The sequence below is a fragment of the Shinella sp. GW835-FHT14H05 genome (assembly GCF_058793575.1).
Map to the genome: position 1 here is coordinate 1 of NZ_JBXAFY010000002.1, position 57671 is coordinate 57671.

Below are 57671 nucleotides of genomic sequence, written 5' to 3' on the forward strand. Positions count from 1 at the left end.
CTGGCCGCTGTGCCGGAGAGCGCCTTACGGACATTTCTACTTTGCAAACCGGCGGACATTTCAACTCTCCCGCCACACTATCTGTATCTGGGTACGCCCTATTCTCAGCGCGGCATATGAGAGATGCAACAGCCTATCTCTGCCCGGTCTGCCCACCGCTTCGCCACGCCTTGGGGGAATTTCTCGATTTGACAGCAAGGATCGGAGTTTGCTGCGACATCATGCGTCCTAGTGTCGATCTCCAAGACAAACAAGGAGTTACGACGATGAACCTCATGATCACCAACAAGGCGTTACGGGCCGCACCGAAGGTGAAGACGGCCGATATTCTTTCCTACGCTGTCGCCGATTGCACGCTCGGCAAGGTTTTGCTGGCGCAGAGCACCAAGGGCGTTTGCGCGATCCTCATCGGCGACACTGCCGAAGACCTGATGGCGGATCTCGCCCATCGTTTCCCGCAGGCGATGCTCGTCCCGGGCGAAGCTGCGGTGAAAGAGGCCATGGAGGCGGTGCTGCGTTTCATCGCGGAGCCTGCTGTGGGTCTCCCTCTCGCGCTCGACATGCGCGGGACGCCGTTTCAGCGGCGCGTGTGGGAAAGGCTGCGGACGATTCCCGTCGGCAGTACGGTGAGCTACCGGGAACTGGCCGGCTGGATCAGCCCGCTCGCAAGCCCGCGAGCCGTCGGCACTGCCTGCGCCGCCAATCCGCTTGCGCTCGCCATTCCGTGCCACCGGGTCCTGCGTGCAAACGGCGAACTCGCCGGCTATCGCTGGGGCATCGAGCGCAAACGCAAACTCCTCCGGAAGGAGGCCATGGCATGAGCGTCGCGACGTCTGCCGAAGCACGGGTCGCCGCGTATGATTGGAAAGCGCTTGCCGGCGAGCTGGATGGTTTCGGCTGTGCGGTCCTTCCAAAGTTGCTGACACCGGAGGAGTGCCGCGGGATTGCGGCGCTCTATCCCGATGGAAGCCATTTCCGCAGTCACGTCGTCATGGCGCGGCACGGTTTCGGGAAGGGCGAATACCGCTACTTCAAATATCCCCTACCCGACCTTCTCGGCAGCCTGCGCACGGCGCTCTATCCACGCCTTGCGAGCGTCGCCAATGCCTGGAACGAGCGCATGGGCATCGCGGAGCGTTATATCGGCGAGCACGCGCCGTTCCTTCAGCAATGCCATGACGCCGGCCAAATGCGGCCGACGCCGTTGCTGCTGCAATATGGCCCCGGTGATTTCAACTGCCTGCATCAGGATCTCTACGGCGATCTCGCCTTTCCAATCCAGGTGGCAATCCTACTTTCGGAGCCCGGCAGCGACTTTACCGGCGGCGAATTCGTGCTGACCGAACAGCGGCCGCGCATGCAAAGCCGGGTGGAGGTCGTACCGCTGCGCCAGGGCGATGCAGTGGCCTTCGCGGTGCATAACCGCCCGGTGCAGGGAACGAAGGGGAATTATCGTGTCAATCTCCGCCACGGTGTCAGCCGCGTGCGCTCCGGCAAACGCCACACCGTCGGCATCATCTTCCACGACGCCCGCTGACGGCCGCCGCCCTGCCCGCCGAACTGTGGAGCGAGGATTGAGCAATCGGCAATTCTTTGCCACAGTCGGCATCGGGGAAACAGGGGGCGGCAACGACCGACCAGAGATGCCGCTCGAGGACATAGGCGCGATCGCGTTTTTCTTGCTGGTCTGGGTCTCCCTGGAACCATGGCTGGAATACACCAAGCGCAAGAACAGCATTCCCCGCAACATGGAGGCGATCCGGCGGGCCTGGATGCGGGAAGTGCTGACGCGCGATACCAACTTCATCGGGGATGCCGCCATTCTCGGGCACACGATCAACTCGGCCTCGTTCTTCGCCTCGGCCAACCTGCTGGTCATCATGGCGGTGGTGGGCTCGTTGTCTATCGATCCCGCATCGTTCAGCAAAACGGGGCTGATCGCGACCTTTGCGGGCGACACGCCGGCCTGGCTTCTCCAGACGAAAATCCTGCTGGTCTTCGGGACGCTCCTGCGCGGGCTTTCGGATTTCGTCTGGGCCGTCCGCCAGTTGAATTACTGCCTGGCGGCGATCGGCAGCAGCCCGTCCAAGAACGAGGACCGTGATCTCGATGCCTGGACGGATGCCCTGACCTCCGTCGTCAATCCGGCGCTGCGGACCTTCTCCAAGGGCGTTCGGTCCTATTATTTCACCTTCGCCGCCATCCTCTGGTTCCTGGGGCCTTGGGTTTTCTGCTTAGGCACGCTCCTATCCGCGTCCCTAATGGTATGGCGGCATACGTCCTCCCGCACGGCCCATGGCCTGAGCCGCATCCACGATCTCATCGAGGCGCAGAAAGGCAAATCCTGAAACCCGGGATTATGCCTGGACAAACCGGTAGGCCTGCCCGGCGGGCTCCGCAAATCCGACGCCCGGATAGGTCCAATGATAGCCGAGCATCTTCACTTTTTCCGAAGATGCGCGGTCGAGCAGCATCTGCCTGCTCTTCAACGCGATTTCGGGTTCGGTGTCGAAACCGAAATGCCAGTCAGGCCGTTCGAAGAAGACCGTGTCGCTGGTGCAGGCATCGCCCGTGACCAGCAGGTTTCCGTCGCCGGCGATCTCCACCGACATATGGCCAGGCGTATGGCCCGGAGTCGACACCAAGGCCATGCCGGAAAGGATTTCATCGCCCGGCTTCACCCGCGTCAGGCGATCTTCGACAGCGGAAAGGTCGCGCCTTGCGCCCTTCGCAAAGCCGTGAAGCGCCGATGGCTGGCGGGCTTCGAAATCGTCGGCCATCCAGAAGGCCCATTCCGCTTCGCTGACATAATAGTGCGCGTTCGGATAAAGCACCTTGCCATCCGCTGTGGTCGTCGCGCCGGAATGATCCGGATGCACATGGGTGAAGACGACCTTGGTGATCTGCTCCGGCAGCACGCCGAGCGTCTTCAGGTTCTCCGCCAGGCGCCCCGCGCTCGGCTGGAAATTGGTTCCCGAACCAGTGTCGATTAGGATGAGGTCCTGTCCGTGCCGGATCAGCGGAATATTCGCCTGCACCGCGGCGCCCTTCGCGTCGCCGCCGAGACGCTTCAGGAAATCGACGCGCTCCTCGGCCGACGCATCGGGCAGGAGAACTTCGGGCGGCAGCATGATAGAACCGTCGCTGACCACCGAGATATCGAACGCGCCGTGCGAGAATGTATGGACCGGAGCGGCCAGAACATTCCGCGGCAGGGCAAGAGAAACGGCCGCTGCTGCCGCGCCGGCGAGCACCTGCCTGCGGGTGGCCTGGATATTTCCAAACTCGAAGGCGGACATGACAAATCTCCTTTGAAAAACCGGTCCGTCATTCGCTCCGCCGCGTCACACCGCTTCGGCAGGGACGCCGTATCGCGGTGCCGCGTGTTTCAACGACAGGTGGGGGCCGAGCGCGTGGCGGGCAGTTTCCAAAGCCTGCCAGAGTCCGTCATCGGCGAGCGACGGGATGGTGATGAGCTCTCCCCGATCGAAACCTGCCAATGCGGCATCCACCATCTCTTCCGCCCCCATGATCATGTCGGCGGGGATGACGTTGATGTCGATGCCGGCGCGCTCGAAGATTTCCGTGCGCGTGAAACCGGGAAGCACTGCCTGGATTTGCGTGCCCTGCCCTTTCAACTCCTCGGCCATCGCCTGGGTGAAGGCGAGCACGAAGGCCTTGCTGGCGACATAGGTCGCGTTGAACCGCTCGGGCATCAGCGCCACGACCGAGGCAATGTTGATGATCGCCCCCTCGCCGCGCGCCGCAAAGGCCTTCGCCGCTTCCACCGTCAGGGCATGCAGCACATCGACATTGAGATGCACCATGGCGGCAAGGCCCGTGGTTTCGGATTGCAGCACCGGACCTTTCGGGCCACTCCCCGCACAGTTGACGAGCATGGTGAGCCCTGCGTCTTCCCGAAGCCTCGCGATCACCGTTTCCAGTCCCTCACGACCGGAAAGGTCCGCCGGAACCGGCTTCACCTGAACGCCATGGCTTGCGGCAAGGCGCGCCGCTTGCTCCTCCAATCGACCGCGGTCGCGGGCGACGGTCAAAAGGTCGAAGCCGCGCCGGGCGAGGCGATCGGCATAGATGGCGCCGATCCCCGAGGAGGCTCCGGTCACCATTGCGGTTTTCCTTGGCATTCGAAATCTCCTCTTCCTCGTATTGTTGAAAAGTGCACGCCGGACCGATGGCCCGGCGTGCGCGGCAGCCGGTCGGACTAGCTCTTGATGAATGCCAGAAGATCGGGATTGATGATCTCCGGATGGGTCGTGCACATGCCGTGCGGCAGGTCCTTGTAGGTCTTGAGCGTGCTGTTCTTCAGCAGTTTTGCCGAGAGCGGGGCGGAGTCGGCAATCGGCACGATCTGGTCATCCTCGCCGTGCATGACGAGCACGGGCAGGTCGATCGCCTTGAGGTCCTCGGTGAAATCGGTCTCGGAGAATGCCTTGATGCAATCGTAATGCGCCTTCGCGCCGCCCATCATGCCCTGCCGCCACCAATTGTTGATGACGCCCTCGGAGACCTTCGCGCCCGGCCGGTTGAAGCCGTAGAACGGGCCGGAGGGCACATCCAGGAAGAACTGGGCGCGATTGGCGACGAGTGCCGCGCGAAAACCGTCGAAGACCTCGATCGGCAGGCCGCCCGGATTCGTCTCGGACTTGACCATGATCGGTGGCACCGCGCCGATGATGACCGCCTTGGCGACGCGTCCCTTCTTGGCGCGGGCGACATAGTGCACGACTTCGCCGCCGCCCGTCGAATGGCCGACATGGACGGCGTCCTTGAGGTCGAGCGCATCGGTGAGCGCCGCGACATCGGCGGCGTAGGTGTCCATCTCGTTGCCGGTCCAGGTTTGGCTGGAGCGGCCATGGCCCCGGCGGTCATGGGCGATGACGCGGTAGCCGTTTTCGAGGAAGAACATCATCTGGTTGTCCCAGTCGTCGGCCGAAAGCGGCCAGCCATGATGGAAGACCACGGGCTGCGCGTCCTTCGGACCCCAGTCCTTGTAATAGATTTCGACGTCGTCGGCGATTTTGATGAAAGGCATGGCGGTGTCCTTCGTTTCGTCCTGATTGGTGTTCGATGTCTGCGCGTCGGCATATGTCGGAAGTGCAAGCGCCGCGATGGTGGCTGCGGCTCCAAGAAGAAGGTCGCGGCGCGTAGCTGCGACCGGAAAGGCGGTGGCCCATTCATTCATGGCTTCCCTCCTGTGCGGACTTTGCCCGCGTCTCGTTGACGAAAATCAAGGTGACGCAGACGAAGCCGCAACACGAGTAAAGCGTCGTAAATCGATGCAAAGGCGACGTGCAGTAAGCGCAGTCTAGCGTCGTTCCCGGCGTCCTTAAAGCCGTTGAATGTCAGGGTGCGGCGTGCATCTCGCAGACCAGATGGACCAGAGCACGCGCCGCATGCAGCGGCGAGGCCTCGCTGTCGCCGAGGATCAGCAGCCCGGCACCGGCCCCTTCGGGCGTGACCAGCGCATATTTGCCGGGAACGAGGGCAACCGGCTTTCCCGCGCAAAGGAACGAGCGCACGAAAGCGGCGACCGCGCGGTCCTCATCCGCCCATACCCGCCCCGAAAAGCCGATACAGAAGGCCGCCTCGAAGTCTTCCACGACGATCTGGTCGAGGCTCAGCGTGTCGGCAAGTTCGTCGCGGGCGTTCCTGTCCGCCTTGAACCGCTCCACCGCGGAACTTTCATCCGCCGTCGCCCGCAGGGTCGTGAGGATCGGCGGACCGCCGAGCGGTGTGGCGATGGCCACCTCGACGCCCATGTCCCGGAAGGCATAATAGGCCGGCGCGATCCACGGCAGGCCAACATCAGGCCGTTCTCCCTCATCCTCCACGATCAGGATCACAAAACGCTGGATGAAGGGCATTTCGGTCATTCCACTCTCCCATTCTCGCCGCATCATCGTGGCTTCACGGCGGGAGGACGAGTTGAGAGTTGTAAATCGGTGCAAATCCGCTCAGTCGCCGATGGCGGCGCCGAGCGTGCGCCGATCCCGGTCGATACGGCGCGTCCAGGCGACCGCGCCGTCCTCCGTAGCCGCCGCCGCGGCGCGGTCGAGATTTTCCATGGCACGGGCAAGCGCCCCTTCCCCACCCGTAGCAAGCACCACGCGCGCCTTCACCCGAAGAAGCTCCGGCAGGCACCAGCGCTCGCCGGACCGGCGGCAATGTTCGAGCGCGGTGTCCACAAGTCGCGCGGCTTCCGAATGCTGGGCCTGTTCACTCAAGGCCAGCGCGGCGATGGACTGGAAGTAGGTCTGGAACAGGGTGAAGCCTGCGCCTTCAAGGGTTGCCATCGCGGCGCGAAGCTGTCGGCTGCTCTCTTCCGCCCGCCCTGCCCGCAGCAAGAGTTCCGCCTCGAAACAATCGGCATAGGCGTGCCACACATCCAGCGACAGCGCCTTGGTGTGCTCCCGCAACGACGCAATGTAGCCGACCGCGAGGTCATCCCGGCCCGACAACAGCGCCAGCGGGCACGCCGCCTCGGCCAGCACGTTGGAGAGCGAGAGCGTGTGGCGGATCTCGCTGGCGTAATCGACGGTCTCCTGCACCTCCCGCAGCGCGCCGTCCTCGTCTCCCAGCAGCCACATCGCCCGGGCAAGTATGATGCGGGCGGTGACGCGCTGGTCGAACTGGAAGCGGATGGAATGTTGCCCTGCCCGCAGGCTCGTATAGTCGCGCAGCATCTGCCGCAACTCGTCGCGGGATTCCCGGTGGCGGCCCAGCCAGTGGAGCGTGGCGCCACGCATCCGCTTGCCGATGATCGCGTCCATCGGATCCGCCGATGCTTGGGCGAGCACGCCGAATTTCTCGGCAAACGTCATACCGAGCCGCGGTTCTGCACGATTGATGGCATCGACCCACAATGCCCAGGTCGCCCGCAACTGATGGTCGGCATCGCCGATCTCCTCGGCGATCCTGAGCGTCGTGGACCAGGCCGCGATGCCGTGCTCGGGCGCATCGGTGGCGCGCATCTGCGGCCAGCCGAGCGCTGCATAGAGCTTCATGCGGCTGCGCTCGTCCAGGCCGGGGCGGTCTTCGAGATAGGCGATCGCCCGCGTGACCGCCACGAGGCATTCATCGAGCAGCGACAGGCGGAAGAACAGCGGCAGGCTCGCCACCGTCAGCCGCACGCCGAGCAGCGGATCGCCGGTCGTCGAAAAGGCCCAGTCGAGTGCCGCGCGCAGGTTCGCCATCTGCGACGCGAAATCCTCCGACCACTCCGCCACGGCGGCAGAATACAGCTCCTGCTCGGCCCGCTCGAAACGCCTCTGAAGATAGGCCGCGAGCCGCGCCATCGCCGCGTCCGTCCCGTTGCCAGCCACAAGCTTCTCGGCGGCATAGATGCGCGTCGTGTCGAGCAGGCGATAGCGCGTGCCGATCGCATGCGGATCGGCCACCACGAGAGACTTTGCGACGAGGGAGGCAAGGTCATCCTCCCCCTCGTTTCCTGAAAGCACGGCCATGCCGGCCTCACCGCTGAACCAGCCGCGCAGGACCGAGAGTTCCGTCAGCGCCGTCTTTTCCTGCGCCGACAGGATGGTGTAGCTCCAGTCGAGCGTGGCCCGCAGCGTCTGGTGCCGGGGCAACGCGGTGCGCCGGCCGCGCGTCAGCACGCGAAAACAGTCGGACAGGGACGACGCAAGGCCCGGAATGCTGATCGTTTCCAGCCGCCCGGCCGCAAGCTCGATCGCCAGCGCGATGCCATCGAGCCGCGCACAGATATCGACGACATGGGGCGCGTCCGCGTCGGACAATTCGTAGCTACCGAGGCAGGCATCAGCCCGCTCGACGAACAATTGCACCGCCGGCGACATCATCGCGTCGCGGGCGTGGCTTGCCGTCGTGGGCAGTTCGAGCGCCGGCAGCCGGTGCACGCGTTCGCCATCCGCCCGCAACGGTTCGCGGCTCGTCGCCAGGATGCGGGTGGCCGGCGCGCCGCGCAAAATGGCCTCCGCAAGGGCAGCAGCGCCGTCGACCACCTGCTCGCAGCTATCGAGCACCACCAGGATATCGTGCTCGGCGAGGTGGCGCGCGATATCCCCGGCAAGATCCTCCGTCCGCGAGAGGATTCCAAGCGCCGAGGCAATTGACGTCGCAACCAGGCCGGACTGTGCAACCTCGGAAAGATCGACCCACAAAACCTTCCCCGCCAGCCCCTCGCCCGCGGCCACGGCCCGGGCGAGGGTGGACTTTCCGATGCCGCCCGGTCCGACGATCGTCAGCAGGCGGGAGCGCACGAGCTGTGAGGCGATGAGAGCAATCGACTGTTCGCGGCCAAAGATGCGCGGCCCGGCGGGAACGCCCACCGGCACTGGCGCGGATTGTGGCGTTTGCGAAGCGGGCGGCGCTAGATCGGCGATGAACGTATAACCGCGGCCCGGCACGTTCGTGATGAACTTCGGTTCCTTCTGGGTATCGTCCAGCGCCTTGCGGAGTGCAGAAATATGGACCCGAAGATTGGCCTCCTCGACAAACGTGTTCGGCCAGACATGCCGGACGATCTCCGCATTGGTCTTCAGTTCACCCGGATGGGAAGCGAGGAAGATGAGAATGTCGGCGGCGCGGCTGCCGAGCGGTACGAGCTTTCCATCGCGCAGCAACGCCCGCCGGCCCGGCGCGATCGTGAACGGTCCGAATTGCATGTCGCTCACGGCATTGATCACTTTCCACCATCCGTCCACACCGGAAACACGACACCATGCCACCGCCCGCGGCATGACTTCGGATGCGGAACTTGAGCGAAGGCCGGCAAAAACGCAAGCCGGTTGCAACCGGCCTCGCGCCGGCCTCTCATGGTGGTATTAACCTCACGTCTTCGTTGCACCGCGAGCCAGCGCTAAAGCCGCCAGGCCGAGTGGATCGTCACATGAACGATGTCCCCCGCGTGCGGCCGGTGCCGGCTGAAGGCGCGCAGGATATGGCCGTCTTCGAGTTCCAGCACCAGGCTGTAGCGCTCGCCTTCGTAAAGCGAGGAGCGCACCCGCGTCGCGATGCCTTCGCCCGAAAGCAGAATATCCTCCGGCCGTACGAGGATATCCGCCGCCGATCCAAGCGCTGGGGAACCGAGCGCCGGACGAAGTTCCTCCCATGTGAGCTTTCGCGGCAGGCCGTCCGCCAGATGGAGCGAAAGCACCGAGCCCCGACCGATCAGGCTGCCGACGAGGCGGCCTTCAGGGCGGGCGTAAATCTCTTCCGGCGGTGCCACCTGCAGCAGTTTGCCCTCCGACATGACGGCGACGTCGGTGGCCAGCGCCATGGCCTCGCCCTGGTCGTGTGTGACATAGACCATCGTGGCGCCGGAGCGCTGGTGAAAGTCGCGAAAGGTCTCCTCCATCTCCTGGCGCAGATGCCGGTCGAGATTGGCGAGCGGCTCGTCGAGCAGCACGACATCCGGCTCGGTGACGAGGCAGCGTGCCAGCGCCACCCGCTGCCGCTGGCCGCCGGAAAGCTCTGCCGGCCGGCGCTCGGCATGGTCGGCGAGCCGCACCGTATCCAGCGCCTCGCGGATGCGGTTGCGGTAGATCTCTCGCGATACGCCGCGCACCTTCAGCGGATAGCCGACATTGTCGGCGACGCTCATATGCGGCCAAAGCGCGTAGGACTGGAAGACCATCGCCATATTGCGCCGCTCGGGCGGCAGGGATTGCGCGGCATTCGCAAGCAAGCGCTCGCCGAGGAAGATCGCTCCGTCGCTCGGCGCCTCGAAACCGGCGATCATGCGCAGCACCGTCGTCTTGCCGCAGCCCGACGGGCCGAGCAGCGCAAGAAAACCGCCCTCGCGCACATCGAGCGACAGACTGCTTACCGCAGGTCTCCCGGTGCCGAACTGCTTGCTGACGTGGTTGAGGATCAGCTTCGCCACGGCACCACTCCCTTCGGCAGGCGCTTCGCCAGCCATTCCAAGAGCAGCATCATGACGACGACCATGAGGACGACGAGCACGGAGAGCGCCGAGGCGAGATCGGAACCGCCGCTGTCATCGAGATTGTAGATAACGACGCCGAGCGTCTGGGTGCCGGCCGACCAGAGAAGGGCGGAGACGGTGAGTTCGTTGCAGGCGATGAGGAAGACCAGGATGACGGAGGCGCCGGCAGCGGGCGCCACGAGCGGCACGAGAATATCCTTCAAGCGTCGGAAGAAGCCTGCGCCGGCCAGCCGCGCCGCCTCCTCTAGTGCCGGGTCAAGCTGGCGATATGCACTCACCACGGGTTTCAGGCTGACGGCGAAGAAGCTTGCGAAATAGGCGAGCAGGATGATCCAGATCGTGCCGTAGAGCGTGACGTTGAAAACTGGCAGGGGTGCCGCGAAGACGAGGATGAAGGCGACGGCGACGATGATGCCCGGCAGCGCATAGGGAATTTCGATGAGGCTCGCGACGATGCGGGCAAAGACATCCCGCCGGCGCGTCAGCACGTAGCCGGCCAGCACCGAGAGGCCGAGCAGGCCGACCGCGGTGACGGTGGCGAGAAAGAGCGAATTGGCAAAGGCCGTGCGCGTCACCGCCTGGCGCAACAGCACTTCCTGAAAGGCGTTGAACGACATGGTCTCGAGCGTCAGCGGCACGCCATAGGCCGGCACCAGCGCACCCGCCAGCAGCGCGAAGAACGGTGCGACGAGCATGAAGAAGAGGACGAGCAGCAGCACGGGCACGAAGAGAAACTTCCACCATCCGACCTGAAAGCTCGTCGCGGCGCCTGCCTGGCCAAGAATGCGGTAGTCGCGGCCGCCAAGCGCGCGCTCCTGCACCGCAAGCCCCGCCACGGAGATGAGCGCGATGACGCCGGAGAGCACGGCGACCTCGCCGAAGGTGCGGTCAGTGAAGGCGGCGAACTTGGTGAAGATCAGCGTCGCCAGCGTGTAGATCGAAGCCGGAATGCCGAGGATCGCCGGAATACCGAAATTACCGATGCAGGACACGAAGGCGATGGCCGCACCGGCGATCATGCCGGGCAGCGCCAGCGGCAGCACGATATCCCGGAACGTGCGCAAGGCCGGGGCGCCGGAGAGCCGCGCCGCCTCGATACCGTCGCGCGGCACGCTGAGCAGCCCGGCCCTGAGCGCAAGATAGACCAGCGGCGCATGCTGCACGCCATAGAGCAGCGCGATGCCGCCCAGCGAATAAAGCGGCTGCGGCGAGCCGAGCGGCGGGGCGATGCCGAGCGCTTTCAGGAGTGGGCTGGACGGGCCGGACATCTGCACCCAGGCAAGCGCCGTCACCTGCGGCGGGATCATCATCGGCAGCACGAAGAGGAAGCTGAGCGGCCCCTTAGCCGGGATGTCGGTGAGCGTCAGCAGGAAGGCGAAGAGCGAGCCGATCAAGACCGAGATGATGGTTCCGAAAACGGCGGTCACCAGCGTGTAATAGGTCGCCTGCCAGAGCGCGCGGTCCGTCAGCACCGCGACCGCCCCGCCATCGGCAAAGGCCGTAATGCCGGTCACGGCGAGGCGGGCGAGCGGCAGCACGCTGAGGACGACAACCACACTGACGATGAAAGGAAACAGCCAGGCTGGCTGGCTGTTTCCCGGGCGAACGTAACCGTGCATGTTAAGGCCGCGTCGAGCCCTAATTGGAGCCGAAATAACCGGAGAAGGTCTTCAGGTCGGCGTCCGTATTCTTCAGCGCTGTGGCGGCGTCGAGCGGCAGCACGCGGATGGTGTCACGCGCGGGGAACCCTTCCGGCATGGCAACGCCGTTGCGGGCCGGAATGTAGCCGAGCTTGACGAAGCCTTCCTGGCCCTCGACCGACAGAACGTAGTCGACGAATTTCTGGGCGGCTTCGACATTCTTCGACGACGCGAGGATGCCGACCGGCTCGGTGACGGCGGAAACGCCTTCGCTCGGGAAGACGAACTCGACCGGCGCACCCTTCGCCTTCTCGCGGATCGGCATGTAGTCGACGACCATGCCATAGGCCTTTTCGCCCGAGGCGACGGCCTTGAGGATCGCGCCGTTGCCGCCGGCCGCTGTCGTGCCGTTTTCGGCGAGCGCCTTGTAATAATCCCAGCCGAGGCCATCGACGGCCGTCAGCGTCTGGGCGTGGATGAGGGCGGCGCCCGAGGTGAGCGGGCTCGGCATGGTGACGAGGCCCTTGGCCTCCGGCTTCACGAGGTCCTGCCAGCTGGCGGGCTTGAGGCCGGCCGATGTGTTGTAGACGATGCCGGTGGTGATCAGCTTGGTCGAATAGTAGTGGCCGTCCTTGTCATAGAGGGCGGCGTCATAGTTCGCGGCTTCCGGCGACTTGTAGGCGAGCAGCTTGCCGTCCTGCTTGAGGCGCTCGAGCGTGACGGTATCGGCGATCAGCAGCACGTCGGCAACCGGGTTGCCGGCCGCGATCTCGGCCTGGAGTTTTGCCATGATTTTCGGCGTGCCATCGCGCACCCAATCCACTTTGATGTCGGGATTGGCGGCCATGAAGCCGTCGACGGTCGCCTGCGCGTCCTCGTTCGGCTGGCTGGTATAGAGCACGAGGTTTGCGGCAGAGGCCGGGAGGGCGGCAAAGCCAACTGCGAGGAGGGTGACGGCGGAAACGAGATTTTTCATGGGAGCATCCTTCCGGGAAAGTCATCGCTCCCTACCCCCCGCGCTTGACACCTGTGTGACACCCTTACAGCCACTTGGCGCGCTTGAACCGCCAGTAAAGCCCCACGCAGAAGACGGTGATGACCCCGAGCACGACGAAATAGCCGTATTCGGTCTTCAGCTCCGGCATATTGTCGAAATTCATGCCGTAAAGACCCGCGATCGCTGTCGGCACGGCGAGGATCGCGGCCCAGGAGGCGAGCTGGCGGGTGATCACGCCCTGGCGCTGCTGTTCCAAGAGGTTGCTTGCCTCGAAGACCGACGTGATGACGTCGCGAAGGCCGCCCACCATCTGCTCGACGCGGTGCATGTGTTGCAGCGCATCGCGGAAATAGGGCTTCGCCTCGACATCCAGGCACGGCAGGTCGAGATGCACCAGCTTGCCGCAGAGGTCCAGCATGGCATCCAGCACGCGCTGGAACAGGATGACCTCGCGGCGCAGCCGGAAGATGCGCTTGATCTGGGCGCGGTCGAGGAAGGAATCCAGCATCTTGCGTTCCATATCGAGCACGGAATCCTCGATCGTGCGCACGATCGGCAGGTAGCCGTCGACGACGAAATCGATGATGGCGTGCAGGATATAGTCGGTGCCGTGGCGCAGCGTGTGCGGCGAGGTCTCCAGCCGGCCGCGCAACTCGCCATGCCCGCGCTCCGAGCCGTGGCGCACGGTGATGATGTAGCGGTCACCGACGAAGATTGCCGTGCGGCCATAGGTGATGCGGTCACTGTCGAGCTTCGCGGTCTGGGTCAGCACGAAGATCTGGTCGTCATAGGCGCTGAGCTTCGGCGTCTGCAACGGGTTCAGCGCATCGCTGACCGACAGCTCGTGCAGGCCGAACCGTTCCTTCAGCACGGAGAGTTCCTCGACCGTCGGCTCGTGCAGGCCGATCCAGATGAAATCGGTCTTCTCGGTCGGAATCGCGACGGTTTCGAGCGGAACTTCCTGCAGGCGCCGTCCGTCGCGGTAAAGGTAGGAGGCAACGACCGTCATGGGGGCTCCTTGCAGGCAGAAAGACTGCGGCTTTAACGCCAGAAACGCTTGGTGTCGATGAGCGCGTCATGTGCATCCGCCGCCGCCTTGATCACGGCCTGCTTGTTCTCGATGGCATTGGAGGGGAAGGCCGTCGCCGCATCGCCATCGAAGCCGAGCCGTGCCAGCACCTCCGGCATCGCGGCCGCGTCGTTCAGCGTGCCGAGCTGGTCCTGAAGCCCTTCCAATGCAGCCAGGAAGCGGCCACGGCGGCGCTTCTGGCGCTTGCGGTCGAACAGCGAGGCGAAGAACTCGGTGGCATACCGCAATTTCTTGGCGTCCTTACGCACCTCATGGCGGGCCTCGTCGTCGAGATCGACGAGATCGCGGCCGCCCTTCTTGACCTTCCGACGCAGCCGATCGAGCGCGCCGGCGGCAAAATCGCCGACCGGCCGCTCGCGGATTTCGCGGGTGTGGGTAAGGCTGAGCCAATCGCCGCAGGCAAGCCAGTAGGAAAAATCCAGCATCAGTTTTCGCGCGCGCTCGGAGGCGAGCGCTGCCATCGCCTCGTCGAAGGCGCGATGGCGGGCGTGCGCCAGTCTTTCGCCAAGCGCCTCGTCCTTACAGCGGGCAATCAGCACGTCGATGTCCCGCACCTCGCCGAGAAGACCGGCGAGCCATTTCAGCTCGTCCTTCAGGTGCGGAAAGGCCTCGTCCTCCAGCACCGCCTTGAACACCGAAAGCGCCGAGCGCAGCCGGCGCAGCGCGATACGCGCCTGGTGCACGGCCTCCTCGCCGCGGATATCGAGCAACATCTCGTTCAAGCGGAACTGGCGGAGACACGCATATGCAATCACCCGGAAGATGCCGGGAACGGTCATGTCAACGGTGAGCGCAATGGGCTGGGATTTGACGGAACGCGCCGCGGGAGCAAGCAGCCGGTAACCGCGCTCCGCCTTGCTCAGCACGCCAAGCCGGACAGGGGCGACGGCATCAAGCTTGCGGGCGAAGGAGAACAGCGCTTCGGGCGTGCCTTCCACCAGTTCCAGCTCGATTTCGCTGATCGGCGTGCGGCGGTCGCCGGCAATGATATCGCCGCGGTCCAGCGCCACCTCGATGCGGGCATCCTCCCACTCCACCGACCAGCGGCGCCGCTCGACGGCGACCTCGAAGGCCGGCTCCAGCGCATCGATGCGCCGGCCGAGAAAGGCGCGGATCGGTGTCGTGTCGTCGAGCACGGGTTCGTCGCCCTCGACCTTCTGCTCCCATTTCGGGCGGGCGAAGAGGCTGGCCGCACTGGCGCCGACCGCCTTGACGATCTGCACGCGCCCTTTGGTATCGTTGCGAATGCGCAGGGAAAAGCCAGCGGCGCGCAGGTCCTCGCCCGGCGTATCGAAATAGACGGCGCGCCGCTCGATCACCAACGGTTCGCCGGGCAGAAGCCCGGATGCCAGAAAATCATCCGCCGCCTCCGACGCAAGATCGAGCTTCAGTTCGATTTCCTGTCCCAAATGCCGTTCTCCAGACTCAACTGCCGACGCAAGAGCTACCGCACCCGTGGACAAGATCAACCCGGAAGCCATGCAAGACAAGAGGCGCCGCGGCGTGAGCCACGGCGCCTCCGCATAAAATCACTCGGCGGGAACCGGGCTGAAGCCGCCCGAGCCCATCGACTGATCGCGGGTTTCCTTGCGAACGGACGCACGGGCCAGCACGCTCTGTCGGTTGACCGACTTGCGTTCGGCATCGATACGCTGGATCAGGATTTCCGCACGCTCGATGGAGCCTAGCAGAGCCAGGATCGTGCCGCGTTCGGCGGCACCCGCATTCGGACCGAGCGAGAGGGTGCGCGCGCGCAACTCCTCGACGGCCGGATGGTTGACATGGCCAGCCGGCATCTGCGGATCGGCCAGGCCGTAATCCGGCATGATGCTGCGCAATGTCGCGTCGAGCTTGTTGAGCGCGGTGTCGACGATCGGCTGGGCTTCCGCGCCGAACTTTTCACGTCTGACGCGACGGGCGACCTGATGCATCGATTCCGTCAGCGCGGCGGTGAAGTCGGCCTCCTCGATCAGGCTCGCGATAAGGTCGAGCTGGTCGTAGGGCAGGTCTTCCTTCATCAGGTTCGACGTGTAGAGGCGGATGTCGCGGCTGAGGATATCGGTCGCGAGATAGTGCTCGCCGGGATCGGACGGCGCCTTCTTGTCGCCGCGGGCGATGTTGAGGAACATGGCACCCGCCTGGAGGTGCCGCGCGGTTTCCTTCTGGATCGCCGGCACGGCCTGGGCGAAGTCGTTGGCGAGCTTGCGGTCAAGGAAGCGCGGGGTCGAATAATCCTCGATGTCCTCCTCGTCGGTGCGGCCGACGCGCGACAGGACGCGCTCGAACACGCCGATGAAGGGGAAGAGGAGAAGCGTGTTGAAGACGTTGAAGAAGGTCGAGTAGAGGCCGACGGCCACCGGCACGAGCGGGAAGGTTTCCTTACCGTCTACCAGCACCGGCACGGCCGGGTCGCCGCCGAACCACTGCATGGCCCATTCCAGGATGCCGATGGAGACGAAGAACAAGGGAACGGTGATGCAGACGCCGATGATGTTGAAGGAGATGTGGGCGTAGGCAGCGCGCTTGGCGTTCTTGGAAAGGTTGAGCGAAGCCATCCACGAGGTGATCGTGGTGCCGAGGTCGGCGCCGAGCGAGAAGGCGACGGCGGTCGTCCAGTCGAGGATACCAGCAGCACCGAGGCCCATCACGATGCCGATCGTCGCAGACGACGAGTGGATCATCGCGGTCACGCCGGCGGCGATCAGCACGCACTTGATGAGGTTGAAATAGGAGTCGGCCTTCAGCGTCTGCAGGAGTTCCATGACCTCGGGCAGGTTGCGCAGCGGACGCAGGCCGCCGGTCATCAGGTTGAGGCCGTAGAAGATCAGCGCGAAGCCCATGCAGGCGAGCGCGATGTTGCGCACCTTCTCGTTCTTCGCGAAGCAATAGATCAGCGCGAAGATGCCGCCGAGGATCAGGCCGAGCGGGCCTAGCGGCAGCGCGATGAGGCCGTTGCCGAGCGTCGTGCCGATATTGGCGCCCATGATGACGCTGATGGCGGGCCTGAGCCCCACCACCCCGGCATTGACGAGGCCGACCACCATGACGGTCATTGCGGTCGACGACTGGATGACGCCGGTGATGAAGGTGCCGGCGAGTACGCCCTTGACCGGCGTGCCGGCCGCTTTGGCGAGGAACTCGCGCATTTTATTGACGGAGAGGGCCTGAATGCCGTTGGCCATGAATTCCAGGCCGAGCATGAAGATGCCCAACCCGCCGATGACCGGCACCAGAACGTCCTTGAAGATATCTATTTCCATGGGAATACTCGTTTCTATTGGAGCAAATACGGCGTGCCGGGGCCTAGTTGTTCACGGCGCCCAGGTTCGCGGTCCAGTACGCTTCGATCTGGCCGGCCAGCGCTGACGGCACGGGGATGTAGCCGAGCGCGCTCGCCTCGTCCGCACCGCGGCTGAAGGCGACGCGGAAGAGATCGAGCACCCGGTTGATGCGCCCCTCGCCGCGATCCTTCGGCACGACCGCATAGGTCACCACCGCCATCGGATAGGCTTTTTCACCCGCGAGATTGGTCGTGTCGGCCGAAAAGCCTTTCGCGCCATCCCAGGCGACCATCGCGAGACCTGCCTCGAAGGCTTCCGGTGCCGGGCGGATGAAAGCGCCGGACTGGTTCTGGAGGGCTGCAAAGGGAAGACCGAGCCGGACGACCTGGCCATATTCGAGATAGGAGATGCTGTTCTTCGTCGCCGTGGTCAGGCTTGCCAGACCGCCGGTGCCCTTTTCGCCACGGCCCATCGGCCATTTGACGAGCGTGTCGGCGCCGACCTTTTCCTTCCATTCCGGGCTGACCTTGGACAGGAAGCTCGTGAAGGTGAAGGTCGAGCCGGAACCGTCCTCGCGGCGCAGCACCTCGATCGTCGCATCGGGAAGCGCAAGATCGGGATTGATCGCCTTGATGGCCGGATCGGACCATTTGGTGACCTTGCCGAGATAGATATCGGCGATGACCGGACCGGTGAGACGCAGTTCCCCTGCCCCGACATTGTCCAGGTTTGCGACGACGACGATGCCGCCCATGACGACCGGGAACTGCGCGAGCCCCCGCTTCGCCAGTTCCTCCGCCGTCAACGGTGCATCGGTCGCGGCAAAATCAGTTTCCGGCTGGTCGAGGCGCATAACGCCCGCAAGCGAGCCAACCGGCTCGTAGTCAACGCGCCAGTCCGGCGAGGTGAACTCGCCGCCGTCCGTGCGGAGTGCCTCATAGTCGCGCGACCAGAGATGGATGATCGGTGCTGCAAAGGTGGAGCCGGCACCGCGGATCGGTTCGGCTTGGGCGTTTGCGGAGAAAAGTGTGAAAGCGCCGAGCACCAAAGCTATTCCAGCAAAAGTGCGAAGCGGTTTTGCGTTCGGAATTGCGTCTAAACAAAACTCCAATCCGACCCTGCACCAGGCATTACAGGCGGGAGGCCTGAGAAAATTCATCATGAATCGCCCCTCATGAATACGCACTACCAAGACAAAGCGTTGCTGCCCCGGCGAGTCGTTGCAGACTGCCGGGCGCGGAAACGCGCTAAAGATCAAGACGTCAAATTATCGTCGGCGTATTCGACATTTCTTTACTAGTAACCTTGCTTGACGCGCGGATGACAATATTGGCGGCATTGGGAAATCTCCGTCACAATTGCCGAAAAACCCGCTGTCATCTCAGTGAAATGTCGGTGTGATCCAAAACCACGCAGCAAGAGCGGACCTGCTCCCACGCGACGATGGAGAACCCGATGAACGACGCGACACAGCCGAAAGCCCTCGATACCCGAACCGCCATCGTCACCGGCTCCACGAGCGGCATCGGCCTTGCCATCGCCCGCCGCTTTGCCGCAGCCGGCGCCAACATCGTCATCAACGGGCTCGGCGATGCGGGCGCCATCGAGGCGGAACGCGCGGCGATCGAAGCGGACTTTGGTGTGCGCTGCGTCTATTCCCCGGCCAACATGCTCTCCGGCGCCGAAATCGCCGAAATGGTCGCGCTGGCGCTCGAAACCTTCGGCAGCTGCGATATCCTCGTCAACAATGCGGGCATCCAGCACGTCGCCCCCATCGAGGACTTTCCGGACGAGAAGTGGCAGGCGATCATCCAGATCAACCTGATCGCCGCCTTCCACTCGATCAAGGCAGCGCTTCCGGCAATGAAAGAGCGCGGCTACGGCCGCATCATCAACATTGCCTCCGCCCATGCGCTCGTCGCCTCGCCCTACAAATCCGCCTATGTCGCGGCCAAACACGGCATTGCCGGCCTCACCAAGACGGTGGCACTCGAAGCCGCCACCAACGGCGTCACCGTCAATGCCATCTGCCCCGGCTACGTCTGGACGCCGCTCGTCGAAAAGCAGATTCCCGACACGATGGCGGCGCGCGGCCTCACCAAGGAACAAGTCATCCACGACGTTCTCCTTGAGGCACAGCCGACGAAGGAGTTCGTGACGGTCGAGCAGGTCGCGGGTCTTGCGCTGTTCCTGACGAGCGCCGAGGCGGCCTCGATGACCGGCGCGATCCTCTCCCTCGATGGCGGCTGGACGGCGCATTGATAGGACCGGCAAGCCGGATTTCTCACGATCAGGAACGGAAAAGATGAAAGCCGAAGACGTTCGCAACGCCTATGCCATGCCGCTGACCAACCCGGCCTATCCGCCGGGGCCTTACCGCTTCATCGACCGGGAATATGTCATCATCAGCTACCGCACGGACCCGGAAGCGCTGCGCGCCGTCGTGCCGGAGCCGCTGGAAATCGTCGATCCGATCGTCAAATACGAGTTCATCAAGATGCCGGACTCGACCGGTTTCGGCGACTATACGGAATCCGGACAGGTGATCCCCGTCCGCTTCGAGGGCGAAGAAGGCGTCTATGTGCACGCCATGTATCTCGACGACGATGCGCCGATTGCCGGCGGACGCGAGATCTGGGGTTTTCCGAAGAAGCTCGCTTTTCCGAAGCTCGTGCATGAGGGCGAGGTGATCGTCGGCACCTTGCATTACGGCTCCGTGCTCTGCGCCAGCGCCTCCATGGGCTACAAGCACCGCTCGGTGGATGCCGGCGAGATCGCCCATTCGCTTGCCAAGCCGAATTTCCTCGTCAAGATCATCCCGCATGTCGACGCGAGCCCACGCATTTGCGAGCTGGTGCGCTATCATCTCGAAGACATCACCGTGAAGGGTGCATGGACTGGCCCGGCCGATCTGCAACTCTTCCGCCACGTCATTGCCGATGTCGCCCGCCTGCCGGTGCTGGAGATCGTCTCGGCCGTGCATTTTGTCGCCGACCTCACGCTGGGGCTTGGCGAAGTGGTGCATGATTACATGGGCGAACCGGAGTGAAGGACAGGATCATGGACGAACAGGTCAGGTTGCAGCCCAAGCGCAAATCCGAAACACCGGATATCGCCGACATCGTCGGCGGCTATCCGGCGGTCGGCCTCGTCTTCCAGGGCGGCGGCGCGCTCGGTGCCTACCAGGCTGGCGTGTTCCAGGCGCTCGACGAGGCCGGCATCGAGGCGAATTGGCTGTCCGGCGTCTCGATCGGCGCCGTGAATGCCGCGATCATCGCCGGCAACACCAAGGGCAACCGGCTCGACCGGCTGCGCGACTTCTGGGAGACGATCTCCGCCCGCAAGGTATGGCACTTCACGCCGGAAGGTGACGTCTTCCGCAAGCTGCGCAACCAGGCAAGCGCCATGATGACGATGACATCGGGCCTTCCCGGCTTCTTCGCGCCGCACCGCATCAACCCGTGGTTCCAGCCGCCCGGCGCCTCCACGGCGACCAGTTTCTACGACACGGCAGAACTCAAGTCGACGCTCGACCGCCTGATCAACTGGGATGTGCTGAACGATCGCCGCCAGCGGCTCAGCGTCGGCGCGGTCAATGTGCAGACCGGCAACTACCGCTACTTCGACAGCCACATCGAAGTGCTCGGGGCCGAGCATGTCATGGCCTCGGGCGCGCTCCCGCCCGCCTTCCCCGCGGTCCTCATCGAGAACGAATATTACTGGGACGGCGGCATCGTCTCCAACACGCCGCTGCAATACCTGCTCGAACAGGAGGACGTGCGCGACACGCTGGTCTTCCAGGTCGACCTGTTCAGCGCACGCGGCATCCTGCCCCGCGACATGGCGGATGTGCTCGCCCGGCACAAGGACATCATGTATTCCAGCCGCACCCGCAACAACACGGACACGTTCCGGCGCATCCACAATCTGCGCCTGAAACTGCACCAGGCGCTGCTGCGCGTACCGCCGGAAGCGCTGACGGACGCGGACCGGGAATTCCTCACCGCCATGGAGGACGTGCCGCAGATCAACATCGTGCACCTGATCTACCAGCAGAAAATCTACGAGAGCGATGCCAAGGACTACGAATTCTCCGGCACCTCGATGCGCGAACACTGGGATTCCGGCTACCAGGACACGCGAAAAACCCTGAAACACCGCCGCTGGCTGGAAAAACCGCCGGAATCCGTCGGCATGACCGTGCATGATGTGCATCGGGACGACCCAAGCTGATCTATACCGGAAATACTATTGCTCCAAAATAAAACCCAAGATTTCACTGTCACAGACTTAATATTATACGGTCATCACGGCATTACAAATCCACGTTTCTATGAAGAGGCCAACTCTTAAACAGGAGAGAGAGAGACATGGAAGCCAACCGTGAAATCGAGAAGGATTATTCGCTGATGGAGTTCGTCGCAGAACTCCGCCGGCTGGCAGACACGCTGGAATCGAACGAGCGTTTCTCGATCCAGATCGACGAAGAAGAAGTCCTCGTTCCCGAGCACGCCACTGCCTCGATCGCCTTCGAGATCGAAGACGGCCGCGCCGAAATCGAATTTCAGCTGACCTGGGAAGCCGGTGAAGCCGAAGGCGAAGACGACGAGCAGGACGACGCCGAAGAAAAAGAAGAAGAAGCCGCCGCTTAAACCGCATCGGCCGGCACAGGGGTAGCCTTGGGGCTGCCGGGTTCTGCGGCGAAGCCTCCGCCGCAGAGCTTCTGCCCGCGAAGCCGTCCGGCTTCACACCGCCCGGTTCTGCACCGGCGCCCGCCCACCACCGTCCGACACCAGCACGGCGCCGGTGACGAAAGACGCCTCGTCCGAGGCGAGGAATAGGCAGCAGGCGGCGATTTCCTCGGGTTCGGCGACGCGCCTCAGCGCGATGCGGCCGGTCAGCGCGGCAAATTCCGCCTCCGCCGTCGTGCCGTTCAGCCGGGCCGCTTCGCGCATTTCCTCTTCGCTCATCGGCGTGCGCACCCAGCCCGGCGCGACCGCGTTGGCGCGAATGCCGTCCGGCCCGTGCGCATAGGCGAGGCTGCGCGTATAGGAGACCAGCGCGGCCTTGCTCGCCGAATAGGCGGCATTCTGGCCGCCGGCATTGAAGGCGCCAACGGAGGCGATGTTGACGATTGCGCCGCCTTGCCGTTTCAAGAGCGGCAGCGCCGCCCTACAGGCCATCATCGCGCCCGTCACATTGATGGCAAAGGTCTTTTGCCAAACGTCATTGGTCAGGCTTTCCGGCTCGTCGGGAATGAGGATGCCGGCGGCATTGATGAGAATGTCGAGCCGGTCGCCGCAAGCCGCGATCGCGGTCGCAACATCCCCGGCATCGGTAACGTCGCCATGCACCGCCACGCCGCCGCAGGCCGCGGCCGCGGCATCGAGCGCGGCACCGCCGAGACCGAACAGCAGGACGTCGGCGCCCTCACGGGAAAATCGCTCGGCGGTGGCGCGGCCCATGCCGGTCGCGGCCCCTGTCACCAGCGCCGTACGGCCTTGCAGTCGGCCGCTCATTCGAGCCCCCAATGCCGTTCGACGGCAAAACCGGTTTCCGGCAGGCTAGATCCGCCATCGACGACGATCGTCTGGCCGGTCGTGTATTTCGCCTGTTCGGAGGCGAGGTAAAGCATGGCGCAGGCAATGTCGTCGGCCTCGCCATAGCGACCCATCGGGATGAAGCGGCTCGCCTTCTTCATCGTCTCGGGCTGGCTCATCGTGCCCCGCCCCGGCTTCTCTATGAAGCCGGGCTCGACGCCGTTGACGGTGATGCCGTCGCGCGCCAGTTCGAAGGCAGCCCCACGGATGAAGGCATTCACTCCGGCCTTCGCCGCCGAATAATGCACGCCCCCGGCCATCGCCATTCGTGCCGAGACGGACGAGGTGACGAGGATGCGGCCGAAACCGTTGGCGCGCATGACGGGTGCCGCCGCCTGCGCCAGCCAGAAGCAGGCCTTCAGGTTGAGCGACAGCGCCTCTTCCAGCTTGTCCTCGTCGAGATCCGCGATATTGGCCCAAGGGCAGCCGCCGGCATTGTGCACGACAATGTCGAGCCGGCCAACCTCCTCCGCCGTCTCGGTGATTAGTCGGGCAACACCGCTCCGGCCGAGATCTCCGAGTGGCACAGCGCTCACCGCAAGCCCGCGTGCCAAAAGCTCGGCTGCCAGTGCCTGCCCCGCCTCGACCGTGCGGTTAGCGATGACGACCTTGGCGCCGGCTGCGGCCAGCCGCGTGACGATCGCCGCGCCGATGCCGCGCCCGCCGCCGGTGACGAGTGCCACCCTGCCCGAGAGATCGAAGGGTCGCACCATGGTCAAACCACCCCCGGTTCGCGCAACAACGACACGAAGCGGCCGAACACCGTGGTGTGGCGGTCGACGTCCTCCGCGGTCGTCGCCGGGCACATCAGGAACATCGTGTGGAAGGGCGTCACCAGAATGCCCTCGTTCATGTAGAAGGCGTGCAGCAGCGTCTCCAGATCGCCGCGCCGGGCAGCGATGACATCTGCGCCGTTGCGTGGCGGCTCGGGCATGAACATGATTTCCGCCCGCGCGCCGATCTCCGTGACGTGCCAGGGCAGACGGTTCTCCGCAATGATCGCGCGGGCGCCGTCCGCCAGCCGCGAGGCATTGGCGATCATCCGCTCGAAATTCTCCGGCGTCAGCACCTCTTCCAGCACCGCGCGCATGGTGGCGATGGTGAGTGCATTGCCGGCCAGCGTGCCGCCGATGCCGAGATGGGCGGACTGGCGCACGCGCGGATCGACCTTCGGCACGATCGCCCAGAGCCGCTCGGCGATCTCCTGCGAGACGCCGAAGACGCCCGCCGGGATACCGCCGGCAATCGCCTTGCCCGCCACCAGCATGTCCGGCTCCAGGCCGTTGAGGCGCGCATAGCCGCCGGGACCGCTGGAAATCGTGTGCGTCTCGTCGATGATCAGCACCGTGCCGGTGCGCTGGGTGATGTCGCGCAAGGCCTCAAGAAACCTGTCCGCAACCGGGATCATGCCGAAATTCGTCATCAGCGGCTCGGTCAGCACACAGGCGACGTCCTGGTCCGAAAGCGCGCGTTCCAGCGCCTCCACGTCGTTGAACTCCACCACCTTCGAGACGGCGGAATGATCGATGCCGTTCGGGTGGATCATGTTGCGCATGCCGACGCGGCCGTCGCGGAGCTCGACATGCGCCTCCTCGACACCGCCGTGGTAACAACCGGAAAAGACCAGCACTTTCGGCCGGCCGGTGATCATGCGGGCGATGCGGATGGCGCCGCGGTTCGCATCAGTGGCCGAGGTGGTCAGCGTCCAGTACGGCAGGCCGAAGCGGCGGGTCAGTTCCGCGCCGACCCACAGGCTTTCTTCCGTCGGCAGCATCGTGGTGACGCCGCGGCGAAGTTGGCGCATGGCGGCATTCGTCACCGCCTCCGGCGCGTGGCCGCACATGCCGCCGGTATCGCCGAGGCAGAAATCGACATAGTCTCGACCGTCGACATCGCGGATATGGGCGCCGCTCGCCTCATCGACGTAAATGGGAAAACCGCCGGCCCAGCGCCGCATCCAGTGCGACGGCCCGCCATAGAGGAAATGGCGCTGCCCCTCCTGCCAATCGGCGAAGGAGCGCGGGTGCTCGCGCTTGAAACGGTCCTGCTCGCGGTCGAGCAAGCGGTCGATCACCGTCACGGCCGATCTCCTCCAGTCAGCGGTTGAAAGTCGCCTTCAGATGGTTCATTATATGAACCATCATTTTGTATATGAAACCAGATTGCCGGGCCGGACCCGGCCTGTCAAGATACTTCACATGCGAACTATCTTGTCGATGCCAGAGAGGATGCCGCATGAGCACTGTCGGGAAAGCCGCCGCGCTGCTGGAGCTTTTCAGCATGGCCGAGCCGGAAATCGGCCTGTCGGAGCTCGCCCGTCGCGCGAACCTCAACAAGGCGACGACACGGCGCTTGCTGGTGGCGCTCGCCGAGCACCGGCTGGTCGAGCAGGCGGCGGGCACCCGCCATTATCGGCTGGGCGCCGGTCTCTCGCGGCTCGCCCGAATCCGCGATGCGAACTTCCCCTTCGCGCGCATCGCAACGCCTGTCCTGCAGGACCTCGCTGCGGCGACCGGCGAGACCGTGCATCTGTCCGAATTCAGCGGCGGGGCACTGTTTACCGTCGGCGTCGAGCTTTCCGCGCAGGCGAACCGCGTCAATGTCGACGCCGGCCAGATCCTGCCGCTGCACGGCACCGCCTCGGGCATCGCCTTCCTCGCCTTCACGACGCCGGATTTCGTTGCGGCCTATCTGGCAAAACGCCTGGAGGCATTCACCCCCCACACGCTCACCGCGCGAGACAAAGTCGTCGAACAGGTGCGGTTCGCGGCAGAACGTGGCTATTCCGTCAGCGCACAGGGCTATTCTGAAGGCGTGCACAGCATTGCCGCGCCGGTGCTCGGGCCGGATGGGCACGCGGTGGGCGCGCTGTCCGTCGCGGCACCGCTTTCGCGGGTCGACGATACGGTCGCGACCGTCCAGGGCGAGGCCGTCATGCGGGCGGCGCGGGAGATCGCGGCGCGTCTCAATGGCGAGCCCCTCACCCGAGCGAGATCCAGGCCGTCTTGAGATCGGTATATTTGTCGAAGGCATGCAGGGACTTGTCGCGGCCGAAGCCGGACTGGCCGAAGCCGCCGAGCGGCACGGTGATATCGGCTCCGCCATAGGTGTTGACATGCACGACGCCGGCGCGGACCGCGCGCACCATGCGGTGGGCGGTTGCGAGGTTCGTCGTCCACACCGCCGACGCCAGACCGTAGACGGTGGCATTGGCAAGCCGGACCGCCTCCGCCTCGTCCTCGAAACGGGATACGGCGAGCACGGGGCCGAACACCTCCTCGCGCGCAAGCCGCATCGCCGGCGTCACTTCGTCGAAAATGGTCGGCGCCATGTAGTAGCCGCCCGTTTCCTCTCTCAAGCGGTTGCCGCCGGTGACCAAGCGCGCGCCGTCCTCTTCCGCCGCCGCGACATGGCCGAGATTCTTGGCGAGCTGTTCGGCGCTGCTGACGGCCCCGGCGTCCGAGGCGAGGTCGAGCGGATCGCCAACCCTCATGCCGCGGCTCGCCGCCACCAGCCTCTCCATGAACCGGTCGTAGACCGAGGCCTGTACGAGGAGACGCGATCCCGCGACGCAGACTTGGCCGGAATTGCGGAAGATGCCGAAGGCCGAGATTTTTGCTGCCTGGTCGAGATCCGGCGCATCGGCGAAGACGATGTTCGGTGACTTGCCGCCGAGTTCGAGATGCACGCGCTTGAGGTTCGAGCGGGCGGAATATTCGAGCAGCCGGCGCCCGACACCGCCCGAACCGGTAAAAGCAATAGCGTCGACATCCATATGCAGGCCGAGCGCCTCGCCGGTGACGCTGCCCCGCCCGGTGACCACGTTGAACACACCCTCGGGAAGGCCCGCTTCCGCCGCAAGCTCACCGAGGCGCAGCAGCGTCAACGACGCCACTTCCGCCGGCTTCAGCACGACCGAATTGCCGGCGGCGAATGCTGGCGCCACCTTCCAGGCGCTGATCATCATCGGGAAATTCCACGGCACGATGGCCGCGACCACGCCGAGCGGCTCGCGGTGGATGAGCCCCAGCACGTCGGCCTGCGTCGGCGCGATCTCGCCATAGACCTTGTCGATCGCCTCCGCATAATAGCGGAAGGTGCCGGCGGCCGAGAGCGGCTCCGCCTTGTAGGCCATCGAAATCTCGGTGCCGTTGTCGCGCACGCCGAGCACCGCGAGTTCCAGTGCATGCGCCTCGATGAGGTCGGCGAGTTTTAAGAGCACCTTCTTGCGCCCGGCAGGTGCCATGCGCGACCAGGACCCCTTTTCGAAGGCGATGCGGGCGGCGCGGACGGCGCGGTCGACATCTTCGGGACCGGCGTCGGCGATGGTGGTGAGTACCGTGCCGTCAATCGGCGAGAGCACATCGAGTTGCCCGCCGCTCAACGGCTCCGTCCAGGCTCCGGCGATAAACAGGCCCTGCGGGGCGACGGGTCTGCCGCGCAGCGCGTCGATCTCGGCTTGGTTCATGGGTCTTGTCCTATGGATTGGCGGGCGCGACCGCCACCACGGGGCGCGCGCGCCACAGGCCGATGGCGAAGATGGTGAGACCCAGCAACGAGATGGCGAGCAGCACGGCGGCGATCGGCCGGGTGATGAAGATGCTCAGGTCGCCGTTGGAGAGCGCCAGCGACTGCATCATGCGGTTTTCGAACAGCGGCCCGAGAACGAGGCCGATGACGAGGGGAAAGCCCGGAATGTCGTTGCGCAGCATGATCTTGCCGACGATGGCGAAGAAGACGGCGATCAGCGCGTCCGAGATGCGGTAGTTCTGCGTGTAGCAACCGACCAGCGAGAGCACGAGAACGGTCATGCCTATAAAACGCGGCTCGATGCGCGCAAGCCTCATGATCGGTTTCGTGGCGAAGAGCAGGATGCCGAGGATGACGATGTTGAGCAGGAACAGCGAGATATAGAGGCCGGAGATGAATTCCGGATGCTGGGCGAACAGTTGCGGACCCGGAATGTAATTGTGGATCATGAAGACCGAGAGGATCATCGCCATCAACGGATCGACCGGGATGCCGAGCGCCAGCAGCGGCACCAGCGTGGTGGAGGTGCAGGCGCTGATCGACGCCTCGGAGGCGATCAGCCCTTCGGGAGAGCCCTTGCCGAACTGTTCCGGCGTCTTCGAGGCGCGCTTGGCGAGCGAATAGGAGAGGAACTGCGCGCCGAACTCGCCCACACCGGGTAGCAGGCCCATCGTGACGCCGAGCCCGGCGGAGCGCCCCAGCGTGCGCGGATAGCGCAACGCTTCGAGCAGGCCGCGAAACCGGTTGTGATAGACGGCGGAGGACGCCGCCCGCTTGTAGCCCGGCGTGCGTAGCAGCACGAAGGCCTGCGACATGGCGAAGAGCCCGATCACTGCCGGCACAAGGGGAATACCGCCCATCAGGAACGGTTCGCCGAAGGTGAAGCGCTGTGTGTTGAAGAAGCGCTCGAAGCCGACCGTGCCGAGCAGGATGCCGAAGCCGAGCGAGATGACCGCCATAAGCCCCTGCGACTGGTGCGCCAAGAGCACCGAGACGATCGCGACGAGCGCCACCATGGCATATTCGACGGCGCCGAAATGGGTGGCGATGGTTGCGAGGTAGGGCGCCAGTACCACCAGCGCCAGCACGCTGATCGTGCCGCCGATGAAGGAGGAGGAATAAGCGAGCGACAGCGCGCGGTGCGCCTCGCCGCGCTGCGCCATGGGGTAGCCGTCATAGGTCGTCAGCACGTTGACAGGCGTTCCGGGCACCTTGATCAGGATGGCCGGTATCGCACCGCCATACCACGCGCCGCCATAGGTGCCGAGCAGCAGGGTGACGCCGGCAAGCGGCTCCATGCCGAGCGTGAAGGGCAGCAGGATCGCCATGGCGCCGGCAGGCTCCAGGCCGGGGACCGCGCCGATCAGGATGCCGATGAAGGCGCCAGCGACCAGCGCCAGGAGGACGTTGAAATGCGCGATGTTCTCGAAGCCGAGAATGATGGAGTCCATGGCGGCGGGTTCCTACAGATAGGGGCCGATGAGGTTGCCGATGCCGCCCGGAAGCCAGGTGAAGATCGACGCGTGAGGGAACCACAGGCCCATGACACCGCGCAGCAACACCACGATCACCACGGCGAAGGCGAGGTTCCACACCATCCAGCGCCGGCTGCGGAGGCCGGAGGCCCATAGGCAGGCATGGCCGAACAGCAGGGTGGAGATCGCAAAACCGAGGATCGGGATCGCCGCCATGTAGAGGCAGAATAGAGCGGTGTAGCCGAAGGCCGGCAGCAGATCGCCGAACGCCGAGCGCGCGCGGCCGAGATAGGCATGCGGATCGGGCGAAAGCCGCCAGCCGCGCAGCAGCCGCAGCGTCAGCACCAGCCCCGGCAGGCCGATCATGGCGATACCGAGGATGGGAATGTTGCGCGGCGAAAGGAACCAGGCCTTGTCGGCCGGCTGCACATGGGTGGCGAAGGGCAGAAGGAGCACAAGCCCCACGGCGATGACGAGGCAGGCAAGCCCCACCGCCGCCACCGCTTCGCCCGGCGGAAATTCCTGGTTCTGGCCCTGCTCGTCCATGGTCGTTGTCCCTCGCGCTTTTCAGATGGATTGGAAGGGCCGGCCTACTTCTTCAGATCCTTCACCAGTTCTTCGGCGGCGGCATAGTCCTTGTCGATGCGCGCGGCGGCATCCGCCGCATTCATCCAGTAGACGCCGGCGCCGGTCGCCTCGGAGACGGCCTTGGCCCGGTCGCTCTTCATCGCTTCTTCGGCGATGGTCGCGATCTTGTCCTTGATTTCCTGCGGCGTGCCCTTCGGCACGAAGAGGCCGTTCCACAGCGTGATGTTGAGCCCCGGCACCTGCTCGGACAGCAGTTTCGCCTCTGGCTTGATCGAGAGCGGCGCGTCCGTATAGGTCGCCAGCACCTTGACGTCGTCGAGGCAGGACAGCACCGTCGCCATGGTCGTATTCATCACGTCGGCGTCGCCATTGGCGAGCGTCGAGCAATCGAGCGAGTTGAACGCCGCGTCGGCGCCGAAGGCGAAGCCGAGCTTCTTGGCTGCGGCGAAGGTCGCCATGGTGGGGATCAGGTCGTAGCCGAAATGGCCGAGCTTGACCGGGTTCGCCTTGGCATAGGCGGCAAGGCCGGCAAGATCGTCATAGGGCGCATCCTTTTTGGCGACGAGCGCGAAGGGATAGGTCAGGAAGATGCCGACCGGCTCGAAGGCGTCACGGCCATAAGGCGCGTTGCCCTGGATGACATGCATGGTCGGCACGTCGATGACCAGCGAGCCGACCGTGTACCCGTCCGGATCCGACTGGGCGACGGCGGTCGCGCCTTCCACCGCCCCGCCACCCGGCCGGTTGACGACCTTGCCCGGCGCGCCGGCACTGGCTGTAAACGTGTCGGCGATGATGCGGGTCCGCTGGTCTTCGAGGTCGCCCGGAGGCCAGGGAACGATGAAGGTGACCGGACGCTCGGGATATTCCGCGTAAGCCGGCATTGCCAGGGCGGCGGCGAGCGTCGTCGTGGCGAGCGCAAGGGTGAGAAATCGAGTCATGCTGCTTTTCTCCCATACAGTGCGGACAGGATATCCGCGTTCCCATCGGTTCATTTATTGAACCATCATTTTGACTATAGACTTGCAAACGAACCGGCTTGCTGTCAAGTTAATTCACATGTGAAGTAAGTTACGCCTTGGAGGAGGCAGCGGCATGGTCAGAAAGGGACGTCCACGCATCCTGGTGATCGGCACCGGAGACACCAAGGCCGACGAATTGACCTTCATGCGCGAGCGCATCGAAGCCGTCGACGGCCGCGCAGTCATGATGGATGTCAGCGTGCTCGGCGACCCGCCCTATCGGCCCGAACATGACCGCCATGCCGTCGCAGAAGCCGCCGGCACGACCGTCGACGCCATCGCCAACAGCGGCGACGAAAACAGCGCCATGACGCTGATGGCGCTCGGCGCATCTCGGCTCGCCCGCGCCCTCTACGACCGCGGCGAGATCGACGGCGTCATCGCGCTCGGCGGCACGATGGGCACCGATCTCGCCCTTGACGTGGCGCTGGCCCTGCCGCTCGGCGTGCCGAAATTCGTCGTCTCGACCATCGCCTACTCCCATCTGGTGCCGCCTGACCGCATCGCGACCGACCTGATGATGATCCTGTGGGCGGGCGGCCTTTACGGCCTGAACAGCACATGCAAGGCCGTGCTCTCGCAGGCCTGCGGCGCGGTGGTTGGCGCCGCAAGGGCCGTGGTACGTCCGCAGGCGGAGCGGCCGATCGTCGGCATGAGTTCGCTCGGCAAAAGCTGCCTGAAATACATGGTGACGCTGAAACCGGCGCTGGAGCGGCGCGGCTATGAGGTCGTCGTGTTCCACACCACTGGCATGGGCGGCCGAGCTTTAGAGGCGATCGCCGCACAACGCGGCTTTGCCGCGGTGCTCGATTTCTCCCTGCAGGAAGTCGCCAACCAGCATATGGGCTCGGTGGTGAATTCCGGCCCCGACCGCCTGGAAAATGCCGGCCGCAGCGGCATTCCGCAGATCGTCGCGCCCGGTGCCATCGACATGGTGGACTTCCCGACCTGGCAGCCGGTGCCGGCGCGTTTCGCCGAGCGTCCCTACCACGCGCACAACCGCCTGCTCGCCTCGGTCACCTCAGACGGCGAGACACGCCGGGAGATCGCCCGCGCCATCGCCGAAAAGCTGGCGACCGCGACCGGCGCCACCGCCTTCATCCTGCCCACCGGCGGCCTCCAGCAATGGGACCAGGAGGGCGAACCGCTGCACGAGCCCGACGCGCTCGCGGCCTTCGTCGATCAGATGCGCGAAAGTATTCCGGATAGTGTCGAGTTGCACGAGATCGCCGGCCACATCAATGACGATGCCTTCTGCGCCAAAGCATTGGAGATCTTCGACCGCTGGGTGGCCGAGGGCATCGTTCGTCCGGGGGTGGCATGATGACGAAACCGGCCGCACTGGTGCTCGATTTCGGCGGCGTCGTCACCAAAACGCTGTTCGAGACGCATACGCTCAGCGAAAGGGCGCTCGGCCTGCCGCCCGGCACGCTCGTCTGGCGCGGGCCGTTCGATCCGGCGTCCGATCCGCTCTGGCGCGCCATGCAGGCCGACGAGATCAGCGAGCGCGACTATTGGAAGACTCGCACGAGCGAGGTCGGCCGGCTGGTCGGCGAGGACTGGACGGACATGTCGGCCTTCGTGCGCCGCGCCCGCGGCGCCGATCCGCAGGCCGTCATCCGCCCGGAGGCCGTGCACGCCATCCGCACGGCACACGAAAGCGGCATCCGCCTCGCCATCCTCTCCAACGAACTCGACCTGTTCTACGGCGAGGATTTCCGGCAACGCCTGCCGCTGCTCTCGTTGTTCGAAACCATCGTCGATGCCACCTATACCGGCATCCTCAAGCCGGACCCGCGCGCCTATGCCGCCGTCTGCGAGACACTAGACCTCCCCGCCGAAGCCTGCGTCTTCGTCGACGACCAGAAGCGCAATGTGGACGGCGCTGTCGCCGCCGGCATGCGCACGGTATGGTTCGACGTCGCAGAGCCCGCCCGTTCCTATGCCGCAGCGCTCGCCCCGTTCGGCCTGCCTTCACCCGAAATCCGCCACGAGAGTATCTGAGCCATGCGCGACATCAATTTCCTCAGCGAGAACAATGCAAAGCCGATCTGGCACCCGATGGCACATCCGGCAGAAATGCGCGCCTCGCCGCCGCGCGTCATCATGCAGGGCGAAGGCGCGATGGTGACGGATATCGACGGCCGCACCGTGCTCGATGCCGTCGGCGGCCTGTGGAACGTCAATCTCGGCTATAGCTGCGACCCCATCAAGCAGGCGATCGCAAGGCAGCTCGACGCCCTGCCCTATTATTCCGGCTTCCGCGGCACCTCCACCGGCCCTTCCATCGAGCTCGCCTACGAACTGGCGCAATGGTTCGAGCCGGAGGGCATGGTGCGCAGCTTCTTCACGTCGGGCGGCTCGGATTCGGTGGAGACGGCGCTTCGCCTCGCGCGGCAATATTGGAAGATCCGCGGCCAGGCCGACCGCACGAAATTCCTCGCGCTGAAGAAGGGCTATCACGGCACGCATTTCGGCGGCGCTTCGGTCAACGGCAATGCCAATTTCCGCCGCAACTACGAGCCCTTGATGCCTGGCGTCTTCCACACGCCCGCCCCTTGGACCTATCGCAATCCCTTCGACGAGACGGACCCGGCAAAACTTGCCGCCCTCTGCGCCCGTGCAATCGAGGAAGAGATCGCCTTCCAGGGCGCCGACACCATCGCCGCCTTCATCATGGAGCCCATCCTCGGCGCCGGCGGCGTCATCGTCCCGCATGAGAGCTTCATGCCGCTGGTGCGCGACATCTGCGACCGGCACGAGATCCTGCTGATCGCCGATGAAGTGGTGACCGGGTTCGGGCGCACCGGCGCCTGGTCGGGTTCGCGGCTGACGGGCGTCAAGCCGGATTTCATGACCATCGCCAAGGCCATCACGTCGGGCTATTTCCCGCTCGGCGCCACGCTGATCTCCGCCAAGGTGGCCGAGGTGTTCGAGGCCGACAAGACCAGTTTTGGCGCCATCGGCCACGGCTACACATATTCCGGCCACCCCGTTGGCTGCGCCGCCGGTCTTGCGGCGCTCGCTGAAACCAAGCGCCTCGCACTGAACGAAAACGCCACCGCGCGTGGTGCGGAACTGGCGACGGCGCTGGAAGCCCTCAAGACGAAACACCCGGCTGTCGGCGACGTGCGCGGCAAGGGGCTGATGGCGGCGCTCGAAATCGTCGCCGACCGCGCGACGAAAAAGCCGGTCGACAAGAAGACCATGGCAAGGATCGCCGACGCCGCCTACGACGCCGGCGTCATGCTGCGCGTGTCCGGCAACATGATCATCCTTTCCCCGCCGCTGATCGTCACGGCGAAGGATATCGCCACAATCGCCGAGGGGCTGGATGCGGGGCTGGCGGCAGTGGGTTGACTCCTGCCGTCAGAGATCGCTGGCGTTGAGGTAAAGGTCGGCAAGCGCCTCGAAGCCGGTCTGGTCTTCCTCTGTGAAGCGGCCCGGCAGCGGGCTGTCGAGATCGAGCACGCCAAAAATCCGGCCGTCCCAGACGAGCGGCACGACGAGTTCGGCGCGCGAGGCGGCGTCGCAGGCGATGTGGCCGGGGAAGGCGTGCACGTCCGGCACGAGCTGGCTGCGCCCCTCGGCGACCGCGCTGCCGCACACGCCCTTGCCGACGGGGATGCGCACGCAGGCGACCTTGCCCTGGAAAGGGCCGAGCACCAGTTCGTCGGCGGATTTCAGGAAATAGAAGCCGGCCCAGTTGAGATCGGCGACGGCATCGTAGATCAACGCGGAGAGGTTCGCCGCATTGGCGATGGCGTCGCGTTCGCCATGCAGCAGGCCCTCGGCCTGGGCGATGAGGTCGCGGTAGAAGCTCGGCTTGTCTGCGGCCTCGATTTTCCGGATATCGTGCATGGCAGTTCCTCGGCTGGGTACGAGCTATCGTCGATAGACCCGCGAAACGCGGCTGGCAAGCATGCGTCGCTCAGGCGCGCGGCGCGCAGACCAGCGCCTCGCTGCCTTCGACCCGGCCGATCACCACGTCGATGCCGTAGATGTCCTTCAGCCTCTGCGGCGTCAGGGTCTCCGCCGGCGCGCCGAGCGCCATCAGCGTGCCGTCCTTCAAAAGCGCCACGCGGTTGGCCACCTGCAAGGCGTGGTCCGGATTGTGCGTGGAGAGCACGATGGCGAGGCCCTGGCCGGCCAGCGTGCGGATATGGGCGAGCAGCCGCATCTGGTTGCCGTAGTCGAGATTGGCCGTCGGCTCGTCCATCACGATGATGCGCGCCTGCTGCGCCAGCGCCCGGGCGATGAGCGCAAGCTGCCGCTCGCCGCCGCTGATCTCGGTGCAGGGCGTGTCGGCGAGCACCGTTATGCCGAGGCTTTCGAGGGCAGCATCCGCAATCGCCCGGTCGCGCTCACCCGGCATTGCAAAGGCCCTGAGATGCGCGGCACGGCCCATCAGTACGACATCCCGAACCGTGAACGGAAAGGGTGCGGCATGGGCCTGCGGCACATAGGCGATGCGCAGCGCCCGCTCGCGCCGCGACCAGGCCGAGAGCGGCTTGCTATCGAGCGTGACCTCGCCGGCCTGGATCGGCAGGAGGCCGAGCATGGTCTTGAACAGCGTGGTCTTGCCGGCGCCGTTCGCGCCGAGAAGCGCCAACACCTCGCCCTCCGCCAATGACAGGCTGACCGCGTGGCCGATTTCGCGATCCCGGTAACCGAAGGCGAGCGATTTCAGCGCGAGCGTCATGACCAGCCTCGTTTTCCGGCAATGAGCAGCCAGAGGAAAAATGGCGCGCCGACCACTGCCGTCAGGATGCCGAGCGGCACCTCGATCGTCGCGATCGAGCGCGCCAGCATGTCGACGACGAGGAGATAGGCGGCGCCGAGCAGCATGGCAGCCGGCAACAGGCGGCGGAAATCCGGGCCGACCAGCATGCGGGCGACATGCGGGATTATCAGCCCGATCCAGCCAACGATGCCGGTGACGGAGACCGTCGCCGCCGTCACCAGCGTCGCGCCGGCGATCAGCGCAATGCGCGTCTTCAGCGTGTCGATGCCGAGCGTCTGCGCCTCTTCCTCGCCGAGCGTCATGACATTCATGCGCCAGCGCAGCAGCACGAGCGGCACGAGGCCGAGCACGACGGCCGGCAGGATCGACAGCACGTCGAACCGCGTGATCGCCGTCATGCTGCCGAGCAGCCAGTAGGTGATCGCCGGCAGCTGGTCATAGGGATCGGCGAGCACCTTGATCAGCGAGATGCCGGCGCCGATCAGCGCCTGGATGGCGATGCCGGCCAGCACCAGGGTCAGCACCGGATCACGCTCGCGCACCAGCGCGCCGATCGCCGAGACCGCGAGCACGGCGACAAGCCCGCCGGCGAAGGCGGCCAGCTGGATGGCCAGCACTGGCAGCGACAGGAAGATGCCCAGAACCGCGCCGAGGCTGGCGCCGACCGACACGCCGAGCAAGTCCGGCGAGACCAGCGGGTTGCGAAACAGCCCCTGATAGGTCGCCCCCGCCGCGGCAAGCGACGCCCCCACGATCACCGCCGCCACCACGCGCGGCAGGCGCACATTCCACAGAACCGTCGAAAGGACAGGGTCCGCGCCCTCGCCCGTCAACAGCTGCCGCAGCGCATCGAACACAGGCCTAGGCCCGCTGCCATATTTGCCGACCATCATGGAGAGGGCGGCAAGCAGCAGTACGGCAATGAGGCCCGCGCCGACGAAGAGCCTGCCCTGCCCTTTCGGCAGGGCGGCCTTGTCGCGCATCTACTTCGCAGCCGCCTTGCCAGGTCCCAGCAAGGTCTCAAGCTGGGCGTCGTCCAGCCCGACCTGGTAGAACAGCTTGAAGAAGTCCCGCACCTCCTGATCGAGCGCGCCCGGGAAAACCTCGGGGTAGAGCGTGTGTTCGAGCCACGCGATGCCGATCAGGCGGTTGATGCCGGGCGGTGAATCAATCCAGCCGAAAGGCAGGTTGGGCGTGACATGGATGCGTGCCGCCTTGACCGCTTCGAGTTCCGCCCAGAGCGGGTCGCTCTTCACACTCGCGGCAAATTTCGGCGAGGCGGCGAGAATGACATCCGGCTTCCACGACAGGATCTGTTCGAGCGACACCTGGGTGAGGCCGCCCTTGCCGGCGGCGGCGGCGACGTTCCTGGCACCGGCCGCTTCGAGAATCTCCATGTTGATCGAGCCGGCGAGGCCCGTTTCCAGCCCCTCCGCGCCGCGGCCATAATAGACCGCCGGGCGCTTGTCCTCGGGAATTCCGGCGAGGCCCTTCTCCATCGCGGCGAGCCTGGCTTCGGCATAGGCCGCAAGGGTCTCCGCCCGCTCAGAGACGCCGAGGATGGCGCCGGTTTCCCGCAGCGTTTCGGCGCTCTTCGCGAAGGCGCCGTCGATCAGGATGTAGGGGATGCCGGTCTGCGCCTGCACCTTGTCGGCAAGCGAGGCATAGGTCGGGTTGACCGTGCCGACGTCGATGATGATGTCGGGCCTGGCCGCCAGCACCGCTTCTATATTCGCCGTGCCCCCCTTGCCCGTCAGTTGCCCGAAGGTCGCAAGGTCACGGACGGACGGGAGCAGGAAGGCCTTTTCCTCGCCCTTCGGCTCGCGCACCCAGCCGGCGAGCTTTTCCGGCGCGAGCACATAGACGAGCACCGAGGCCGGCGGACCGGCGGCCAGCACCCGCTCGATCTTGTCCGGCACCTCGACGGTCCGCCCGGCCGCATCGGTGATCGTGCGCGCCGCGGCAGGCAGAACAAATGCGAGGAAGACGACGAAGACAAAAAGGCAGCGCAAGACCGGCATGGACTCTCTCCCGCGATATAGTGAGGCAAATATATCGTCGGTTCCTGACAGCAAGGCAACACCCGTCCTACTCCGGTGCGCTCTTCCAAAACGTTATGTTTTATGGAATATAACGTTATACGATCCGCTGGACATCCCATGCCGACCTTGCCGCGCCCGCACTCCCTCTCCTCCCCCAGGCTGCTGCTTCCCGTCGAAGCTGCGTCGGAGGAGGTTGCCGTGAAGGCCGGGTCGCAGCGCCTGAAAACCTGGGACATCCCCTCGACCTTTCATTGCTCGATCGTCGGAACCTGCCTCACGACGGGCGAGCTTCGCCAGCTTCTCGCCAAGGCCGGGCAGGAGGATGCGCGAACTGCCACGGACCACACTCTGCACGGCCGCGGCGTGCGCACCGCCGGGCAACGGGATTTCGCGGCAAAACTCCTCAACAAGGCGCTCGACAAGCGCCATGAGGTGAGCATCAAGCGCATTCCGCTGCAGGCCGACGAGCAGGAACTGCGGCGGATCTGGCGGGAAAGTTTTGATCGCGGCGACATTGCCGGCCCCTACTGGGCCTTGATGAGCCATCCGGCGAGCCCGCCGGCGCTGATCCGCGATATTTTCGGCGAAGTCCACATGCTGTCGCATCTCGTCGGCAGCGCGAGTCGCCTCGATCTCGCCCGGCTGACGCGGCTGGAAAAGGAACTGGAACAGGAGAAGGACAAAGGCGAGCGCCAGGAAAAGCGGCTGGCCGTCGCCGCCGACGAGCGCGTCGCGCTCCGCCAGCGCATCCGGCAGCTCGAAGAGCGGGTCGTGCAGGCGGAAGCGACCGCCGCACCCTTCGGCCAGCGCGCACGCTCGGACGAAGGCAACCCCGCCGAACGCGTAGAAACCGAAGCTGCGCGCGCCAACGCGTTATCCCAGCGCCTCGCCGAGGCCGCGGAACGGTGCCGCGCCTTGCAGCGCGAACTCGAACAGTTGCAGGACCACAGCCATTCGATCCTCAGGGAGAATGAGGCGCTCGAAGCGGCCGTGACCGCGCAGCTCCAGGCCGGCGGCAGCCAGGCGAGCCCGCAACCGGCAGGCCCCGTGCTCTATGTCGGCGGCCGGCGTAATCTCTTCGATCACCTGCGCGCCTATGCCGAAAGCCGAAATGTCGACCTCCTGCTGCATGATGGCGGCATGGAGGACAGCACGACGCTGCTGCCGGCACTTGTCGGACAGGCGTCGACCATCCTGTTTCCGGTCGATCATATCAGCCACAGCGCCGTCGGCCTGGTAAAACGCCTGTGCCGTGCGCAGGGCAAACCCTACCTCCCGCTGCGCTCCGCCGGCCTCGCGAGCTTCCTCGCCGCCATTACCGGCGCGGGCGGCGCCTACGGCCGGCTGTAACCGCCTATTCCGTCTCTACTTCTGATTTGCCTGCCAGCTGGCAGGCAAGCGCACCGCGCCGCCCATCGGTCGCCAGCCGATGAAGCGGCTTTTTGCGTTTTTCGCGATCCTTCAAAGAGGTCGTTGACAGCAAATATTCAGATGATATCTTAAAAATATATTTTATAAAGCGACCCAAAGTGCAGCCTCTCTCCACCAAGAAAATGCGCCTGAGCGACGTCGCCTATCACGGGCTTCGTACCGCCATCATCAAGGCGGAACTGCTGCCGGGCTCGCCGATCGACGAGAAGGAGTGCATGGAGCGGCTGGCGGTCGGGCGGACGCCGTTGCGCGAGGCCCTGCAGAGGCTCGCGCAAGAGGATCTGTTGCTGGCGGTGCCGCAGCGCGGCTATTTCGTCTCCTCCACCTCGGCCACCGATTTCTTCCAGCTCCAGGAATTCCGCCTCCAGGCCGAGCTCTGGGCCGCGCGACTCGCCGCCACCCGCATCAGCGATGCCCAGCTCGACCGTCTGGCCGGGCTGATCGAGGAGGCGCGCGCCGGCGTCGAAGCCAAGCGCATGGAGATCGAATGGCATCTCGGCATCGACGAGGAGATGCACAAGCTGATCGCCGAGGCCTCCGGCAACACTTACCTGATGCAGGCGCTGACGCGGCTTTATGCGCTGTCGGTGCGCAGCCTCTATGTCTCGCGCATGCCCGTCGCGCTGCTTTTCGAAGACCTGAACGACATGGTGGTGATCCATGAGGCGCTCGCCAGCCGCGATCCCGACAGGGCGGAGGCGGCGATGCGGGGGCACCTCTCGGTCAGCGCGACGAACCTCATCCGCCCCGTCGAGCCCTCCCGTCAGACGCGCATGGAGACACGGAAATGATCGCCGCGCGCCGGGGCAATCTCGTGACACTGGCGCTTCTCGCGCCGTCCCTCCTCAGCGCCATCCTCCTGCTCGTTATCCCGATCCTCATCGTCATCGCCTTTTCCTTCGCCGAGCAGGATACCTATGGCGGTGCGAAATTCGGCTTCACGCTGGCGAGCTACCGCGAGCTTTTCCAGGCCATCTACCTGCCGATCTTCCTGAATTCGCTCCAGCTTGCCGCTGTCTCCACCGTCGTCTGCCTGCTGGTCGGCTATCCCATCGCCTATTTCATCGCGCTGCGCGCCGGACGCCATGCCGGGCTGCTGCTGGCGCTGCTGCTCATTCCCTTCTGGATCGATTTCATCGTGCGCATGTCGGCCTGGATGGTGCTGCTCGGCCGCAACGGCACGATCAACAGCGCGCTCCTCGGCCTCGGCTTCATCGAGCAGCCGATCCGCATGATCGGCACCTATCCGGCCGTGCTCGTCGGCATGCTCTATGCCTTCCTGCCGACCACGGTATTGCCAATCCATGCCGCGCTGAACGGCCTCGACAAACGGCTGCTGGAAGCCGCCGACGATCTCGGCGCGACGCCCTTGCAATCCTTTTGGCGGGTCACCTTCCCGCTGTCGCTGCCGGGCGTGATGGCGGCGATCCTCTTCGTCTTCGTGCCGGCCATGGGCGTCTATGCCATCCCCGTCCTGCTCGGCGGCGGCAAGAGCATCATTCTCGGCAACCTGATCGTCCAGCTCTTCCTCGATTTCCGCAACATGCCGCTGGGTGCCGCCGTCTCTGTGGTGCTGCTGGTCATCTCGTCGGGCATCATCGTCTGCTACATGCGCGTGCTGCGCTCCGTCGAGGAGGCGCGGACATGAGGAAGCTCATCGCGCTCTACGTGCCCGCCGCCACGCTGATCGGCTATATCTTCCTCTTCGCGCCGCTCCTGGTCCTCGTCATCTACGCCTTCAATGCCGGCCGTTCGACCGTGGTCTGGGAGGGCTTTTCGCTCGCCTGGTTCGCGGAAGCGCTGCGCGACCGCGGGCTCAGGGCCGGCCTGCAGGTCAGCGTCATCGTCGCCATCGCCTCGGCCGCGCTTGCAACGATGATCGGCACAAGTGCCGCACTCGCCGTGGTCAAGCGCCCCTTCGCGGGAAAGAACCTGTTCTCAACGCTCATCATCGCGCCGCTGGTGCTGCCTGAAATCGTGCTCGCCGTCGGCCTGCTCGTCGCGACCGTCTGGACCGGCGTGCCCCTCGGCTACGGCACCCTGATCGCCGGCCATGTGCTCGTGTCGATCCCGTTCAGCTTCCTGATCGTGCGCGCCGCCGCCTCCGGCCTCGATCCGCGGCTCGACGAGGCGGCCGCCGATCTCGGCGCCAACGGCAAGCAGGCCTTCCTGCGCGTGACGCTGCCGCTGTTGGCGCCCGCCATCCTCTCGGCCTTCCTGCTCTGCGCAGTGATCTCCTTCGACAACTTCGTCGTCTCGACCTTCGTCTCGGGCGTCGGCTCGACGCCACTGCCGATCCAGATCTACGCCACGCTGAAGTCCGGCCTCACGCCGAAGATCAATGCGCTCGGCGCCATGCTGATCGCGGTCAACGTGCTGGTCATCCTGGTCGTCATGAGCCGCTACCTCAAGACGATCCGCAAACAATCATAAGAACCACCAACCAAGAAATGGGGAATGCGCAATGAAAAACTGGAGAACACTTTTTGCATCGGTCAGCCTGGTCGCCATCGCCTCCGGCGCCTCGGCCGCCGAGCTCAACATCTATGCCTGGTCCGGCGAAGTGCCGCAGGAAATCGTCGACGACTTCGCGAAGGAGACCGGCATCACGGTGACCTTCGACACCTACGACTCCAACGAGACGATGATGGCGAAGCTGTCGGCCGGCGCCAGCGGCTACGACCTCATCGAACCCAGCCAGTACACCGTGCAGGTGCTCGCCAAGCAGGGCCTGTTGCAGGAACTGGATCACGCCAAGATCCCGAACATCGGCAATCTTGGCGCGCCCTTCAAGGAGGTCTCCTACGATCCCGGCCAGAAATGGTCGGTACCCTATATCTGGGGCACCACCGGTTTTGCCTATAACGAGGACTGCGTGAAGACGCCGCCGACGAGCTGGAAGGCGCTGTGGGACCCGCAGTATGAAGGCCGCATCTACATGCTCGACAATATGCTGGCAGCCTATATCGCTGGCCTCCAGGTCAACGGCTTCGATGCCGGCACCACCAAGCCGGAGGAAATCGAGAAGGCGACCCAGTCCCTCATCGAGCAGAAGAAGGTGCTTGGCGGTTACAACAGCACCAATTACGGCGACCTGCTCGCCTCGGGCGAAGCCTGCATCGTGCAGGGCTGGAACGGTTCCATCGCGCAGGTGATGGTGACCAATCCGAAGGTCAAATACGTCATTCCGGATGAAGGCGGCTCGATGTGGATCGACGGCTTCGCCATTCCGACATCGGCGAAGAACGTCGAGGAAGCCTACAAGTTCATCGACTACATCATGCGGCCGGACGTCGCCGCCAAGGCGGCGGATCTCTCGAAATCGGCAACCGTCATCGACAAGGCCAAGGCGCTCCTGCCGAAGGAAACAGCAGGAAACGCCGCCATCTATCCGCCGGAAGACAAGCTGATGAAGGCCGACTTCATTCTCGATGTCGGCGATGCCACAAAACTCTACCAGGATGGCTGGACCAAGGTGAAGACCGCCCAGTAACGGCGGCCCAAACCATCGGCGGCCGGTTTGCCGGCCGCCCCTTTCCCTGAGCGAGTTCCAGAACGATATGCCGCCTGACACCACGACAGAGCCGGCCGGCGTCAGCCGTGCCGCCATCGAACTGATCGACATCCGCAAGGCCTTCGGCACCGGAGCCGAGACGGCCTATGCCGTCGATCGCCTGAACCTGACGATAAAAGCGGGCGAGTTCTTCACCTTCCTCGGCCCGTCAGGCTGCGGCAAGACGACGACATTGCGCATGATCGCCGGCTTCGAGGAACCGACCTCCGGCCGCCTTCTGCTCGATGGCCGCGACGTCACCGGCGTGCCGGCGCACCAGCGCAACGTTAACACCGTGTTCCAGAGCTATGCGCTCTTCCCGCATCTGAACGTCGGCGAGAATGTCGGCTTCGGCCTTTCGGTAAAGGGTGTCGCGAAGGACGAGATCCGCGATCGCGTAAAAGCCGCGCTCGACAGCGTGCACATGACCCATGCCATCGACCGCAAGCCCTCAGCCCTTTCCGGCGGCCAGCAGCAGCGCATCGCGCTCGCCCGTGCGCTGATCAACCGCCCCTCCGTGCTGCTCCTCGACGAACCCTTCGGCGCGCTCGACCTCAAACTGCGTCGCGAGATGCAGATGGAGGTGAAGGAGATGCAACGCCGCCTCGGCATCACCTTCATCTTCGTCACGCATGACCAGGAGGAGGCGCTGACCATGTCGGACCGTATCGCCGTGATGAACAACGGCGTCGTCCAGCAGGTGGGCGGCCCGGTCGAGATCTACGAGCGTCCGGCCAACCGTTTCACCGCCGGCTTCATCGGCGACATGAACCTGATCGAGGCGCGCATCGCCGCCCGCACCGGTGATCAGTTCACTCTGGACGCCGCCGGCAGCCGGATCGATTTCCCCTGCACCCTGCCCTTGCAGCCCGGCGATGTATGCACGCTCGCCATCCGCCCGGAGGCGCTGCATTTCGTCGAGGGCGAGGCCGGCGGGTCGGCCCGCTTTTCCGGCGCGCTCGGCGAGGCCGTCTATATCGGCACAGACACCGTCTACGCGCTCGTGCTCGCCGACGGCACCCGCCTGCATGCCCGCGTGCGCAACGGCGATCGGCCGATGCCGCAACCCGGCGCGCCGGCCACGCTCGCCTGCGTCCCCTCCGCCATCAGACTCCTCACGCAATAGGATCTTCTTTCATCATGTCGATCAAATCCTACAGGATCGCCGACCCTGCGCCGCAGCTCGACGCCGGCCTTCTCGCCCGCTTCGCCCGCGTCGAGGCCGCGACCGTCGGCCACTACCTGCACGACCGTTTCATGCGCAATGACCTGCGCCCGCTGATCGATGGCGTGCGGGTGGCCGGCACCGCGCAGACCGTGTCGATCCCCGGCCCGGATTCCACCCTGCTCTATCACGCGATGGACCGCGTGCGCCCCGGCGATATCCTCGTGATCGACCGGGCGGGCGACGAGCGCCACGCCGCCTGGGGCGGCTTCATGGCCGCGGTCGCCAAGGAGCGCAAGCTCGCCGCCGTCATCGTCGACGGCATGATCACCGACCCGGCCGCGATCCGCGAGGCCGGCGTGCCGACCTGGGCGCGCGGCGTTTCGCCGATCACGACGAAGCTGCTCAATCTCGGCGGGGGCTATAACATCCCCGTTTCCTGCGGCGGCGTCACCATCAATCCGGGTGATGCGATCCTTGCCGACGACTGCGGCATCCTCGTGCTGCCGCCCGACCAGGTGGCCGGTATCGCCGACATCGCGCTCGCCGACCAGGAAGACGAAGGAAGCTGGGTGGCGCGCATCAATGCCGGCGCCACATTGCAGGAACTGGTCGATATCGCCGGCATGATCGCCGACCGGCAGAAGAAGGATGGAGCCGCCCATGGCTGATACGCTCGACACTCTCGCCGTCTGGCTCTCGACCCCGCACCAGGCGATGATCGAGATCGCCCGCGACATCGGCTACCGGCATATCGTGCTCGACATCGAACACGGCCTGTTCGACCTCGAAGCGCTGGACCGCATCCTCGCCCTCGGCAAGGCGCTCGGCATGACCATGCACGCCAAGGTGCTGGGACCGGAGGCGATCCCGATCCAGCAGGCGCTCGACATGGGCGCCGACAGCGTCATCATCCCGCATATCGGCGATGTCGAGCATGCGCGCCGCGTGACCGCCTCGGCCAAATACCCGACGCTCGGCACGCGCAGCTTCTCCGGCACCCGCCCCGCCCGCTATGGCGGCGTGAAGCCGGAATACTACGACAACGAAAACGCCAAGACGCGCTGCTATCCGATGATTGAGTCGGCCGCTGCCCTCAAGGATGTCGAGGCGATCCTCGCGCTGCCGACCGTCGACGGCCTCTTCGTCGGCCCGAGCGACCTCTCGCTCGATTCCGGCCGTGGCGCCTATCGCAACACGGATGCGGACAAGGCAGACCTTAGAAAGATCGCGCAAGCTGCTGAAAAAGCGGGGAAACCCTGGATCATGCCCGCCTGGTCGCGCGCCGAGCGCGCCTTCGCCAAGGAGCTCGGCGCGAGCCTGATGGTGGTCGCCGACGAATACGGCTCCATCTGGACGGGCCTCGAAGACGCCGCAAAACCCTGAAAATCGAACGGAATTTCATCATGAACGAGACCATTTCCTGCGGCAGCCGCCTAATGCAGATCTTGAAGGCCTATGGCGTCGACACCGTCTTCGGCATGCCGGGCGTGCACACGCTCGAAGCCTATCGCGGCATGGGTGCCGCCGGCATCCGCCATATCGGCGTGCGCCATGAACAGGGCGCCGGCTTCATGGCCGACGGTTATGCCCGCATGTCGGGCAAGCCGGGCGTCTGTGTGCTGATTTCCGGCCCCGGCGTCACCAATGCGGCAACCCCGATCGGCCAGGCCTATTCCGACAGCGTGCCGATGCTGGTCATCACCTCAGTCGCCGCCAACAAGGATCTCGGCATGGGCCGCGGCATGCTGCACGAGATCACGGACCAGTCGGCCGTCACCCGCCCCCTCACCGCCTTCTCCGAGACCGCGACGAGCCCAGATCAGGTGCGCGAATACATCGCCCGCGCCTTCGCCCTCTTCGACAGCGGCCGCCCGCGCCCGGTGCATGTCTCCATCCCGCTCGACGTCTTCAAGGCACCGGACGACAAGCCGGCCACCCGTCGCACCACCGCGCGGCGCCGTGCACCTGATGCCGCACAGGTCGAGGCGGCGGCCGCCATCCTCAACGCCGCGAAACGACCGGTGATCCTCGCCGGCGGCGGTGCGGTCTCCGCAGCCGCCGAGGTCCGCGCCTTGGCGGAAAAGATCGGCGCGGCCGTGGTGCCGACCATCGCCGCCAAGGGCATCCTGCCGGACGACCACCCGCTCGCCCTGGAAGTGACGGTCGACCGCGGCGCCACCCAGGATTTCGTGTGCGATGCCGATGCGGTGCTGCTGATCGGCACCGAGCTTGCCGAACCGGACATCTGGCTCGACGGCCCGCTGCCGATGAACGGCAAGATCATCCGCATCGACATCGACCCCGCGACGCTGGTGCGCGACTACGACGTGGACGTCGCCATGGAAGCGGATTCGAAACTGGCCGTCGCGGTAATCGCGGAGAAAGTTTCCGCAGCCACCGGCTTCAAGGACAGCAATGCCATCGCCGAACTGCGCGCCACCGAGCGCGACGGGCTGACGCCGCTCGAACAGAAACATGTGCGCGTGCTCGACAGCCTGCGCAACGCCATCCCCGACAACGGCGTCGTCTATACCGACATGACGCAGCTCGCCTATACCGGCTACGCCTTCTATCGCAGCGCCCTGCCGCGCACCTGGCATTTCCCCGCCGGCTTCGGCACACTCGGTTATGCCCTGCCGGCGGCGATCGGCGGCAAGATCGCGAGCCCCGAGACACCGGTCGCCGTGATCGTCGGCGACGGCGGTTTCCAGTTCACGCTCCAGGAACTCGGCACGGCGGTGGAAAACAAGCTGCCGCTCGCCATCATCCTGTGGAACAATGACAGCCTCGCCCAGATCCGCGACGGCATGATCGCGCGCGACATCCCGACCATCGGCGTCAACCAGCACAATCCGGATTTCGTCAAGCTGGCGGAGGCCTATGGCTGCCGGACCGCCGAGCCGACAAGCTTCGAGGAGTTGGAAGCCGCCGTCAAAGCCGCCTTCGCCGCAGATGGCCCGACGGTCATCCACCTCAGAGAAAACGCCCCCTTCCTGAACGCCTGAACGGAAGCTCTGCATCAAGCCCACTTCGCGGTGGAGGTCGTCGAGCGACAGTGCGGAACCGCCGCTCGACATCGGTCCATAAGGGCACAGATATGACGATTTAACTTGACTAACAAACTCATATATTGTGATCGTCTCCCACGAAAAAACCCTCTCCCCCGGAGACTATCGTGGAGATCATCCGCGCCTGCGGCCTCAACATCTTTCTGGAAACCTCGCCCGTGCGCCGGGAGATGGTTTGGGAAAGCGTGACGCCGCCCGGCCACTGGATCGGCACGCTGCTGGAAGGCAGCCTTTCGGTGGAGCAGGAGGGTTTTGGCTCGCATCTCTGGCAGAGCGGCGGCGGCACGATCTTTTCCGCCAGCGACAATGTGCACACGCGCCATGTGGTGTTACGCGACGGCGGAGTCGCGGCGGTCTTCGTGCAGATCGAGGAGGAGATGGCCGAACCGCTGATGGGGGGCGATACGCTGTCGCTGATCGCCCGCAAGACGCCGGACCCGCGCCTGGCGCTGCCGGAGGCCGCGCGCATGATCGCCTGGCAGATGCTCGGCTGCCCGCTGCAAGGCCCGGCCCGACGCCTCTACATGACCGGCAAGGCCATGGAGATGGTGGCGCATATTCTCGACGACGCGACCGTGCCCAACCATGGCGGCGCGGCCAATTGGCCGGCGCGCGATATCGCCCGTCTGCACGAGGCACGCAGCATCCTGCTTGCCGAACTCGCCGCGCCGCCGAGCGTACCGGAGCTCGCCCGCCGGGTGGGCACGAATGCCAAGAAGCTCGGTGCGGGCTTCCAGGCGCTGTTCGGCAGCACGGTTTATGGTTTCGTCAAGACGAGCCGGCTCGATGCCGCGCGGCTGCTCCTCGAAGGCGGCGAGACCTCGATTGCCCATGTCGCGCGGCAGGTCGGCTACCAGCCGCAGCATTTCGCCACCGAATTCCGCCGCCGCTTCGGCATGGCGCCCACCACCATCACGGGCCGGGCGCGCACGTAGTCCGGTTCCCGAACACCTTTGGCGCAATCCCGAACGTGCGCCAGATTGTGCCCCCGGCAGGCCGCATGCGAAGACCCACGCAAAGCTGAGGGAATTCGTCATGAATCAAAAACGCCACGCCGCCTTGCGCACCGCCACCATCCTCGCCACCGCGGGCTTCGTTCTCTTCGATGCCGCCCGGCTTTCCGCGCAGGAGCAACCGGCCGAAGGTGCGACGGTGCTTGAACAGATCGTCGTAACCGCCCGCCGTCGCGAGGAAAAAATCCAGAATGCGCCCGTCGCGGTCACCGCCATTGCCGGCGAAGACCTTGGCAAGGGCCGGACGGATACGATGGAGGACGTGGCGTTCAAGACGCCGAACGTGCTGTTCAACGGCCAGGGCGGCCCGGTCAGCATTCGTGGCGTCACCTCGCTCGGCATTTCCGGGGGCGTCGATCGCCAGCCGGCCGTCGGCATGTTCCTCGACGACGTCTATATGGCCCGGCCGATGGGCTATCCCTTCATCCTGGAAGACCTGGAGCGCGTCGAGGTCGTGCGCGGCTCGCAGGCCACCCTCTACGGCAAGAACACCATCGGCGGCGCGGTGAACCTCATCTCGCGCGAGCCCGGCGACACGGCCGGCGGCGAATTCTCCGCGACGATCGGCACCGATCTCGACAGCCGCTTCAAGGCCGCCTTCGAAACGCCGATCGAGGGCACCGGCTGGGCCGTGCGCACCTCCGCCGCCTGGAGCGGCAATCGCGGCTATATCGAAAACCTCGTCAACGGCGATGACGTCAGCGATACCGACGTGTTCGGAGGTCGCGTCGTGGCGACCGGCGAAGTGGGCGACGGCACCCGCGTGAAAATCATCGGCGACTTTACCCGCGACCGCAGCGATGGCGGGCTCTGGTATGCGCCGCTGCCGCTCGCCTTCGACCACAAGGCGACGCATGATTTCGAGCCGGACAACAGCGTCGACAGCGGCGGCGTCTCGGTGCGCATCGACCATGATTTCGAGACCGTGCGCCTGACCTCGGTGACAGCCTTCCGCGGCCATGAGATGAGCAGCTATCTCGACGGCGATTTCACCGCAACACCCTATATCGGCCAGGCGCAGGAGGAGACACAGCGCCAGTTCAGCCAGGAACTGCGCCTCTCCTCGCTCGACGACGACGTGTTCCGCTGGAGCGGCGGACTGTTCTACATGCACGAGCGTTTCGAGGGCACGCAGTTTTTCGACCTCGTCTCCTTCCCGCGCAACGTCTGGAGCCGCGACGTCTTCGAGCAATCGGCCGACACGTTCTCCGTCTTCGGCGAGGCGAGCTATTTCGTGACGCCGCAATGGGAGCTTTCGGCCGGCGGGCGCTACACCTATGACCGCAAGTCGACGACGAGCGAAATTTCCTCGCCGAGCGGCAGCTTCATGTTCGGCACGCCGGGCCGGGCCGAGGGCGACGTCTCCTTCTCCAACTTCTCGCCGGAAGCCGCCATCACCTACCACGTCTCGGAAGGCAACATCGCCTATGCCAAGATCAGCCGTGGCTACAAGTCCGGCGGCATCAGCCCCTATATCGAGGAGGACGGCTCGGCGAACCGCTACGATCCGGAAACCACCATGTCCTACGAACTCGGCACCAAGGCGACCTCCGACGACGGCCGGTTCACGCTGGCAGCGTCGCTGTTCTACATCGACTGGAAGGACCAGCAGGCGGTCATCTACACGACGCCGTTCACGCGCGTCTATCGCAACGCCGCCGCCGCGACATCGAAGGGTTTCGAGATCGAGGCGACGGCGCAGTTGACCGAGGAGATCGGCCTGCGCGGCGGCTACGGCTATACCCATGCCCGCTACGACGAATTCGTCGATACTGTGATGGGCGCGGACTATAGCGGCAACGACCTGCCCTTCGCACCGCGCCACAGTTTCAGCGCCGGCGTGAATTTCGCCCGCGAACTTGAAGCCGGCGCTACGCTGAAGGCCGGCATCGACTACACGTTCCGCAGCTCCTACGCCTTCACCTCGGACAATAAGTACAGGCAGGACCCAACCCACCTGGTCGACGCCCATATCGGCATCGAGAAGGACGGCTGGAGCGCCAGCCTGTGGGCCAAGAACCTGACGGACGAGCGCTACCTGAAGAACTATTTCAGCTATAGCGGCACCGATATGGGCGTCGCCGCAGCCGGCCGCACCGTCGGCATCACGCTGGCGAAGGTGTGGTGATGAGCGTGAACCCCGACACCCTGCCGCTCGCCGCCGCCAACACTTCCAGCGAAGCCGGGCGCCTCCGCTTCTTCCTGCTGATCGGCGTGCTCTATTTCACCCAAGGGCTGCCCGTGGGGCTGTCCATGGAGGCCGTGCCGGTGCTGATGCGCCAGGCCGGGGTCTCGATGGATGTCATCGCGCTGGTGCCGCTGGCCGGCCTGCCCTGGATCATAAAATTCCTCTGGGCTCCGATGGTCGACAACCGCTGGCATGCCGGCCTCGGGCGGCGCAAGAGCTGGATCGTGCCAATGCAGGCGATCCTCGCCGCCTGCCTGCTGCTGCTCGGCTTCCTGCCGCTCGAAGGCAGCGGCCTGTGGATGGCGGTGACGGCGCTCGCCATTGGCACGATTGCCAGCGCCACGCAGGACACCGCGACGGACGGCCTTGCTGCGGAACAACTGGCCGGGCGCGGGCTCGCCTATGCCAATGCGTTGCAGGTCGGCGGCATGATGGCCGGTTTCATGGTCGGCGGTGGCGGCGTGCTGATGGTCGCCGATGCGCTGGGCCAGCAGGGCGTGTTCCTGCTGCTGGCGCTGTTCCCAGCCCTGACGGTCGCCATCGCGCTTGGCTGGCGCGAACCGCCAAGGCCGGTTCCGGCACGCGAAGACACCAGGGCGCGGCTTGCCGATACGTTCCGGCGGCCCGGCGTGGCCCTCCTCCTCGTGCTCGCCTTCATCTATGGCGGCGCGCATGCGGGCGGGCTCAGCGTCAGCAAGATCTTTCTCGTCGACCAGGGCTGGTCGAACCAGGATACCGGGCTCGTCTCGACGATCAGCGGCCTCGTCATGCTCGTCATCGGCTGCCCGCTCGGCAGCGCGCTGACCGCACGCTACCGCTGGGTCGCCATGGGCACGGGCATACTGCTCGCCGCCACCTCCTTTGCCGCCTGGGGACTGATCGCCGGTGGCATCCTGCCGTCCGGCTGGCTCTCGGTATCGCTGGCGATCGGGCTCCTGTCCGTGGCAAGCGGCTTCATCGCGGTCTCCGCGGCAACCATCATCATGGCTTTCGGCGGGGCTGGCAAACAGGCAGGCACGGACGTCACCGTGCTGCAAAGCGCCAACGTGCTCGGCGAGATGGCGATTGCCGGCGTCGTCGTCTGGGTGGCCGGGCGCACCGGCTATGCCGCCACCTTCGCCGGCGCCACCGTCGCGTTGGTCCTCGCCGCACTCTTCGTCTCGCGCGCTGCGCGCTCCCTCCCCGTCACCCGATAGATCGAGGATCCGATCCATGCTTTCGCTCTCGTCCACCATGGTCGACCGCATCGCGCGGCGGCCGGGCGGCCTTCTCGGCTACCTGCTTTACCGCTTCCCCTTCGGCCACAAGATCGGCTTCAACCTGGCCTTCGACCGCCTGCCGCCGGAAAAGAGCGATCTCGTGCTCGAAGTCGGTTGCGGCGGCGGGGTCTTCCTGCGCCGCCTGCTCGCTGGCGGCTGTCGCGCCATCGCAATCGACCACAGCCCGGACATGGTGGCCAATTCCGGCAGGCTGAACGCCCGGGCGCTCGCCGAGGGACGGTTGGTGCTGCATCAGGCGGATGCCGCAGCCCTGCCCATCGCGGATGGCGCGATCGACAAGGTCTACTGCCTCAACGCCTTCTTCTTTTTCCCGCAGCCGGCCGAAAGCCTGCGCGAAATGGCCCGCGTCTTAAAACCCGGCGGCCGGCTGGCACTGATCACCTCGCCCCCCGCGTTTCGCCCGCAGATCGCGCGGTTCTCCCCCAGCATGGCGGAGAACATGCGCTTCGACGCGCCGGAGACGCTCGCCGAATGGGCAAAGGACGCCGGTCTGAAGCCGGTCGAGACGCGCGAAGTCGCCACCGCGGGTTTCCTGTTCATTGCCAGCAAGGAGGCAGCGCATGAGTGATCCGCACATCATCGAAGGCCCCGGCTTTCGCGGCCGCATCACCGGCAGGCTCGGCGACATGCTGGTCATCGATGCCGAGGTGGAGGCCGATATCCCGGCGCATGCCGCCGACACCGAAGAATTCGCCATTGTTGTCTCCGGCCGATTCGAGGTGACGATGAACGGCGCGACGCTGCCCTGCGGCCCTGGCGATCACCTCGTCGTCGAGGCCGGCGTGGAACACGCGATCCGCGTCATCGAGCCCGGGCGCCTCGTGCTGATCGGCAGGATGTAGCGAGCGTCCGGCGGAAACTTGCCGGCAATGCGGCCTCCGCGTCAAGAAATTACGCGCGATGACATCCTCGCGAATTTTTCTAACAAAAACTTGACTCCCTTACTCTTATTAAGATAGGTCAGCATCACTGACACATTCGATATAGGAGGATGCGACTTGGAGCACCGTGGCGACACCACCGGCCTTTACGATCCCTCGCAAGAGAAGAGCAGTTGCGGCGTTGGCTTCATCACGCGAAAAGACGGCATCCAGACGCATGACGTGCTCAAGAGAGGCCATGAGGCGCTCTGCGCCGTGCCGCATCGCGGCGGCATGTCGGCGGAAGGCGTGGGCGATGGCGCCGGCGTTTCGGTCGATCTGTCGCTCGGCTTCTTCCGCAAGCTGACCGCACGCCCGGACCTCCAGCCGCGCCGCTTCGGCGTCGGCAACTTCTTCCTGCCGAGCGACCCCGCCTGCCGCGCGGAAGCGGAACAGATCATCGGCGATGCGCTCGCCGAGCAGGGTTTCGCCCTGCTTTTGGAGCGTGCCGTTCCGGTCGACGAAAGCGCCATCCGGCCGGCCGCCGTGCGCTACCAATCGCCGATCCGCCAATGGGTCTTTGCCTGCCATGACGCCGCGGCAAGCGAGGCTGAATTCGATTTCCGCATCCACAAGGCGCTGCTGGCGATCGAGGCTCGTGCCTATATCGAGCCGCACCTTGCCGGGCTCTATCCGCTCTCGATGAGTGCAAGGACGCAGGTGCTGAAGGGCCGGCTGAACTCCAACGAGGTCATGCCCTATTTCCGCGACCTGGTGGACCCCGACCACACCGTCAACACCATGTATTTCCACACGCGGTTTTCCACCAACACCGACCCGCATCCCTCCATGGCCCAGCCCTTCCGGCTGATGGCGCACAACGGCGAACTCAACACCGACCGCAAGAACCGCCTCTCCGAGGCCGCGATCGCGCTTGCGAAAAACGCCTCGATCATCCGGCCGAAGGGCCAGTCGGACAGCTGCCGCCTCGACCAGACGCTGCTGACCCGCGTCTTGGAGGACGGCCTCGATCTCGTCACCGCCGTCGTCTCGATGATGCCGCCGGCCTGGGAGAACGACGATACGCTGTCGCCCGAGGTCGTGGCGATGCTCGAATACTTCTCGCTCTACGAGGAGAAGAACGACGGCCCCGCCGCCCTCATCTTCGGCGATGGCGACATTATCGGCGCACGGCTCGACCGGCTGGGCCTGCGCCCGCTGCGCACGGTTGAGACGGCGGATTATCTCTGCGTCATGTCGGAAGCGGGCCAGATCGCCTTTCCGCCTGAAACCGTGCTGCGCCGCGGCCGTATCGAGGCCGGCGGCATGCTCTGCTACGATCACACCGCCAAGCGTGCCTTCGGCACCAACGAGGCGCTGGAGATGCTGGCCGCCCGCCGCCCCTATCGCGACTTGTTGCGCGACGCACGCGTGAACCTCGCCGACCTGCCGGAAATCCCGGCCGACGCGCAGGGCTCGCCGCTGCGCTACAATGGCGATCTCGAACGCCAGCAGCGCTACGTCGCCTATTCGTTCAACCAGGAAAGCTTCAAGTTCCTGATGGACCCGATGCTCCAGACCGGGGCGGAGAAGATCTCCGCCATGGGCTATGGCAACGCCATCAACGCGCTTTCCGACCAGGAGGGCGGCGTCGCGAAATACTTCTCGCAGCGCTTTGCGCAGGTGACGAACCCGCCGCTCGATTCGATCCGCGAGGCGGACGGCATGACGCTGCGCGTGGCGCTCGGCGCCAAGCCGAATATCGGCGCGAAGGCGGCCCGCCAGATCGTCGTGCCCTCGCCGATCCTCACCCATCTCGACATGCTGCGCATCCGCGAGCAGGCGGAAACGCCGGTGCGGCGCTTCGAAATGCTGTTCACGCCCGATCTCGACGACGCGACGGCAAACGAGCAGGCGCTCGAACAGGCGATCGCCACCCTCTGCGATGCGATTGCCGGCTTCGCCCGCGAGGAAGGCGGCATCGCCGTCGTCACCGACCGGCATGTGGCGAAGGGCCGTGCCGCCTTGCCGATGATCCTCGTCGTCTCCGCCGTCAACCAGAAGCTTATCGAGGAGGGCCTGCGGCTGCGGCTCTCGCTGGTCGTCGAAAGCGGGCAGATCTGCTCCTCGCACCATGTCGCGGCCGTGCTCGGCTTCGGCGCCTCGGCGGTCTATCCGCTCGGCGTGCAGTTCCGCGCGGAGGAAAAATTCGGCGCGGAGGCCGACAAGGCCTTCAAGCGCTTCGCCAAGGCGGCCGAAAAGGCGCTGATGAAGACCATGGGCAAGGTCGGCCTCTGCACCGCCGAAAGCTATATCGGCGGCGAGTTCTTCGAGCCCAACTTCCTCGACACCAACGATCCGGTGCTGAAGCGCTACTTCCCCAACGTGAAGACGCCGGTCGGCGGCGTGAATTTCAAGGTCATCGCAGCCGCCGTCGCCGGCTGGCATGCCAAGGCGCTGACCGTGAAAAGCGAGGACGACATCCCGCTGCTCGGCCTCTTCAAGGAGCGCGCCGAGGGCGCCGGCCATTCCTTCGGCACGGCCGCCGTGCGCGGCTTCGTCGACATGACGGAGGAGAAGATCGCCTTTGACGGGGCGGGTGAGGACGATCCCTTCCTGCGCCTCCTGACGCTCAACCGGCTGGACGACGCCTTCGGCCTCGACGATGCCGCCTATAGCAACAACGGCTTCGAGAAGCTGACATCCGAGGCGATCGACCGTTTCACCATCACGCCCGGCTACCGCACCTTCATCCGCCAGATGACGGAGGAACGCACCCGGCGGCCCGCGGCGTTGCGCGACGTGCTCGCGTTGCCGGCGGACGTCACATATCTCGCGTCGGCTGAGGACTTCCGCAAGGAGATGGGTCGCTTCTCGCGCAAGGGCAACAACAGCTTCATGGTGCGCGGCCTCGCCTGCGAAACCCTTGCCGACGACACCTTCCGCCTCACCCTCGTCGGCGGTGAATTGGCGCGGCTTGCCGCGCTCGGCCAGTCCCTCGTCATGCGCTTCGGCCCAGAAATCCTCGGCCATTGGTTGGAGGGCGGCGCGCTGATGGTGCAGGCGGCCGGCGAGGCGCTGGACTATCTCGCGCTCATCCGCACCGCGCCGCAGAGCATTCCGCTCGATGCCGTGCAGAAGGCGAGCGAGATCACGCCGCTGCTCGCCTCCGGCGCCATGAGCCATGGCGCGCTGGTCGCCAATGCCCACGAGGCGGTCGCGCACGGCACCAACATGGTCGGCGGCATGTCGAATTCCGGCGAGGGCGGCGAGCATCTTTCACGCTACGGCACGATCCGCGCCTCGCGCATCAAGCAGTTCGCCTCGGGCCGCTTCGGTATCTGGGCCGGCTATCTCGCTGATCCGATGCTGGAGGAGCTGGAAATCAAGATCGGCCAGGGCGCCAAGCCCGGCGAAGGCGGCCAGCTTCCCGCCCAGAAGGTGACGGTCGAGATCGCCGCTGCGCGCGGCGGCACGCCCGGCGTGGAGCTGGTCTCCCCGCCCCCGCACCACGACACCTATTCCATCGAGGATCTCGCCCAGCTTATCCATGACTGCAAGGCAGCGCGCGTGCGCGTCATCGTCAAGCTGGTCTCCTCGGAGGGTATCGGCACCATCGCCGTCGGCGTCGCCAAGGCGGGCGCCGATGTCATCAACGTTGCCGGCAACACCGGCGGCACGGGGGCGGCCGCCGTCACCAGCCTGAAATATACCGGTCGTGCCGCCGAGATCGGCATTGCCGAAGTGCATCAGGCACTCTGCGCCAACGGTATCCGCCAGAAGGTGCAACTGCGCTGCTCCGGCGCGCACCAGACGGCGAGCGACGTCGTCAAGTCGGCGCTGCTCGGCGGCGACAGCTTCGAATTCGGCACCACGGCGCTGATGATGCTGAAATGCGTGATGGCGAAGAACTGCAACATCAAGTGCCCCGCCGGCCTCACCACCAATCCGGAAGTCTTCGACGGCGACCCGCGGGCGCTCGCGCAATACCTCCTCAACATCGCCCACGAGACGCGGGAAATCCTGGCGGCGCTCGGCCTGCCGTCTCTGCGCGAAGCCCGCGGCCGCAGCGACCTGCTGCACCTGCTCGACCATCCTTCGAGCGTCGGCCAGCTCGACCTTCGCGCGATGCTTGCGGTCGTGGACGAGGTGAAGATCGCCGATCCAGTCTATATGGAGAAGGATTTTGCGGTCGACGACGGTTTCATCGATCTCGTCCGCTCCGCCCTCCTCGACGGCAGGCGCCAGACGGTGGAGCTCGGCGGCAACCGCTACCTCAACAATTGCAACAAGACCGTCGGCGGCCAGCTCGCCGTCGATATCGAGCGCCTGCTGAACCACGAGCTCACCGAAGCGCAAGCACGCGCCTTGCCCGCCGTGCGGCAGGACGACCGCGGCCGCCGTTTCCTCGATGCCGACAGCGTGCGCATCTCCACCTCGGGTTCGGCCGGCCAGTCCTTCGGCGCCTTCTGCAACGATGGCATGGCGCTGACCCATACCGGCACCTGCAATGACGGCGTCGGGAAAAGTGCGTGCGGCGGCGTCATCACCGTGCGCTCGCCGGGCGGCGGTTCACAGGAAGCCGGCGGCAATGTGCTGGTTGGCAATTTCGCGCTGTTCGGTGCGACCGGCGGGCGCCTCTTCGTGGAAGGCCAGGCCGGCGACCGCTTCGCCGTGCGCAATTCCGGCTCGACCGCCGTGGTCGAAGGCGTCGGCGATTTCTGCTGCGAATATATGACGAACGGCGCGGTGCTGAACCTCGGCACCTTCGGCAAGGGTTTCGGCAACGGCATGAGCGGTGGCTTCGTCTACCAGTACGACCCCTATGGCGACCTGCCCAAGAAGATGAGCCACGACTCCATCTTGCTGGGAACGATCGGCGACGAGACGGATGCCATGGCGGCGGTCCATGCCGACGCCATCCGCCTGATGCTCGAATGGCATGTGACGGCGACGGGCTCCGAGAAGGCTCGGTGGCTGATCAAGAACTGGGAGAGCGAGAGGCACAATTTCGTCTACGGCCTGCCGCGCGCGCTGCTGCTCTACCAGGACAGCGACGCCATCCTGAAGGCGAAGAGCCGCAAGGATCTCGTCGAGGAACTGTCCACCGCGCTCGCCGCCCATCAGGTCCGAAAATTCAAGCTCGCCTATCGCGACCGCAAGGCCGTCCTCAACGGCACCGTGCCGGGCTACGGCGAGACCGACACGGAGGGCATGTTCGTGCTTCTCAACAACTACACGGTGCTCAGCATGGCGCAGTCGCTGGCACTGTCGCGGGTTCCCGCCGCGCGCGGCCCGTCCGATCCGGCCGTCGAGAAAGCGGTGCGCAACCTGCTGCTGACGGAGGATTTTTCGCTCATGCAGCGGCTTGCGCGCTACGCCCGCGAGGCCATCGCCGACTATGACGACGAAGCGCTTGCCGTGATGGTCGCCTCGAAGCGCCTCGACGACTATCGCCAGGCACTCAAGGGCCGCAACACGCGCTCCATCGACAGCCCCGGCACGTATGGCTGGATCCTCCACCAGACCGCCCGCAACGTCGAACGCATCGGCCGCATCCCGAGCTTCGAGGAATTGTTCGCTCGGCAGGCGATTTCCGGGTTCGCCCCGGCCAGACAGTGAGGCAGAAACGATGAAGATCCCCTATATCCCGGAAGACGCACCGTTCAACGCCGACCAGCGCGCCTGGCTTTCCGGCTTCCTCGCCGGCCTGCATTCCCGCCTCGCCATCGAAACGCCGGCCGTCGCTGCTGCTAGTGCGTCGGCAAAGGCGGCAAGCCTGCACATCCTCTACGGCACCCAGACCGGGAATGCCGAACGGGTGGCGATGGATGCGGCCGCGATCGCGCGCAGCCTGGGGCTCGCGCCGGAAGTGGCCGGCCTCGACGATATCGGCATGGCCGAACTTGCCGCCATGCAGCGCCTGATCGTCGTCACCTCCACCTATGGCGAAGGCGAGATGCCGGACAATGCGCAACTGTTCTGGGAGGCGCTTTCCGCCGCCGCCGCGCCGCGGCTGGAAGGCTTGCGGTTCGGCGTGCTGGCGCTTGGCGACACCGGCTACGACGGCTTCTGCCAGGCGGGAAAACTCATCGACATGCGCCTCGAACAGCTCGGCGCGACGCGCATCCTCGCCCGGCGCGACTGCGATATCG

Annotated in this window: 50 protein-coding genes (1 of these 50 running past the window's edge); 27 read left to right on the forward strand and 23 right to left on the reverse strand. The window is 65.2% G+C overall.

The features are described from left to right. Window positions 1-266: 266 nt before the first annotated feature. From AC1Q6Z_RS07455 to AC1Q6Z_RS07465, 3 genes are all read left to right on the forward strand, one after another. Window positions 267-821: a methylated-DNA--[protein]-cysteine S-methyltransferase gene (locus AC1Q6Z_RS07455; protein ID WP_492647269.1), complete on the forward strand. Its 555-nt coding sequence runs from the start codon at window positions 267-269 to the stop codon at window positions 819-821. Then, the gene (locus AC1Q6Z_RS07460) at window positions 818-1537 is read left to right on the forward strand and encodes a 2OG-Fe(II) oxygenase (RefSeq protein ID WP_492647270.1); all 720 of its coding nucleotides are present in this window, start codon (window positions 818-820) and stop codon (window positions 1535-1537) included. The genes AC1Q6Z_RS07455 and AC1Q6Z_RS07460 overlap by 4 nt, the downstream gene beginning before the upstream one ends. A gap of 106 nt (window positions 1538-1643) precedes the next feature. Then, window positions 1644-2348 (forward strand): DUF599 domain-containing protein, encoded by a 705-nt coding sequence (locus AC1Q6Z_RS07465; protein ID WP_492647839.1) that lies wholly within the window; start codon window positions 1644-1646, stop codon window positions 2346-2348. A 9-nt stretch (window positions 2349-2357) separates the two neighbouring features. Here the strand turns inward: AC1Q6Z_RS07465 and AC1Q6Z_RS07470 are convergent, their stop codons facing one another. The 12 genes from AC1Q6Z_RS07470 to pstS all read right to left on the reverse strand — a co-directional run bounded on the left by AC1Q6Z_RS07470 (window position 2358) and on the right by pstS (window position 17999). Beyond that, on the reverse strand, window positions 2358-3299 hold the full coding sequence (locus AC1Q6Z_RS07470; RefSeq protein ID WP_492647271.1) for an MBL fold metallo-hydrolase: 942 nt from the start codon (window positions 3297-3299) through the stop codon (window positions 2358-2360). Between the two features lie 45 nt (window positions 3300-3344). Next, entirely contained in the window at window positions 3345-4145 is an 801-nt protein-coding gene (locus AC1Q6Z_RS07475) for an SDR family NAD(P)-dependent oxidoreductase (RefSeq protein ID WP_492647272.1), read from the reverse strand. Window positions 4146-4222: 77 nt separating this feature from the next. Next, window positions 4223-5203 (reverse strand): alpha/beta fold hydrolase, encoded by a 981-nt coding sequence (locus AC1Q6Z_RS07480; RefSeq protein ID WP_492647273.1) that lies wholly within the window; start codon window positions 5201-5203, stop codon window positions 4223-4225. 160 nt (window positions 5204-5363) lie between these two features. After that, window positions 5364-5894, reverse strand: a complete 531-nt coding sequence (locus AC1Q6Z_RS07485; protein WP_492647274.1) for a type 1 glutamine amidotransferase family protein — start codon at window positions 5892-5894, stop codon at window positions 5364-5366. Between the two features lie 81 nt (window positions 5895-5975). Next, the gene (locus AC1Q6Z_RS07490) at window positions 5976-8663 is read right to left on the reverse strand and encodes an ATP-binding protein (protein ID WP_492647840.1); all 2688 of its coding nucleotides are present in this window, start codon (window positions 8661-8663) and stop codon (window positions 5976-5978) included. Between the two features lie 194 nt (window positions 8664-8857). Next, complete coding sequence (locus tag AC1Q6Z_RS07495; protein WP_492647275.1) at window positions 8858-9883, reverse strand: ABC transporter ATP-binding protein; 1026 nt, start codon at window positions 9881-9883, stop codon at window positions 8858-8860. Continuing rightward, window positions 9871-11565, reverse strand: coding sequence for an ABC transporter permease (locus AC1Q6Z_RS07500; protein WP_492647276.1), 1695 nt, complete (start codon window positions 11563-11565; stop codon window positions 9871-9873). The genes AC1Q6Z_RS07495 and AC1Q6Z_RS07500 overlap by 13 nt, the downstream gene beginning before the upstream one ends. 19 nt (window positions 11566-11584) lie before the next feature. After that, window positions 11585-12562, reverse strand: a complete 978-nt coding sequence (locus tag AC1Q6Z_RS07505; protein WP_492647277.1) for an ABC transporter substrate-binding protein — start codon at window positions 12560-12562, stop codon at window positions 11585-11587. A gap of 64 nt (window positions 12563-12626) precedes the next feature. Further along, a complete protein-coding gene (locus AC1Q6Z_RS07510) occupies window positions 12627-13592 on the reverse strand; it encodes a magnesium and cobalt transport protein CorA (RefSeq protein ID WP_256114451.1) in 966 nt (321 codons plus the stop codon). 32 nt (window positions 13593-13624) lie between these two features. Continuing rightward, on the reverse strand, window positions 13625-15082 hold the full coding sequence (locus AC1Q6Z_RS07515) for a CYTH and CHAD domain-containing protein (protein WP_492647278.1): 1458 nt from the start codon (window positions 15080-15082) through the stop codon (window positions 13625-13627). Window positions 15083-15202: 120 nt separating this feature from the next. Then, entirely contained in the window at window positions 15203-16933 is a 1731-nt protein-coding gene (locus AC1Q6Z_RS07520; protein ID WP_492647279.1) for a Na/Pi cotransporter family protein, read from the reverse strand. A 43-nt stretch (window positions 16934-16976) separates the two neighbouring features. Continuing rightward, a complete protein-coding gene (gene pstS / locus AC1Q6Z_RS07525; protein ID WP_492647280.1) occupies window positions 16977-17999 on the reverse strand; it encodes a phosphate ABC transporter substrate-binding protein PstS in 1023 nt (340 codons plus the stop codon). A 410-nt stretch (window positions 18000-18409) separates the two neighbouring features. Here pstS and AC1Q6Z_RS07530 point away from each other — a divergent pair, with 410 nt between their 5' ends. The 4 genes from AC1Q6Z_RS07530 (at window position 18410) to AC1Q6Z_RS07545 (ending at window position 21606) form a co-directional block, all read left to right on the forward strand. Next, window positions 18410-19216: a 3-hydroxybutyrate dehydrogenase gene (locus AC1Q6Z_RS07530; protein ID WP_492647281.1), complete on the forward strand. Its 807-nt coding sequence runs from the start codon at window positions 18410-18412 to the stop codon at window positions 19214-19216. Between the two features lie 43 nt (window positions 19217-19259). After that, complete coding sequence (locus tag AC1Q6Z_RS07535; RefSeq protein ID WP_256114460.1) at window positions 19260-20003, forward strand: acetoacetate decarboxylase; 744 nt, start codon at window positions 19260-19262, stop codon at window positions 20001-20003. 11 nt (window positions 20004-20014) lie between these two features. Beyond that, on the forward strand, window positions 20015-21187 hold the full coding sequence (locus AC1Q6Z_RS07540; RefSeq protein ID WP_435265037.1) for a patatin-like phospholipase family protein: 1173 nt from the start codon (window positions 20015-20017) through the stop codon (window positions 21185-21187). Window positions 21188-21324: 137 nt separating this feature from the next. Continuing rightward, entirely contained in the window at window positions 21325-21606 is a 282-nt protein-coding gene (locus AC1Q6Z_RS07545) for an amphi-Trp domain-containing protein (RefSeq protein WP_435264994.1), read from the forward strand. 93 nt (window positions 21607-21699) lie between these two features. Here AC1Q6Z_RS07545 and AC1Q6Z_RS07550 read toward each other — a convergent pair whose 3' ends face one another. From AC1Q6Z_RS07550 to AC1Q6Z_RS07560, 3 genes are read right to left on the reverse strand one after another with little or no spacing between them, the layout of a single operon-like run. Further along, window positions 21700-22473 (reverse strand): SDR family NAD(P)-dependent oxidoreductase, encoded by a 774-nt coding sequence (locus AC1Q6Z_RS07550; protein WP_492647282.1) that lies wholly within the window; start codon window positions 22471-22473, stop codon window positions 21700-21702. Continuing rightward, window positions 22470-23267 (reverse strand): SDR family NAD(P)-dependent oxidoreductase, encoded by a 798-nt coding sequence (locus tag AC1Q6Z_RS07555; protein ID WP_492647283.1) that lies wholly within the window; start codon window positions 23265-23267, stop codon window positions 22470-22472. Before AC1Q6Z_RS07555 ends, AC1Q6Z_RS07550 begins: the two co-directional genes overlap by 4 nt. 2 nt (window positions 23268-23269) lie before the next feature. After that, window positions 23270-24634 (reverse strand): transaminase, encoded by a 1365-nt coding sequence (locus AC1Q6Z_RS07560; protein WP_492647284.1) that lies wholly within the window; start codon window positions 24632-24634, stop codon window positions 23270-23272. Window positions 24635-24789: 155 nt separating this feature from the next. On the opposite strand from AC1Q6Z_RS07560, the gene AC1Q6Z_RS07565 reads away from it, so the two are divergent. Continuing rightward, complete coding sequence (locus AC1Q6Z_RS07565) at window positions 24790-25563, forward strand: IclR family transcriptional regulator (RefSeq protein ID WP_492647285.1); 774 nt, start codon at window positions 24790-24792, stop codon at window positions 25561-25563. Here AC1Q6Z_RS07565 and AC1Q6Z_RS07570 read toward each other — a convergent pair. From AC1Q6Z_RS07570 to AC1Q6Z_RS07585, 4 genes are read right to left on the reverse strand one after another with little or no spacing between them, the layout of a single operon-like run. Continuing rightward, window positions 25535-27022, reverse strand: coding sequence for an aldehyde dehydrogenase (locus AC1Q6Z_RS07570; RefSeq protein ID WP_492647286.1), 1488 nt, complete (start codon window positions 27020-27022; stop codon window positions 25535-25537). The two genes, AC1Q6Z_RS07565 and AC1Q6Z_RS07570, sit on opposite strands and share 29 nt — an antisense overlap. 10 nt (window positions 27023-27032) lie before the next feature. Beyond that, the gene (locus AC1Q6Z_RS07575; RefSeq protein WP_492647287.1) at window positions 27033-28535 is read right to left on the reverse strand and encodes a tripartite tricarboxylate transporter permease; all 1503 of its coding nucleotides are present in this window, start codon (window positions 28533-28535) and stop codon (window positions 27033-27035) included. Between the two features lie 12 nt (window positions 28536-28547). Continuing rightward, window positions 28548-29105, reverse strand: coding sequence for a tripartite tricarboxylate transporter TctB family protein (locus AC1Q6Z_RS07580; RefSeq protein WP_492647288.1), 558 nt, complete (start codon window positions 29103-29105; stop codon window positions 28548-28550). 44 nt (window positions 29106-29149) lie between these two features. Continuing rightward, complete coding sequence (locus tag AC1Q6Z_RS07585; protein ID WP_492647289.1) at window positions 29150-30088, reverse strand: tripartite tricarboxylate transporter substrate binding protein; 939 nt, start codon at window positions 30086-30088, stop codon at window positions 29150-29152. Between the two features lie 154 nt (window positions 30089-30242). On the opposite strand from AC1Q6Z_RS07585, the gene AC1Q6Z_RS07590 reads away from it, so the two are divergent. From AC1Q6Z_RS07590 to AC1Q6Z_RS07600, 3 genes are read left to right on the forward strand one after another with little or no spacing between them, the layout of a single operon-like run. Continuing rightward, window positions 30243-31493: a Tm-1-like ATP-binding domain-containing protein gene (locus tag AC1Q6Z_RS07590; RefSeq protein WP_492647290.1), complete on the forward strand. Its 1251-nt coding sequence runs from the start codon at window positions 30243-30245 to the stop codon at window positions 31491-31493. Next, window positions 31493-32173 (forward strand): HAD family hydrolase, encoded by a 681-nt coding sequence (locus AC1Q6Z_RS07595; RefSeq protein ID WP_492647841.1) that lies wholly within the window; start codon window positions 31493-31495, stop codon window positions 32171-32173. The genes AC1Q6Z_RS07590 and AC1Q6Z_RS07595 overlap by 1 nt, the downstream gene beginning before the upstream one ends. Before the next feature lie 3 nt (window positions 32174-32176). Continuing rightward, a complete protein-coding gene (locus AC1Q6Z_RS07600) occupies window positions 32177-33529 on the forward strand; it encodes an aminotransferase class III-fold pyridoxal phosphate-dependent enzyme (RefSeq protein ID WP_492647291.1) in 1353 nt (450 codons plus the stop codon). Window positions 33530-33538: 9 nt separating this feature from the next. Here the strand turns inward: AC1Q6Z_RS07600 and AC1Q6Z_RS07605 are convergent, their stop codons facing one another. The 4 genes from AC1Q6Z_RS07605 to AC1Q6Z_RS07620 form a co-directional block, all read right to left on the reverse strand. Beyond that, the gene (locus tag AC1Q6Z_RS07605) at window positions 33539-34030 is read right to left on the reverse strand and encodes a GAF domain-containing protein (RefSeq protein ID WP_492647292.1); all 492 of its coding nucleotides are present in this window, start codon (window positions 34028-34030) and stop codon (window positions 33539-33541) included. A gap of 70 nt (window positions 34031-34100) precedes the next feature. Further along, on the reverse strand, window positions 34101-34871 hold the full coding sequence (locus AC1Q6Z_RS07610; RefSeq protein ID WP_492647293.1) for an ABC transporter ATP-binding protein: 771 nt from the start codon (window positions 34869-34871) through the stop codon (window positions 34101-34103). Further along, window positions 34868-35896 carry a FecCD family ABC transporter permease gene (locus AC1Q6Z_RS07615; RefSeq protein ID WP_492647294.1) on the reverse strand — a complete coding sequence of 343 codons (1029 nt, stop codon included), beginning with the start codon at window positions 35894-35896 and terminating at the stop codon, window positions 34868-34870. Before AC1Q6Z_RS07615 ends, AC1Q6Z_RS07610 begins: the two co-directional genes overlap by 4 nt. Continuing rightward, window positions 35897-36934, reverse strand: a complete 1038-nt coding sequence (locus AC1Q6Z_RS07620) for an ABC transporter substrate-binding protein (protein ID WP_492647295.1) — start codon at window positions 36932-36934, stop codon at window positions 35897-35899. 138 nt (window positions 36935-37072) lie between these two features. On the opposite strand from AC1Q6Z_RS07620, the gene AC1Q6Z_RS07625 reads away from it, so the two are divergent. The 16 genes from AC1Q6Z_RS07625 to AC1Q6Z_RS07700 all read left to right on the forward strand — a co-directional run. Continuing rightward, window positions 37073-38305, forward strand: coding sequence for a DUF2325 domain-containing protein (locus AC1Q6Z_RS07625; RefSeq protein WP_492647296.1), 1233 nt, complete (start codon window positions 37073-37075; stop codon window positions 38303-38305). Window positions 38306-38484: 179 nt separating this feature from the next. After that, entirely contained in the window at window positions 38485-39177 is a 693-nt protein-coding gene (locus tag AC1Q6Z_RS07630; protein ID WP_492647297.1) for a GntR family transcriptional regulator, read from the forward strand. Beyond that, on the forward strand, window positions 39174-40034 hold the full coding sequence (locus tag AC1Q6Z_RS07635; RefSeq protein WP_439615128.1) for an ABC transporter permease: 861 nt from the start codon (window positions 39174-39176) through the stop codon (window positions 40032-40034). Before AC1Q6Z_RS07630 ends, AC1Q6Z_RS07635 begins: the two co-directional genes overlap by 4 nt. Beyond that, a complete protein-coding gene (locus AC1Q6Z_RS07640; protein WP_492647298.1) occupies window positions 40031-40819 on the forward strand; it encodes an ABC transporter permease in 789 nt (262 codons plus the stop codon). Before AC1Q6Z_RS07635 ends, AC1Q6Z_RS07640 begins: the two co-directional genes overlap by 4 nt. Window positions 40820-40850: 31 nt before the next feature. Further along, window positions 40851-41879 carry an ABC transporter substrate-binding protein gene (locus AC1Q6Z_RS07645; protein ID WP_256114487.1) on the forward strand — a complete coding sequence of 343 codons (1029 nt, stop codon included), beginning with the start codon at window positions 40851-40853 and terminating at the stop codon, window positions 41877-41879. Between the two features lie 67 nt (window positions 41880-41946). After that, window positions 41947-43065, forward strand: a complete 1119-nt coding sequence (locus AC1Q6Z_RS07650) for an ABC transporter ATP-binding protein (RefSeq protein ID WP_492647299.1) — start codon at window positions 41947-41949, stop codon at window positions 43063-43065. 14 nt (window positions 43066-43079) lie between these two features. Then, on the forward strand, window positions 43080-43775 hold the full coding sequence (locus AC1Q6Z_RS07655; RefSeq protein ID WP_492647300.1) for an RraA family protein: 696 nt from the start codon (window positions 43080-43082) through the stop codon (window positions 43773-43775). After that, on the forward strand, window positions 43768-44490 hold the full coding sequence (locus tag AC1Q6Z_RS07660; protein ID WP_492647301.1) for an HpcH/HpaI aldolase family protein: 723 nt from the start codon (window positions 43768-43770) through the stop codon (window positions 44488-44490). The genes AC1Q6Z_RS07655 and AC1Q6Z_RS07660 overlap by 8 nt, the downstream gene beginning before the upstream one ends. Window positions 44491-44510: 20 nt before the next feature. Then, complete coding sequence (locus AC1Q6Z_RS07665; RefSeq protein WP_492647302.1) at window positions 44511-46112, forward strand: 5-guanidino-2-oxopentanoate decarboxylase; 1602 nt, start codon at window positions 44511-44513, stop codon at window positions 46110-46112. A 170-nt stretch (window positions 46113-46282) separates the two neighbouring features. Continuing rightward, window positions 46283-47110, forward strand: a complete 828-nt coding sequence (locus tag AC1Q6Z_RS07670) for a helix-turn-helix transcriptional regulator (RefSeq protein ID WP_492647303.1) — start codon at window positions 46283-46285, stop codon at window positions 47108-47110. A 100-nt stretch (window positions 47111-47210) separates the two neighbouring features. Further along, on the forward strand, window positions 47211-49316 hold the full coding sequence (locus tag AC1Q6Z_RS07675) for a TonB-dependent receptor (protein ID WP_492647304.1): 2106 nt from the start codon (window positions 47211-47213) through the stop codon (window positions 49314-49316). After that, window positions 49316-50572 carry an MFS transporter gene (locus AC1Q6Z_RS07680; RefSeq protein WP_492647305.1) on the forward strand — a complete coding sequence of 419 codons (1257 nt, stop codon included), beginning with the start codon at window positions 49316-49318 and terminating at the stop codon, window positions 50570-50572. The genes AC1Q6Z_RS07675 and AC1Q6Z_RS07680 overlap by 1 nt, the downstream gene beginning before the upstream one ends. 16 nt (window positions 50573-50588) lie before the next feature. After that, window positions 50589-51224: a class I SAM-dependent methyltransferase gene (locus tag AC1Q6Z_RS07685; protein WP_492647306.1), complete on the forward strand. Its 636-nt coding sequence runs from the start codon at window positions 50589-50591 to the stop codon at window positions 51222-51224. After that, window positions 51217-51498 carry a cupin domain-containing protein gene (locus tag AC1Q6Z_RS07690; RefSeq protein ID WP_492647307.1) on the forward strand — a complete coding sequence of 94 codons (282 nt, stop codon included), beginning with the start codon at window positions 51217-51219 and terminating at the stop codon, window positions 51496-51498. The genes AC1Q6Z_RS07685 and AC1Q6Z_RS07690 overlap by 8 nt, the downstream gene beginning before the upstream one ends. A 156-nt stretch (window positions 51499-51654) precedes the next feature. Continuing rightward, on the forward strand, window positions 51655-57138 hold the full coding sequence (locus tag AC1Q6Z_RS07695; protein ID WP_492647308.1) for a glutamate synthase-related protein: 5484 nt from the start codon (window positions 51655-51657) through the stop codon (window positions 57136-57138). A 10-nt stretch (window positions 57139-57148) separates the two neighbouring features. Further along, a protein-coding gene (locus AC1Q6Z_RS07700; RefSeq protein WP_492647309.1) for a sulfite reductase subunit alpha crosses the window boundary here: on the forward strand, window positions 57149-57671 show its 5' end (the start). 1238 nt of this gene lie beyond the right edge of the window; only the first 523 of its 1761 coding nucleotides appear in the window; the start codon lies at window positions 57149-57151; its stop codon lies beyond the right edge, outside the window.

Bases quoted from the DNA above. Each gene is read 5' to 3' on its own strand.
- AC1Q6Z_RS07650 (WP_492647299.1), top strand. From the start codon at position 41,947: ATGCCGCCTGACACCACGACAGAGCCGGCCGGCGTCAGCCGTGCCGCC.
- AC1Q6Z_RS07490 (WP_492647840.1), bottom strand. From the start codon at position 8,663: ATGCAATTCGGACCGTTCACGATCGCGCCGGGCCGGCGGGCGTTGCTG.
- AC1Q6Z_RS07500 (WP_492647276.1), bottom strand. From the start codon at position 11,565: ATGCACGGTTACGTTCGCCCGGGAAACAGCCAGCCAGCCTGGCTGTTT.
- AC1Q6Z_RS07575 (WP_492647287.1), bottom strand. From the start codon at position 28,535: ATGGACTCCATCATTCTCGGCTTCGAGAACATCGCGCATTTCAACGTC.
- AC1Q6Z_RS07675 (WP_492647304.1), top strand. From the start codon at position 47,211: ATGAATCAAAAACGCCACGCCGCCTTGCGCACCGCCACCATCCTCGCC.
- AC1Q6Z_RS07555 (WP_492647283.1), bottom strand. From the start codon at position 23,267: ATGGTGCGACCCTTCGATCTCTCGGGCAGGGTGGCACTCGTCACCGGC.
- AC1Q6Z_RS07540 (WP_435265037.1), top strand. From the start codon at position 20,015: ATGGACGAACAGGTCAGGTTGCAGCCCAAGCGCAAATCCGAAACACCG.
- AC1Q6Z_RS07655 (WP_492647300.1), top strand. From the start codon at position 43,080: ATGTCGATCAAATCCTACAGGATCGCCGACCCTGCGCCGCAGCTCGAC.
- AC1Q6Z_RS07485 (WP_492647274.1), bottom strand. From the start codon at position 5,894: ATGACCGAAATGCCCTTCATCCAGCGTTTTGTGATCCTGATCGTGGAG.
- AC1Q6Z_RS07590 (WP_492647290.1), top strand. From the start codon at position 30,243: ATGGTCAGAAAGGGACGTCCACGCATCCTGGTGATCGGCACCGGAGAC.
- AC1Q6Z_RS07460 (WP_492647270.1), top strand. From the start codon at position 818: ATGAGCGTCGCGACGTCTGCCGAAGCACGGGTCGCCGCGTATGATTGG.
- AC1Q6Z_RS07690 (WP_492647307.1), top strand. From the start codon at position 51,217: ATGAGTGATCCGCACATCATCGAAGGCCCCGGCTTTCGCGGCCGCATC.
- AC1Q6Z_RS07510 (WP_256114451.1), bottom strand. From the start codon at position 13,592: ATGACGGTCGTTGCCTCCTACCTTTACCGCGACGGACGGCGCCTGCAG.
- AC1Q6Z_RS07455 (WP_492647269.1), top strand. From the start codon at position 267: ATGAACCTCATGATCACCAACAAGGCGTTACGGGCCGCACCGAAGGTG.
- AC1Q6Z_RS07645 (WP_256114487.1), top strand. From the start codon at position 40,851: ATGAAAAACTGGAGAACACTTTTTGCATCGGTCAGCCTGGTCGCCATC.
- AC1Q6Z_RS07475 (WP_492647272.1), bottom strand. From the start codon at position 4,145: ATGCCAAGGAAAACCGCAATGGTGACCGGAGCCTCCTCGGGGATCGGC.
- AC1Q6Z_RS07535 (WP_256114460.1), top strand. From the start codon at position 19,260: ATGAAAGCCGAAGACGTTCGCAACGCCTATGCCATGCCGCTGACCAAC.
- AC1Q6Z_RS07640 (WP_492647298.1), top strand. From the start codon at position 40,031: ATGAGGAAGCTCATCGCGCTCTACGTGCCCGCCGCCACGCTGATCGGC.
- AC1Q6Z_RS07600 (WP_492647291.1), top strand. From the start codon at position 32,177: ATGCGCGACATCAATTTCCTCAGCGAGAACAATGCAAAGCCGATCTGG.
- AC1Q6Z_RS07580 (WP_492647288.1), bottom strand. From the start codon at position 29,105: ATGGACGAGCAGGGCCAGAACCAGGAATTTCCGCCGGGCGAAGCGGTG.
- AC1Q6Z_RS07530 (WP_492647281.1), top strand. From the start codon at position 18,410: ATGAACGACGCGACACAGCCGAAAGCCCTCGATACCCGAACCGCCATC.
- AC1Q6Z_RS07545 (WP_435264994.1), top strand. From the start codon at position 21,325: ATGGAAGCCAACCGTGAAATCGAGAAGGATTATTCGCTGATGGAGTTC.
- AC1Q6Z_RS07480 (WP_492647273.1), bottom strand. From the start codon at position 5,203: ATGAATGAATGGGCCACCGCCTTTCCGGTCGCAGCTACGCGCCGCGAC.
- AC1Q6Z_RS07470 (WP_492647271.1), bottom strand. From the start codon at position 3,299: ATGTCCGCCTTCGAGTTTGGAAATATCCAGGCCACCCGCAGGCAGGTG.
- AC1Q6Z_RS07570 (WP_492647286.1), bottom strand. From the start codon at position 27,022: ATGAACCAAGCCGAGATCGACGCGCTGCGCGGCAGACCCGTCGCCCCG.
- AC1Q6Z_RS07665 (WP_492647302.1), top strand. From the start codon at position 44,511: ATGAACGAGACCATTTCCTGCGGCAGCCGCCTAATGCAGATCTTGAAG.
- AC1Q6Z_RS07635 (WP_439615128.1), top strand. From the start codon at position 39,174: ATGATCGCCGCGCGCCGGGGCAATCTCGTGACACTGGCGCTTCTCGCG.
- AC1Q6Z_RS07565 (WP_492647285.1), top strand. From the start codon at position 24,790: ATGAGCACTGTCGGGAAAGCCGCCGCGCTGCTGGAGCTTTTCAGCATG.
- AC1Q6Z_RS07660 (WP_492647301.1), top strand. From the start codon at position 43,768: ATGGCTGATACGCTCGACACTCTCGCCGTCTGGCTCTCGACCCCGCAC.
- AC1Q6Z_RS07625 (WP_492647296.1), top strand. From the start codon at position 37,073: ATGCCGACCTTGCCGCGCCCGCACTCCCTCTCCTCCCCCAGGCTGCTG.
- AC1Q6Z_RS07585 (WP_492647289.1), bottom strand. From the start codon at position 30,088: ATGACTCGATTTCTCACCCTTGCGCTCGCCACGACGACGCTCGCCGCC.
- AC1Q6Z_RS07465 (WP_492647839.1), top strand. From the start codon at position 1,644: ATGCCGCTCGAGGACATAGGCGCGATCGCGTTTTTCTTGCTGGTCTGG.
- AC1Q6Z_RS07685 (WP_492647306.1), top strand. From the start codon at position 50,589: ATGCTTTCGCTCTCGTCCACCATGGTCGACCGCATCGCGCGGCGGCCG.
- AC1Q6Z_RS07550 (WP_492647282.1), bottom strand. From the start codon at position 22,473: ATGAGCGGCCGACTGCAAGGCCGTACGGCGCTGGTGACAGGGGCCGCG.
- AC1Q6Z_RS07520 (WP_492647279.1), bottom strand. From the start codon at position 16,933: ATGGAAATAGATATCTTCAAGGACGTTCTGGTGCCGGTCATCGGCGGG.
- AC1Q6Z_RS07610 (WP_492647293.1), bottom strand. From the start codon at position 34,871: ATGACGCTCGCGCTGAAATCGCTCGCCTTCGGTTACCGGGATCGCGAA.
- AC1Q6Z_RS07680 (WP_492647305.1), top strand. From the start codon at position 49,316: ATGAGCGTGAACCCCGACACCCTGCCGCTCGCCGCCGCCAACACTTCC.
- AC1Q6Z_RS07605 (WP_492647292.1), bottom strand. From the start codon at position 34,030: ATGCACGATATCCGGAAAATCGAGGCCGCAGACAAGCCGAGCTTCTAC.
- AC1Q6Z_RS07505 (WP_492647277.1), bottom strand. From the start codon at position 12,562: ATGAAAAATCTCGTTTCCGCCGTCACCCTCCTCGCAGTTGGCTTTGCC.
- AC1Q6Z_RS07620 (WP_492647295.1), bottom strand. From the start codon at position 36,934: ATGCCGGTCTTGCGCTGCCTTTTTGTCTTCGTCGTCTTCCTCGCATTT.
- AC1Q6Z_RS07595 (WP_492647841.1), top strand. From the start codon at position 31,493: ATGACGAAACCGGCCGCACTGGTGCTCGATTTCGGCGGCGTCGTCACC.
- AC1Q6Z_RS07615 (WP_492647294.1), bottom strand. From the start codon at position 35,896: ATGCGCGACAAGGCCGCCCTGCCGAAAGGGCAGGGCAGGCTCTTCGTC.